The following is a 57671-nucleotide window of genomic DNA, read 5'->3' as shown; positions in this document are numbered from 1 at the left end:
GTCCGTGCGCGCCAGATCGTCGGAGAGCTTGTCGAGTGCGCCGCGGCACTCCTCCATCGTCGCCATCGTGACCGACGGTACCCCAGGGCTTCGCGGTAGCGTCTGGGCATGAGCGACTCCATGGCGGGACCGGCCGCCGGACCGGCCGAGCGCGAGCCCGGCACCGGGACCGGGACGGCCGGACCTCCCGCGGACGGCCCGGCCGCGCCCGGCCCCCTGGGCGTGGGCACCGTCCCGACCGGCGACGCCGAGGTGGACGGGCTGCTGGCCCGTCTCGCCGACGCCGACCACCTGCCGACGGACGGACATGTCGAGGTGTACGAGGATGTACACCGGGGGCTGCGGGACGCGCTGACCGCGCTCGACGCGCGTCCGGCGCCCCAGGGCCCGCAAGGGCCCCGGCCGCAGGGCCCCCGGTGACCTCTCTCGCGTACGACCACAGGAGCTGAACCGAACGTGGCAGGACTGGCACGCCGCCGTCTCGATGCCGAACTGGTACGCCGTAATCTCGCACGCTCGCGCGAGCACGCGAGCCAGCTCATCGCCGCGGGCCGGGTGACCGTCGGCGGTACCACCGCGACCAAGCCCGCCACCCAGGTCGAGACGAGCGCCGCCGTCGTCGTCACCGCCGACGACGGCGATCCCGACTACGTCTCGCGCGGCGGACACAAGCTCGCGGGCGCGCTGGCGGCCTTCACCCCGCTCGGCCTGGAGGTCCGCGGCCGGCGGGCGCTCGACGCGGGCGCCTCCACCGGCGGTTTCACGGATGTGCTGCTGCGGGCCGGCGTCGGCCATGTGGTCGCGGTGGACGTCGGTTACGGACAACTCGCCTGGTCGCTGCGGAGCGATGAACGCGTCACCGTCAAGGACCGTACGAACGTACGCGAGTTGACGCTCGACGCGATCGAAGGGATGCCTGTGGACCTGGTGGTCGGAGATCTGTCGTTCATTCCGCTCGGGCTGGTGCTGCCGGCGCTGGTGCGCTGCGCCGCACCCGGCGCCGACCTCGTACTGATGGTGAAACCGCAGTTCGAGGTGGGCAAGGAGCGGCTGGGCAGCGGAGGTGTCGTACGCAGTCCCGAGCTGCGCGCGGAGGCCGTACGGGCGGTGGCGCGGCGGGCCGGCGAACTCGGCCTCGGGGTACGGGGGGTCACCGCGAGTCCACTGCCCGGACCATCCGGGAATGTCGAGTATTTTCTGTGGCTCCACGCCGGAGCGCCCGAGCTGGACCCGGCGGACGTCGACCGTGCAGTGGCGGAGGGACCCCGTTGATCACGCAGCCCGCACAGCCCGCACAGCCCACGCAGCCCACGCAGCCCACGCAGCCCACGCAGCCCGTGCGGCCCACGGAGCTCACGCAGTCCGTGCGGCCCACGGAGCTCACGCAGTCCGTGCGGCCCATGGAGGCCACACCTCCCACCCTGATCACCGGGAGCACCCCGGTCACTCCGTCCCCTCGGCACACTCCCGCCACCGAGGCCGCCGTGACCGCCCCGGCGCCCGGGGCCGCGGGCACCCCGGGGCCGGCGAACGCCGACCGCACCGTGTTCCTGCTGGCCCACACCGGCAGGCCCGCGGCGATCCGCAGCGCCGAACTGGTCGTGGACGGACTGGTGCGCAACGGTCTGCGCGTACGGGTCCTGGCCACGGAGGCGAACGATCTGCCGCTGCCGCCCTCCGTCGAGACCGTCCCCGACGCCACCCCCGACGTACTCGACGGCTGCGAGCTGCTGATCGTGCTCGGCGGGGACGGGACACTGCTGCGCGGCGCCGCCTTCGCACGGGCCTCCGGTGTGCCCATGCTCGGGGTCAATCTGGGCAGGGTCGGCTTTCTCGCCGAGGCGGAACGGGACGATCTGGACAAGGTCGTCAACCGCGTGGTCACCCGTGCGTATGAGGTCGAGGAGCGGATGACGATCGATGTCGTCGTGCACAGCAACGGCGATGTCGTCCACAGGGACTGGGCGCTCAACGAGGCGGCCGTGCAGAAGGTCTCGCCCGAGCGGATGCTCGAAGTCGTCCTGGAGATCGACGGCCGGCCCGTCACCGCCTTCGGCTGCGACGGCATCATCTGCGCCACGCCCACCGGTTCGACCGCCTACGCCTTCTCGGCCGGCGGACCGGTCGTCTGGCCGGAGGTCGAGGCGCTGCTGATGGTGCCGATCAGCGCGCATGCCCTGTTCGCGAAGCCGCTGGTCACCTCGCCGACCACGGTGCTGGCGGTGGAGGTGCAGGCGCACACGCCCAACGGAGTCCTCTGGTGCGACGGGCGCAGAACCGTCGAGCTGCCCCAGGGAGCCCGGGTGGAGGTACGCCGCGGCGCCGTCCCCGTACGGCTGGCGCGGCTGCACCACGCGTCCTTCGCGGACCGTCTCGTGGCCAAGTTCGCGCTGCCGGTCTCCGGCTGGCGCGGGGCGCCCCACTGAGGGCGCGCGGCCCACGGCCGGGGGAACCGGGGGTGGGGTCCGTCGCACGGCGGCGCGGAGACCTCGTATGGTCATGACCGTGTTGGAGGAGATGCGGATACGGTCGCTCGGGGTCATCGACGACGCGGTCGTCGAGCTGTCGCCAGGCTTTACCGCGGTGACCGGTGAGACCGGCGCGGGCAAGACCATGGTCGTCACCAGTCTGGGGCTGCTGCTCGGCGGACGCGCGGATCCGGCGCTGGTACGGATCGGCGCCAAGTCGGCGGTCGTGGAGGGCAGGCTCACCATGGCCGCGGGTACGCCCGCGGCCGTACGGGCCGAGGAGGCCGGGGCGGAGCTGGACGACGGAACGCTGCTCGTCAGCAGAACCGTCTCGGCGGAGGGACGCTCACGAGCCCATCTGGGCGGGCGCTCCGTGCCCGTGGGCGTCCTGGCGGAACTGGCGGACGACCTGGTCGCGGTACACGGCCAGACCGACCAGCAGGGGCTGCTGCGGCCCGCGCGGCAGCGGCAGGCCCTCGACCGGTACGCGGGCGACGCGGTCGCCGCGCCCCACGCCGCCTACACGGCGGCCTACCGCAGGCTGCGGGCCGCCGCCACGGAGCTGGAGGAGCTGACCACCCGGGCCCGTGAGCGGGCGCAGGAGGCCGATCTGCTGCGTTTCGGGCTGAACGAGGTCGCGGCCGTGGAGCCGAGGGCGGGGGAGGACACCGAACTCGCCGCCGAGGCGGAACGGCTCGGCCACGCGGAGGCGCTCGCGTCCGCCGCGGCCGTGGCGCACGCGGCGCTCGCGGGCCATCCCGAGGACCCGGAGGGCGTCGACGCGACGACGCTCGTCGCGGGCGCGGGCCGGGCACTGGAGGCCGTACGGTCCCACGACCCGGCGCTCGCCGGGCTCGCCGAGCGGATGGGGGAGATCTCCATCCTGCTGGCGGACGTGGCGGGCGAGCTGGCCGGCTACGCGGACGATCTGGACGCCGACCCGCTGCGGCTGGCCGCGGTGGAGGAACGCCGGGCCGCGCTCACCGGGCTCACGCGCAAGTACGGCGAGGACATCGCCGCCGTGCTGGCCTGGGCCGAGGAGAGCGCCGCGCGGCTGACCGAGCTGGAGAGCGACGACGACCGGATCGCCGACCTGACGGCCGAGCGGGACGGCCTGCGCGACGAACTGTCCGCCCTGGCCCAGGCGCTGACCGACGCCCGTACGGAGGCCGCGGCGCGCTTCGCGGACGCCGTCACGGGCGAGCTGGCCTCGCTGGCCATGCCGCACGCGCGCGTCTCGTTCGACATCCGGCAGGCCGAGGCCGCCGACGAGATGTCCGGCATCGTGGTGGGGGGGCGTTCGGTGGCCTACGGCCCGCACGGGGCCGACGAGGTCGAACTGCTCCTCGCCCCCCACCCGGGCGCCCAGCCCCGGCCGATCGCCAAGGGCGCGTCCGGCGGTGAGCTGTCCCGGGTGATGCTCGCGGTGGAGGTGGTCTTCGCGGGGTCCGATCCCGTGCCGACGTATCTCTTCGACGAGGTGGACGCGGGCGTGGGCGGCAAGGCGGCGGTCGAGGTCGGCCGCCGGCTGGCGAAGCTCGCCAGGTCCGCGCAGGTGGTGGTGGTGACGCATCTCCCGCAGGTCGCGGCCTTCGCGGACCGCCAGCTCCTGGTCGAGAAGACGAACGACGGCTCGGTGACACGGTCCGGGGTGACGGTCCTGGAGGGCGAGGACCGGGTGCGGGAGCTGTCGCGGATGCTGGCGGGGCAGGAGGACTCGGAGACGGCGCGGGCGCACGCGGAAGAACTACTGGCAACGGCGGCCCGAACCATAACGCCTCCCGGCTAGGGGGCCGTGGGTTTCGGGTGCGTTGTGGCCGGGGCCGGTGGTGGTGTGCGGGTTGTGGCCGGGGGTCGTTCCGGGGGCATATCCGGGACGGCATGATGTACGGCGCCCTTGGCGGTGCGTGGGATACGGGCGTCCGGACGCCACACATCACGCTTTAGTGTCCCGGACACGCCCCCTGCACGCCCCCCTTCACCGCCCGCCACCGATCAGGCCCCCGGGGCACCCCGGCACCCGGAGTGCGGCGGGAGGGGGTCGGGGTCGTAGGAGGTGCGTGTTCGGACACTAAAGCGTGATGTGTGCCGCACACGGGCCCGCACCCGGCAACCGGCCCGCACGCGGCGTAAATCATGCCGTCCGGACATGTACCTCCGGAGGCCCCGGCACCCGGCACCACCCACAACCCGCATCCGAAAACCGGCCCCCGCCACCACGCACCCGAAACCACGGCCCCCGCCGGGAGGCGAAGGTCACTCGTGGGGGTGGTCCGCGTTCCCTCGTTGCGGGGCCGGACACAAGAACGACGTCCCCGCGGTGCCGGAACGTGCGTCCGGACTGGCATCCTTGGCCGCAGTCCCCGACGTCTAGCCAGGAGCCTTGACCACGTGACACAACTGCGTACGGTCCAGGTGCTGGGCGGTGGCAGTGCGGGCAGCAGCGCGCACGTTCGATCGTTGGCGGCGGGTCTCGTCGCCCGGGGCGTGCGCGTCACGGTGTGCGCGCCCGTGGACGTCGACCGTGTCTACGACTTCAGCGGGTCGGGGGCGCACCATGTGGCCGTCCCACGGCGCGGGGACCCCTCCTCCGTCGCGACCCTGCGCGCCGCGTGCGCCGGGGCGGACGTGGTGCACGCACACGGGGTGCACGCCGCCGTACGTGCCGCGATCGCGCTCGGCGGCCGGCGGATACCGCTCGTGGTCACCTGGCACACCCGGGGGCAGACCGACGGACCGCGGGGGCATCTTCTGCGGCTGCTGGAGCGAAGGGCCGTCAGGGCGGCGGCCGTTGTGCTCGGCACCTCGTCCGATCTGGTCGACCGGGCCCGCAGCAGAGGGGCGCGCGACGCCCGTCTCGCGCCGGTCGCGCTGCCCGCGTCCCGTCGGCCGGTCGGCGGGCCCGAGAGCAAGGCCCGCGCCGAACTCGGCGCGGTCGAGCGCCCGTTGCTGATGGCCGTGGGCAGCCTCAGACCGGACCAGGGGTACGACACGCTGCTGGACGCGGCCGGGATCTGGCGCGGCCTCGACCCGGCCCCGCTGCTGACCGTCGCGGGGGAGGGCCGGGAGCGGGGGCGGCTCCAGCGCCGTATCGACACCGAGGAACTGCCGGTGCGGCTGATCGGCCGCCGCGACGACATCGCCGAACTCCTCGCCGCCGCCGACATCGCCCTGCTGCCCAGCCGCTGGGAGGCCCGCTCGGTTCTCGCGCAGGAGGCGCTGCGGCTCGGGGTGCCGCTGGTCGCGACGGCGGTGGGCGGCGTTCCCGAGCTGGTGGGTGACGCGGCGGAGCTGGTGCCGTACGGGGACGTGACGGCGCTGTCGGACGCGGTGGTACGGCTCCTCGGTGACCCGGACCGCCGTCGGTGGCTCGCCGCGGCGGGCCGGATCCAGGCGGAGAGCTGGCCGACGGAGGACGAGACCATCGCCCAGGTGCTCTGCGTCTACGACGAACTGGCCTCGTCCCCGCGTCCCACGCGCTGAAGTTTCCCCCGGGCCGCGTCCGGCTATCCCGCGTGGCGTCTGGCCCTCAGTGCGAGGCTCAGTGCCAGGACCGTCTGCGGGTCGTCCAGGTCCGTGCCGAGCAGTTCCGCGATCCGGGCCAGCCGGTTGTACAGCGTCTGGCGGTTCAGATGCAGTTCTCGTGCCGTCTCCGCCTTGCGGCCCGCGTGGTCCAGATAGACCTCCAGGGTGGGCAGCAGCGCGGGCCGGGACGCGCGGTCGTGTGCGCGCAGGGGGCCGATCGCGCGGTCCACGAAGGCCGCCAGGTCCTGATGGTCCCGCAGCCGCCACAGCAGCAGATCGATGTCGAGTCGGCGCGCGTCGTACCAGGGCACCTCGGGCAGGCCCTGCGCCGCCGTCGCGGCCTCCGCCGCGTGCCGCAGTGCCGCGCCCGCCGTCGCCCAGCCGCCCGCGACCCCGACGACCACCACCGGAGGCCGCGCGCCCGCGCGTTCCAGACCGGCCCGCGCCACCCCCGTACGCAGCGCCGTCGCGACCCGGTCGGCCAGCGGCGCACGTTCCGACTCGGAGCGCAGCCCGAGCAGCAGCGGGACCCGGCCCTCCACGGGCCGTACGCCCAGCAGCACCGGAACGCCCACCGAGGACAGTTCCTCCAGCACCGCCCGCGCCAGCGGTGCCCAGGCGCCCGACGGCAGCGGTTCGGGGCCCAGTCGCATCACCACCGGCAGCAGCGGGCCCTCGCCCGGTCTGAAGCCCAGCACCCTGGCCTGCGCGGGCGCGTCCTCGGGGAGGATCCGGCCCTCGGCCAGATCGGTCAGGAAGTCACCGCGGCCACGCGCCGCCAGTTCCTCCTCCTGGCGCGCCTGCATCAGCACGACCGCCAGGATGCCCGCCGCGCGTTCGGCGGCCATGCGGTGCACCGGCAGCGGCGGGGCCGAGACGGCGGGCAGCACCAGCCGGGCCCGTACCGCGCCCGTGCCCCGGCCGGCGCCCGGTACATCCACCAGGACCGCCCCCGTCGGTGGTTCCGCGGCGTGCGACGGCCGCCGTCCGCGCAGCCCCTCCCAGATCTGCAACGGGTCGGCCGCCGCCGGGCCCGCGCCGGGGGCGGCCGCGTACAGCAGTCGCCCGTCCGCCGTCTCCAGGAAGACGGGGTTGCCCGCGAAGTCCGCGAGGATACGGAGCACCCGCGGCACCCCGCCCCCGTCCAGCAGCGCCTCCGTGCACCGCCGGTGGACCTCCTCGGCCCGCCGCAGCAGCGCGTAGTGGCCGTTGACGATCTCGGTGTGCACCTCTTCGGTCACCGCGACGAAGGGCACCTCGCGGTGGAGCTGTACGACCGGCAGCCCGGCCGCGCGCGCCGTCTCCACGAGGGTCGTCGGCAGCCGGTCGAAGCGCGGCCCCAGCTCCACCACCAGCGCCGCGATCCCGCGGTCGGCGAGTTCGCGTACGAAGGTCCGCTGCTCGGCGGGGCGGGTGCCCAGACCGAGGCCGGTGGTGAGCAGCAGCTCCCCGCCCTTGAGCAGCGAGGCGATGTTCGGGACCTCGCCCGCGTGCACCCAGCGCACCGTACGGTCCAGCCGGTCCGCGCAGGCCACGACCTCGGGGAGACCACCGCGCAGTCCCGGCAGTTCCAGCGCCCGCCGTACGGTGATTCCGCCCTGACTGTCCATGACGCCGGAGGCTACCCGCGGTCACGGCCGACGGGAAACGCGAGCGGCGGGGACCGGAGGCGGGAAGGCGAAGGGCCGGGGCGCGGGCGCGTACGCCCCCGTCCCGGCCCTGACCGCCGTCAGCCTCCGTACGCCCCCGAGGCCGTCAGCCGCAGCGCCGTGTCGATCAGCGGCACATGGCTGAACGCCTGGGGGAAGTTCCCGACCTGGCGCTGGAGCCGGGGGTCCCACTCCTCCGCCAGCAGCCCCAGATCGTTCCTGAGCGCCAGCAGCTTCTCGAAGAGCTTGCGCGCCTCGTCCACCCGGCCGATCATCGCGAGATCGTCGGCCAGCCAGAACGAGCAGGCCAGGAAGGCGCCTTCGTCGCCCGCCAGCCCGTCCACGCCCTCGTCCTCGCCGGAGGTCGGGTAGCGCAGGACGAACCCGTCCTCCGTGGACAGCTCGCGCTGGATCGCCTCGATCGTGCCGATCACGCGCTTGTCGTCCGGCGGCAGGAAGCCCATCTGCGGGATGAGCAGGAGCGACGCGTCGAGTTCCTTGGAGCCGTAGGACTGCGTGAAGGTGTTCCGCTCCTTGTCGTACCCCTTCTCGCAGACGTCGCGGTGGATGTCGTCCCGCATCTCGCGCCAGCGCTCCAGCGGCCCGTCCGCCTCGCCGGACTCGATCAGCTTGATCGTCCGGTCGACGGCGACCCAGGCCATCACCTTGGAGTGCACGAAGTGCCTGCGCGGACCGCGCACCTCCCAGATGCCCTCGTCCGGCTGGTCCCAGTGCTTCTCCAGATACCGGATCAGCTTGAGCTGGAGCACCGACGCGTAGTCGTTACGGGCCAGGCCCGTCATATGGGCGAGGTGCAGCGCCTCGGTGACCTCGCCGTACACATCGAGCTGGAGCTGGTGCGCGGCGCCGTTGCCCACCCGGACCGGTCCCGAGCGCTCATAGCCGGGCAGCCAGTCCAGCTCGGCCTCGCCCAGCTCCCGTTCGCCCGCGATCCCGTACATGATCTGGAGGTTCTCCGGGTCGCCGGCGACGGCGCGCAGCAGCCACTCGCGCCAGGCACGGGCCTCCTCGCGGTAGCCGGTGCGCAGCAGCGAGGAGAGGGTGATCGCGGCGTCGCGCAGCCAGGTGTAGCGGTAGTCCCAGTTCCGTACGCCGCCGATCTCCTCCGGCAGCGACGTCGTCGGGGCGGCCACGATCCCGCCGGTCGGCGCGTAGGTCAGGGCCTTGAGCGTGATCAGGGAACGGACCACCGCCTCGCGGTACGGGCCGTGGTACGTACAGTGCTCGACCCACTCGCGCCAGAAGTCGGACGTCGCCTCCAGCGACCCCTCGGGGTCGGGCAGCGCGGGCGGCTGCCGGTGCGAGGGCTGCCAGCTGATCGTGAAGGCGATCCGGTCGCCCGGCGCCACGGTGAAGTCGGAGTAGGTGGTGAGGTCCTTGCCGTAGGTCTCCGCCGTGGTGTCCAGCCAGACCGAGTCGGGTCCGGCGACGGCGACCGTGCGGTTGTCGACCTTGTGCACCCACGGCACCACGCGCCCGTAACTGAAGCGCATCCGCAGCGCGGAGCGCATGGGCACCCGGCCGCTGATGCCCTCCACGATCCGGATGACCTGCGGGGCACCGTCGCGTGGCGGCATGAAATCCGTCACGCGCACCGTGCCGCGCGGGGTGTCCCACTCGGACTCCAGGATCAGTGAGTCCCCGCGGTAGCGGCGCCTGGCCGCCCGCGGCGGCGCGGAGCCGGCGGGGTGTGCGGGGCCCAGCCGCCAGAAACCGTGCTCATCGGTGCCGAGCAGTGCCGCGAAAACGGCGTGCGAGTCGAAGCGGGGCAGGCACAGCCAGTCGACTGTGCCGTCCCGGCAGACCAGGGCGGCGGTCTGCATATCTCCGATGAGTGCGTAATCCTCGATGCGCCCGGCCACGTGCATCTCCAGTCGAACGGCCATGTCCGCCCCGCGGGGCGCGTACTTCGGTCAAGAGTCGTTGACGAGCTCATCTTCCGGGAAATCGGGCGGGGTGTGCCGATGCCGGCCGGACTCGGCAGCGAACGTCCGAGCAGGATACGACGCACCTGGGACTTCTGCGCCACGGTCCCGGCAACATCGGTCCGACGAACATCGTGGCCAAGGGTGACCCGGGGACAAAGAGTGACACGGGTGAAGGGATGGAGGCGCGTGGCCGGAACCGGCCTCGTCGCGTCGCTGATACCCTGGTAGCCCGTGGACCGGTGGACTCCCTGCGACGCACAAGGGGCCCCGAACCCGCAGCGACGGAAGTCCCTCCCCTCTTCGGCGGGGACACCGGTACGCACCTCAGACCGCGACCACGGGAGCCCCCTCTTGGCCATGCCGACCCGATCCTCGACTTCCTCGACGACCAAGCACATCTTCGTCACCGGGGGCGTCGCATCCTCCCTCGGCAAGGGCCTGACCGCCTCCAGTCTGGGTGCGCTGCTCAAGGCGCGCGGCCTGCGGGTCACCATGCAGAAGCTCGACCCGTATCTGAACGTCGACCCCGGCACGATGAACCCGTTCCAGCACGGTGAGGTGTTCGTCACCAACGACGGTGCCGAGACCGACCTGGACATCGGCCACTACGAGCGTTTCCTCGACGTGGACCTCGACGGCTCCGCCAATGTCACCACCGGCCAGGTCTACTCCCAGGTCATCGCCAAGGAGCGGCGCGGGGAGTACCTGGGCGACACGGTTCAGGTCATCCCGCACATCACCAACGAGATCAAGCACCGCATCCGGCGGATGGCGACCGACGAGGTCGACGTCGTGATCACCGAGGTCGGCGGCACGGTCGGCGACATCGAGTCGCTGCCGTTCCTGGAGACCGTCCGCCAGGTGCGCCACGAGGTCGGCCGCGACAACGTCTTCGTCGTCCATATCTCGCTCCTGCCGTACATCGGCCCCTCCGGGGAGCTGAAGACCAAGCCCACCCAGCACTCCGTGGCCGCCCTGCGCAACATCGGTATTCAGCCGGACGCGATCGTCCTCCGCGCCGACCGTGACGTGCCGCTGTCGATCAAGCGCAAGATCTCGCTGATGTGCGATGTCGACGAGGCGGCGGTGGTGGCCTGCGTGGACGCCAAGTCGATCTACGACATCCCCAAGGTGCTGCACACCGAGGGCCTGGACGCCTATGTCGTACGGAAACTGGATCTGCCGTTCCGCGATGTGGACTGGACGGTCTGGGACGATCTGCTGGACCGGGTCCACAACCCCGACCACGAGGTGACCGTCGCGCTGGTCGGCAAGTACATCGATCTGCCCGACGCGTATCTGTCGGTGACCGAGGCGCTGCGCGCGGGCGGGTTCGCCAACAAGGCGCGGGTCAAAGTGAAGTGGGTCACATCGGACGACTGCAAGACCCCGGCGGGCGCGGCACGGCAGCTCGGCGATGTCGACGGGATCCTGATCCCCGGCGGCTTCGGGGAGCGCGGGGTCACCGGCAAGGTCGGCGCGATCCAGTACGCGCGGGAGAACGGGGTCCCGCTGCTCGGGCTGTGTCTGGGGCTCCAGTGCATCGTCATCGAGGCAGCGCGCCATGTGGCCGGGATCCCGGACGCCAACTCCACGGAGTTCGACTCCGCCACCGCGCATCCGGTGATCTCCACGATGGAGGAGCAGCTCGCCTACGTCGAGGGCGCCGGTGATCTGGGCGGCACGATGCGCCTCGGCCTCTACCCGGCGAAGCTCGCCGAGGGGTCGATCGTGCGCGAGGTGTACGGGGACCAGCCGTATGTGGAGGAGCGCCACCGGCACCGCTACGAGGTCAACAACGCCTATCGCGCGGAGCTGGAGAAGAAGGCCGGTCTGGTCTTCTCGGGCACCTCGCCGGACAACAAGCTGGTCGAGTACGTCGAATACCCCCGCACCACGCACCCCTATCTGGTCGCCACCCAGGCACATCCGGAGCTGCGGTCCCGGCCGACCAGGCCGCACCCCCTCTTCGCCGGTCTGGTGAAGGCCGCGGTGGAGCGCCGCCGGGGCGGTCGGCCGGATTCGGCGGAGCGCGTGAGCGCCGAGGCGTAGGCGATACGGTGGGAGCCGGGGTCACGGGTCCTTTTCAGAATCCTTGCCCCGGTTTCCGCGTGTGCGCGCTGTGTGGGAGGACGCTTTCATGACCATCAAGGACGCCCCCGAGGAATGGCGGGTCACCGCCACCAGGACGCCCTTCCGCGGCAACAAGACCAGCGTCCGTACGGACGATGTGGTCATGCCCGACGGCACGGTCGTGTCACGCGACTACCAGGTCCACCCCGGCTCCGTGGCGATCCTCGCGGTGGACGACCAGGACCGGGTGGTGGTCCTGCGCCAGTACCGGCACCCCGTACGCCAGAAGCTGTGGGAGATCCCGGCCGGGCTGCTCGACGTCCCGGGGGAGAACCCGCTGCACGCGGCGCAGCGGGAGCTGTACGAGGAGGCCCATGTCAAGGCCGAGGACTGGCGGGTGCTGACGGACGTCTACACCACGCCGGGCGGCTGTGACGAGGCGGTACGGATCTTCCTCGCCCGCGATCTGGCGGAGGCGGAGGGGGAGCGCTTCGTGGTCTCCGACGAGGAGGCCGACATGGAGCTGGCACGGGTGCCGCTGAAGGAGCTGACCCGGGGCGTGCTCGCGGGGGAGCTGCACAACAACTGTCTGGCCGTGGGGGTGCTGGCGTTCGGCGCGGCCCTGGCGGGTGACGGCGTCGAGGCGCTGCGGCCCGCGGACGCTCCCTGGCCCGCCCGCCCGTTCGTATCCTGAGCCGGGGAGGCCCCTGCTCCTGAGCCAGGGATGCTCATGCTCCTGAGCCGGGGATGCTCCTGCGCGGACTCCCCTTCCCGGGGCTCCGTCCGCCGGTACCGTTGTTCCTTCCGCCGGTTGAGCGGTCGCTCGATCTGACGATACGACTGATCCGATCGGGGGATCGGTCGGCCGTGCTCCACCGGATCCGTCGCGGAGAGTGAACTACGCTCGCACCGCCCGTGCGGAGATCCGCCGGGCTCGGCTCGTGCGCAGGCGGACGGGAGCGTGGCCCGTGACGGATCAGGCGGTGGATGTGGGCGGCCCCGGCCGTACGGGTTCCACGGGGAAGAGCGGCGGCTCCACCGACGCCCCCGCGGGCGCCGCGGCGGTGAACGAGACCGATCGTCCGTCGGGCAAGCGCCGCGGCCGGTCCAGGACGGCCGTGGCGAAGGCCCCGAAGGGCGGCTCCAAGACGAAAGGCGCGGCCCGGGTGAAGCTCCCGGAGAGTCCCGAGGACGCGATCGGTGACACCCCCGCCGCCGTCACGGAGGGTGAGCCCCCGGCGGTCAAGCGGCGCCGCCTCCCCCTGCTGAGACGCCGTACCACCGCGGCCGCTGCCGTGTCCCCCTCCGGGAACGACGACGATGCCGCCGCCGTGAGCGATGCCGTCGCGAACGAGCCCGCCGTCAGCGAGCCCGCCATGAGTGAGCCCGCCGCCAACGAGCCTGCTCCGCGCGAGGCCGCCGTCCGTGAGCCCGCCGTCCGTGAGCCCGCCGCGCGTGCGGCGGCCGTGAGCGAGCGCGCCGTGGGCGGGAAGCCCGTGAGTGATCCCTCGGCCGCCCTGGACTCCGTGTCCGTCGCGACAGCCGCCGAGGAGACCGGCCTCCCGGCCGGACCGCCGGTACCGGCCGAAGCGGTCGGACCGTCCGTCCCGGCCGGGGCCGGGGTGTCCCGGACGGGCGCCGGATCCGGTACGGACCGGGCCGCCACCGAGCCCCCCGGTGCCCTCGCGGGAGCCACCGGAACGGAAGGCGCCGACGGGGCCGGAGAGGCCGGTGAGAGCGCGGAGGCCGAGGCGGCTGCCACCGGGCACGGGACCCGTGAGACCGTGATCACCCCGGGGAGCACGGCAGCCGTCGGCGGGTCCGCCTCGGGATCTACCGAGGCCGAGCTGGACGAGGACATGGCAGCGCTCTACGACGAGGTCGGGCCCGACGACGACGAGGAGGAGGCCCCTGTGGCGCGGGGCGTGACCCGCCCCGCCGGTGGTGGCCCCACCGGCCCCGGCGGCGGGCCGGGACGCGGCACCGCCGGACTCCACGGCATCGCCTCCCAGCCCTCGCCGGGCGCGGCGCGCGGCGGGGCGACCGCCCCGGCGTTCTTCGGCCGGCTGCGGGAACTGAAGGCCCTGCGCGGCGACATCGAGCGCGCCGGGCTCAACACCCTCTCCGGACGCAAGGAGCCGCGCGCCCGGGTGCTGCTGATCGCCGGGCGCCCCGGCTCCGGCCGTACCGCGCTCGCGGAGGAACTGGCCGGACAGCTCCGGGACGGCTACCCGGACGGGATCGTCAGGGTCCGGCTGACCGAGCCCGGGGGAGAGCCCGTCCCCACCGAGCGCGCGGCCCGTGCGATCCTCGGCGCGTTCGGGATCACCACCCCGCCCGGCGCCGGGGAGGACGAGCTGTCCGAGATGGTGCGGGAGGCGCTGGCCGTACGGCGGGTGCTGCTGTTCCTCGACGAGGCCGCCGACGCCGAGCAGGTCGACCCGCTCGTGCCCGACAACCCGGACTGCCTGGTCATCGCTGTCGCGCAGGGCCCGCTCACCGGGATCCCCGATGTCCGCCCGTGCACGCTCGGCGGGATGGACGCGAAGGCCGCCATCGAACTGCTCACGCGCTTCACCGGGGCGGTCCGGATCACCGTCGATCCACAGGCCGCCGAGTCCCTCGCCGAGGAGTGCGGCGGCCAGCCCGCCGCGCTCGTCCTGATCGGCGGCTGGCTCGCCGCCCGCCCCACCGCTTCCGTCGCCGACGCCACCAAGCGGCTGCGCGCCCTCCCGCACGACCCCGAGCGGCCGGTCGGCGACCGGCCGCTCGCCCGCGCCTTCCGGCTCGTGTACGAGACGCTGCCGCCGTCCGTCGCCCGGAGCCTGCGGCTGCTCTCACTCGCCCCGGCGGGGCTCGTGGACGCGCACACCGCGTCGGCGCTGGCCGGCTGCTCGGTGTCGGCCGCCAGGACCGCGCTGCGCGACTTCACGGCCCTGGGGCTGCTGCGCGGGCCCGTCGGCCCGGCGGCGGACGACCGGACCGGGGACGACGACCGGACCGGGGACGACCAGTATCTGGTGCCCGGCTGTCTGCTCCCGCTGCTGCGCGATCTGAGGGAGAAGCACGACCGCGAGGCCGAGGTGCAGCTCGCGCGGGCGCGGATGCTGGAGCGGACCGTACGGCTGCTCCAGTCCTGCCGGGCCATCACGGAGCCCGACGGCTCCCCGGCCCGTAAGCGGCTGGCCGGACTGCCCCGCTCGCTGCGCTACCCGAACACCGCCGCCGCGGCCGGGTGGCTGGACTCACGGGAGCCCGCCCTGCTGGCCTCCGCCCGGCTCGCGGTCGCCGACGGAGAGCTGGACACCCTGGCCCGCCGGCTGATCGCCGCGCTGGTCCGCGCGCTGGCCGCGCACCGCGGCACCGAGGCGGCGGCCCCCGAGCTGTACGGCCTCCATCAGCTCGTCCTCGACATCGCGGAGCGGCGCGAGCTGCACCGGGAGCAGGCCGCCGCGCTGCTGAACATCGGAGATCTGGACGCCCGGACGGGCCGCACCCAGGACGCGCTCGCCCGCTACCGGGCCGCGCTGGACGCCGGACGGGCCGCGAACGATCTCTACGCGACCGGCCGCGCGATGGAATCCGTAGGAGGCGCGTACCAGGACCTCCAGGACTGGCAGCGGGCCGCCGACTGGTACGGAAGGGCGCTCGCCCAGCGGCTCAGCCGGGGCGAGCGCGCCGACGAGGCGAGGCTGTACGGGCGGCTCGGCACCGTCCACACCTACGCGGGCCACTACGGGGAGGCGCTGCGGAGCTGGCGGGCCGCCGTGGCCGGCTACCGCCGGCTGCGCGATCTGCCGGGCCAGGCACGCGCGTTGAGCGAGGCGGCGCGGGTCCAGGAGTACGCGGGCCGGCCGCAGGAATCGCTGGAGACCTGTCAGGAGGCGGTGGAGTGGGCGCGGCTGGCCGGGGACGTACGGCTCCAGGCCGCGCTCCAGCTCCGGGTGGCGGACACGCTGGACCGGCTCGGCGACCCGACCGCGGCCAGGCTGCATCGCGCGACGGCCGATCGGCTTCTGGAAACGGAAGGAAACACCTACGAAATCCGCGGCACTTCGGCTGGCGAATAATGCTTTGCAAGGCTGGACAGCGGGAAATCCTTCATTAGACTGGCTCTGCCGCAACTGGACGCGGTGTGTCCCGGTGCGCTTCCCCGCGCCCCGGTCCCCCTGGCATTGCCCCCGCAATCCCCTGAGCCAAGGACCGTGATCTGCCGTGCTGGTCGGTATCCCCCGTGAGGTCAAGAACAACGAGTTCCGGGTGGCCATCACCCCCGCCGGTGTGCACGAGCTGGTGCGCCACGGCCATGAGGTCGTCATCGAGCGGAACGCCGGCGCCGGCTCCTCGATCACGGACGACGAGTTCGGCGCGGCGGGCGCGCGGATCCTGGCCACCGCGGACGAGGTCTGGGCCGCCGCCGATCTGCTGCTGAAGGTCAAGGAGCCGATCGCGGAGGAGTACCACCGGCTCCGCAAGGGCCAGACGCTCTTCACCTATCTCCATCTCGCGGCCTCCCGCGCCTGCACCGACGCCCTGCTGGACTCGGGCACCACGGCCATCGCGTACGAGACGGTCGAGACCGCCAACCGGGCGCTGCCGCTGCTCGCCCCGATGTCCGAGGTCGCCGGCCGGCTGGCCCCGCAGGTCGGCGCGTACCACCTGATGCGCTCGGCCGGCGGCCGCGGTGTCCTGCCGGGCGGTGTGCCGGGCACGGCGGCGGGCCGGGCCGTGGTCATCGGCGGCGGGGTCTCCGGCTGGAACGCCACCCAGATCGCCGTCGGCATGGGCTTCCACGTGACCCTGCTCGACCGTGACATCAACAAGCTGCGCGAGGCCGACCGGATCTTCGGCACCAGGGTGCAGACCATCGTCTCCAACGCCTTCGAACTGGAGCGTGCGGTCGTCGAGGCGGACCTCGTCATAGGGGCCGTGCTCATCCCCGGCGCGAAGGCGCCGAAGCTCGTCACGAACGGGCTTGTCGCCAAGATGAAGCCCGGAAGTGTACTTGTCGACATTGCGATTGATCAGGGCGGCTGCTTCGAGGATTCGCGCCCGACGACCCACGCCGAGCCGACCTTCCCCGTCCACGGCTCGGTCTTCTACTGCGTCGCCAATATGCCGGGCGCCGTACCGCACACCTCCACATACGCCCTGACCAACGCCACGCTGCCGTACATCGTGGAGCTGGCGGACCGCGGCTGGGCGGACGCGCTGCGCCGTGATCCCGCCCTCGCCAAGGGGCTCAACACCCATGAAGGCCAGGTGGTTTACCGCGAGGTGGCCGAGGCCCATGGACTGGATCACGCCGAATTGAGTGCGCTTCTGGGCTGATGCGTCAACGCGCGTCGTCAACATCACGCCAGCGGCCGGACCTTGATCGGCGGGGTCCGGCCGGACGTGTGCCCGAGGGGCTCCGAACTCCGGGTCAACTCGCCTCGAACGTAACCTTTTCACCGATTCGCCGAGCCGCGAAACGTGTGCGCCATGCCTTGATGAGAGGCTTGTGCGCCCTTGACAGAGGGATGTTCCGTTGCCGACACATCGGGCCGGGTCCGGCGGATTGTGTTGCTGCGGACCGGTGACACGCCATAGAGTCGCCAACCGTCGGCATGGTGCCACGCTGACCTATCGATAAGTTTCCTGGTCCCGTCCAAGGAGGTAAGACGACTTGTGAATGAGTCGACATTTACTCCCGGGGGTGGTCAACCAGGAATGCCGGTGAGGGGCCAGAGCCCGTCGTCCGGGTTCGAGGCTGTCGGCTCCGTAGCTGTCCGCACCTTCGCCACCCACCAGCACATGACGACAGCCCACCAGATGATGGACGGCCAACACGTGAACGCCATGGCCGGCAACGAGGGTGGCCGAGAGTCCACCCCATTCGCCGACTACGACGAGGTGCCCGAGGGGCACTTCTACGACCCCGACGCCGAGTACGAGCCGGATCCCGAGTACGCGGCCACCCTCGCCCCCGACGCCGCACGCCAGCGCCGTGAGCGGATCGGCCCGACCGGGCGTCCCCTGCCGTACTTCCCGATTCCGGGCCCGCTGACCGATCATGGCCCCGCGACGATCATCGCGATGTGCAACCAGAAGGGCGGCGTCGGCAAGACGACGTCGACCATCAACCTGGGCGCCGCGCTCGCGGAGTACGGCAGGCGTGTGCTGCTCGTCGACTTCGACCCGCAGGGAGCCCTCTCGGTCGGTCTCGGCGTGAATCCGATGGAGCTGGACCTCACCGTCTACAACCTGCTCATGGAGCGGGGCATGGCGGCCGACGAGGTCCTCCTGAAGACCGCCGTGCCCAACATGGACCTGCTGCCCAGCAATATCGACCTCTCGGCCGCCGAGGTGCAGCTCGTGAGCGAGGTCGCGCGCGAGTCCACGCTCCAGCGGGCGCTGAAGCCGCTGATGCAGGACTACGACTACATCGTGATCGACTGTCAGCCGTCGCTCGGTCTGCTGACCGTGAACGCGCTGACGGCCGCGCACAAGGTGATCGTGCCGCTGGAGTGCGAGTTCTTCGCGCTGCGCGGGGTGGCCCTGCTCACCGAGACGATCGAGAAGGTCCAGGAGCGGCTCAACCCGGAGCTGGAGCTGGACGGCATCCTCGCCACGATGTACGACTCCCGTACGGTGCACAGCCGGGAGGTCCTCGCGCGGGTCGTCGAGGCCTTCGACGATCACGTGTACCACACGGTGATCGGGCGGACCGTGCGCTTCCCGGAGACCACGGTCGCCGGTGAGCCCATCACCACGTACGCCTCGAACTCCGTCGGCGCCGCCGCGTACCGCCAGCTCGCCAGGGAGGTGCTCGCCCGGTGTCACGCCGAGTGAGTCTGCCCGGGGCCGACGAGCTGTTCCGTACGACCGGGGGGACGGCGCTCCAGTCCTCCTCGCCCGCGGACCGCCGCCGGAACGCCAACGGCGAGCCGCGGGTGCCCGCTCCGGCGGGGGAGAGCGACCCGGCGGGCGAGCCGGGGGCGCCGGGACAGACCGCGTCGGCTTCCGCCGCGCCCGCTCAGGCCCCGGCTCCCGCGGACGAGCACTCCGCCGCCGCCTCGGACACCGCGGAAGCGCCCCGGAGCCGTACGGCGGGCGCGGAGCAGGCCGCCAACGCCGTGAAGGGACGCCGGACCCAGGAGTCCGGTGTTCCGGGGCCCGCGCCGTCCGGCGGCCAGCAGCGCCGCCGGGGGCGGGGCGCCAACCGCCGCCCCAGCGGGCGCGAACGGCACGACGAGAAGATCACGGTCTATGTCTCGGCCGAGGAACTGATGGACCTGGAGCACGCACGGCTGGTACTGCGCGGCGAGCACGGCCTCGCCGTGGACCGCGGACGGATCGTCCGCGAGGCGGTCGCGGTGGTCCTCGCGGACCTCGAATCGCGCGGCGACGCGAGCATCCTCGTTCGGCGCCTGCGCGGGCGCTGAGGGTAGCCTGCGCGGGCAGTACCTCCGCTCCCCGCCCCCAGGACCCCGATGCCCCCGCCCTCTTCCTCCGCCCGCCGCCCCCTGGGGCGCGGCCCAGGCGTGCCGCCCCCCGCGCCGGCGGCCCCCGAGGAGAGCAACGGGCCCCCGGAGCCTCCGGAGCCCCCCAACTCCACAGCGCCCGCCCCCGAGGCCGCCGAGCCCGCCCCTGACGCGCCCGAGGCCGCCGGGCCCGAGGCCATCGAGCCTGCCCCTGAGGCCGCCGACGCCGACGCGCCGGGGAGCGTCGCCGAGCCCGAGCCCGAGCCCGCTGCCCCCGAGCCCGCTGCCGCCGGGCCCGAGACGGAGCGCGAGACCGCCGGGTCCGCGCCCCCCTTCGGGACCACCCCGCCCGCACCCAGGGCCGGCCCGTCGGGCCCCGTCGGGGCCGGTGCCGGCGAGACCGCCGGGACCGCCGCCGACGACGGGCGGTTCACCGTACGGCTGGCGAACTTCGAGGGCCCGTTCGACCTGCTGCTCCAGCTCATCTCGAAGCACAAGATGGATGTGACCGAGGTCGCGCTGTCCCGGGTGACCGACGAGTTCATGGCCCATATCCGGGCCATGGGCCCCGACTGGGACCTCGACCAGACCACCGAGTTCCTCGTGGTCGCCGCCACCCTGCTGGATCTGAAGGCCGCCCGGCTGCTGCCCGCCGCCGAGGTGGAGGACGAGGCCGATCTCGCACTGCTGGAGGCACGGGACCTGCTGTTCGCGCGGCTGCTCCAGTACCGCGCGTACAAGCAGGTCGCGGCGATCCTCGACGCCCGGCTGGTCGCCGAGGCGCGGCGCTACCCCCGTACCGTCGGACTGGAGCCCCACCACGCCGCCCTGCTCCCCGAGGTCGTGATCAGCGTCGGGCCCGAGGGGTTCGCCGCGCTCGCCGTGAAGGCGATGCAGCCGAAGCCCAGGCCCCAGGTGTACGTCGACCACATCCACGCGCCGCTCGTCTCCGTACGGGAGCAGGCGGGGATCGTCGTCGCACTGCTGCGGGAGCGCGGGGAGGCCAGCTTCCAGGCGCTCACCGCGGACGCCGCCGACACCCTCACCGTCGTGGCGCGCTTCCTGGCCCTGCTGGAGCTGTACCGGGAGCGGGCGGTCTCCCTGGGCCAGGAGGAGGCCCTCGGCCCGCTCATGGTCCGCTGGACGGGCGGGGACGGCGACGAGGTGCCGGCCGTGACCGACGAATTCGACCGTGCGGCCGGGGACGCCGAGGACGCAGGGGCCGCCGAGGACGCCGGGGAAGCTGAGGAGAAGGTGTGAGCGAGCAGCAGTCACGTACCGTCGCGGAACTCGATCTCAGGCCCGCCCTGGAGGCGGTCCTCATGGTCGTCGACGAGCCCGCCACCGAGGAGCATCTCGCCAAGGTCCTCGACCGTCCCCGGCGGGCCGTCGCCGACGCGCTGCGGGAACTGGCCGACGAGTACACCGTCCAGCGCCGGGGCTTCGAACTGCGGCTGGTCGCGGGCGGCTGGCGGTTCTACACCCGGCCCGAGTACGCGGAGGCCGTCGAGGGCTTCGTGCTCGACGGCCAGCAGGCCCGGCTCACCCAGGCCGCGCTGGAGACCCTCGCGGTCGTCGCGTACCGCCAGCCCGTGAGCCGCTCGCGGGTCTCCGCGGTACGGGGAGTGAACTGTGACGGGGTCATGCGCACCCTGCTCCAGCGCGGGCTGGTCGAGGAGGCGGGCACGGAACCCGAAACAGGTGCGATCCTGTACAGGACGACGAACTACTTTTTGGAGCGGATGGGCCTGCGGGGCCTGGACGAACTTCCGGAACTCGCGCCCTTCCTCCCCGAGGCGGACGCGATCGAGGCCGAGAGCCAGGAAGGTGTTCCGTCGTTCGATCCGGACGCACCGGACACCGACGCAGACGACAAGACGGAACTTTGATGCGAAGCAGTGGCAGGAACAGCGGAAGCGGCAACAGGAACGGTGGAGGCGGGAGCGGCGGCGGCAACCGGAACGGCCGGGACGACCGGAACGGCCGGGACGACCGGGGCGGCCGGGGCGCCGGCGGCGGCCACGGAACCGGCGGCGGTCGCGGCACCGGTGGCGCCCGTGGTACCGGTGGCGGCCGGAGCGCCGGCGGCTCCTGGAGTGCCGACGGTGGCCGGGCGGCCGATGGCGGCCGGGACGACCAGCAGAAGCGGCCGTCGCGCCCGCGTCCCGAGGAGCGCCGCTACGATGTCGGCCGCTCGGGCCCGACCGGCGGTTCCGGCGCGTCCGGCGCCCCCGGTGGCGCGCGCCGTTCCGGCCGCCCCGGTGAGACCGGCGGTTCCTCCGGCGGCGACTCCCGTCAGGGCGGAGCCCGGGGCGCGGCGGCCCGTGGCGGTGCCAAGGGCGGTCCCCGGTCCCCGCAGAGCGCCGGCGGCCGGGGCGGCCCGCGCCGCGGTGCCGCCTCCCGCCCGCGTGAGCTGGACGCCAAGATCGAGCAGCGCAACCGCGACCGGTACGCGGAGCGGCCCTCCGTCAAGACGCCGAGGACGAACCCCGGCGCCGAGCAGGAGGGCGAGCGGCTCCAGAAGGTCCTCGCCCGCGCCGGCATGGGTTCGCGCCGCGCCTGCGAGGAGCTGATCGAGCAGGCCCGCGTGGAGGTCAACGGCGAGATCGTGCTGGAACAGGGCATGCGGGTCGACCCGGAGAAGGACGAGATCAAGGTCGACGGGCTGACCGTGGCGACCCAGTCGTATCTCTTCTTCGCGCTGAACAAGCCGGCCGGCGTCGTCTCCACGATGGAGGACCCGGACGGCCGCCAGTCCCTCGGCGACTATGTGACCAACCGTGAGACCCGGCTCTTCCATGTCGGCCGGCTCGACACGGAGACCGAGGGCATCATCCTGCTCACCAACCACGGTGAGCTGGCGCACCGCCTCACGCACCCCAAGTACGGCGTCAAGAAGATCTATCTGGCCGCGATCCAGGGCCCGTTGCCCCGCGATCTGGGCAAGCGGCTCAAGGACGGCATCCAGTTGGAGGACGGCTACGCCAAGGCCGACCACTTCCGTGTCGTCGAGAACACCGGCAAGAACTACCTGGTGGAGGTCACCCTCCACGAGGGCCGCAAGCACATCGTCCGGCGGATGCTCGCCGAGGCGGGCTTCCCGGTCGACCGGCTCGTCCGGACGTCCTTCGGGCCGATCCCGCTGGGCGACCAGAAGTCCGGCTGGCTGCGCCGTCTCACCAACACCGAGGTCGGCATGCTGATGAAGGAAGTGGGGCTGTGACCCCGGGATGCGCGCCCGGACGGTGACCCGCCCCCGGGCGGTGCCTCGCCGGGCGGTGCGCCCCGAGCGGTGCGCTCCTGAGCGGTGCGCTCCTGAGTGGTGCGTGACGAGGAAAGAGCCCGTGGCCCCGGCCGCGGGCTCTTTCCTCTTGTCCGGGGCCTTCGCCGACCTTTATAGTCAGGATGACTCTTAAGGAGGCGGGCGTGAGCCTCGCGGACTTCCTCGATCCCTTGCAGCGTCCACTGCTGACTGTTCTGGACACCCCGGTGAGCTGGACCGAGGTGCTCGGGTTCGGCAGCGGCGCGCTCTGCGTATGGCTCGTGGCCCGCCAGCACCTGGCCAACTGGCCGATCGGCATCGCCAACAACCTCTTCTTCATCCTGCTGTTCGCCCAGGCGGGCCTGTACGCCGACGCGGGGCTACAGGTCGTCTTCATCACCCTCGCCGCGTACGGCTGGTGGACCTGGACCCACGGGGGTGGACCAGGCTCGTCCCTGCCGGTGCGGCGCACGACGCGCACCGAATGGAGCCGGCTCGTCGCGGCGGGGGTGGTGGGGACACTCGGGCTGACGCTGCTCCTCGACCGGGCCACCGATTCGACCGTGCCCTTCTGGGACGCCCTGACCACCGGGCTCTCCCTGATGGCGACCTACGGACAGTGCCGCAAGCGGCTGGAGTCGTGGTGGCTGTGGATCGCGGCGGACCTCGTCTACATCCCGCTCTACGCGCACAAGGACCTCTATCTGACCTCGCTGCTCTACATCGGCTTCCTGGCCCTGTGCGTGGCCGGGCTGCGCAACTGGTCCAGGGATCTCGCGCCGGCGCCGTCCCGGCCCGCCGGGGCGAACGCCGTATGAGCGCGGACGGGACGGGCACCCGGGGACCGAGCGGCTTCGGACACGGCCTGGTGCTCGGCAAGTTCTATCCGCCGCACGCGGGCCACCACCATCTCGTACGGACCGCGCGGGACCGCTGCGCCCGGCTGACCGTGCTGGTCTGCGCCTCCTCGGTGGAGTCGGTGCCGCTGGCCGACCGTGTCCGCTGGATGCGCGAGATCCATCCGGACGTACGGGTCGTGGGAGCCGTCGACGACATCCCCGTGGATCTGGCCGACCCCGCCGTCTGGGACGCGCACCTGGCCGTCTTCCGGGCGGCCGTGCCCGAGCGGGTGGACGCCGTCTTCACCTCGGAGCCGTACGGGGAGGAACTGGGGCGGCGGTTCGGTGCCGAGTCCGTCCTCGTCGACCAGGACCGTACGGCCTTCCCGGTCTCGGGAACGGCCGTACGCAAGGACCCCGTCGGCTGCTGGGACTTCCTCGCGGCGCCCGTACGCGCGGCGCTGACGCGCCGGGTCGTGGTGCTCGGCGCCGAGTCCACCGGCACCACCACGCTGGCGCTCGCGCTGGCCGGGCACTACCGGGGGCGCGGCGGAGTCTGGGCGCGGACCCGGTACGTACCGGAGTACGGACGGGAGTTCAGCGCGCGCAAGCTGGCCGCCCTGCGCGCCCGGAGGCCGGGGGCGCGGTGGGCGGATGTCACGTTCACGCCGGAGGAGTTCCCGCTGATCGCCGCGCGGCAGAACGCGCTGGAGGACGAGGCGGCGCGGGCGGGATCGCCCGTGCTCTTCTGCGACACGGACTCGTTCGCCACCACCGTCTGGCACGAACGGTATCTGGGCGGACGCGATCCGCGGACGGGTGAGAGCGGGGCGGTCGGGGAGGTCGGGGAGGTCAGGGCGGCCGAGGCCGTCGAGGCGATCGCGGAGCTGAACACCCATCACCTCTGGCTGCTCACCGACCACGAGGGGGTCGCCTTCGAGGACGACGGACTGCGGGACGGCGAGGAGCTGCGGCCCTGGATGACGGGCCGGTTCGCAGCGGAACTCGCCCGGACCGGACGCCGGTTCATCCGGGTGGGCGGCTCGCGCGAGGCGCGGCTGCGCACGGCGGTCGCCGCCGTCGACGCGCTGCTGGCCCGGGGCTGGGACTTCGCCCCGCCGCTTCCGGAGCGACGGTGAGCGCCCGGGGGGCCCGCGCCCCCGGCACCGGAGGGGCGAGCGCGTCCGGGACCGAAGCGGCGAGCGCGTCCGGCAGCGGACAGGCCGGCGCGGCCGGTGCGGCGCGGGCCGACGCGTTCGGTGCGGTGCGGTGCGGTGTGTCCGGTGCGCGGGCCGGTGTTCCCGAGGACTACGACCCGTCCGCCTTCGAGCCGTTCGCGGTCACCGTCGACCTCGCCGTCTTCACCGTCCGCGAGGGCCGGCTGCATGTCCTGCTGGTCGAACGGGGACAGGAGCCCTACCGGGGCGCCTGGGCGCTGCCGGGCGGCTTCGTCCTGCCGAGGGAGTCCGCCGGGCAGGCCGCCCGCCGTGAACTCGCCGAGGAGACCGGTCTGTCGGAACGGACCGCGGGCGCCCTCCATCTGGAACAGCTCAGGACGTACAGCGACCCGGACCGCGACCCCAGGATGCGGGTCGTCTCCGTCGCCTACGCGGCGCTCGTCCCCGATCTGCCGGAGCCGCACGGCGGCGGGGACGCCGCGCGTGCCCGGTGGGTGGAGTCCGGTGCCCACGGGCCGCTGGCCTTCGACCACGACCGCATCCTTGCCGACGCCTGCGAACGCGTCGGCGCCAAACTCGAATACACCTGTCTCGCCACGGCCTTCTGCCCGCCCGAGTTCACCCTCGGGGAGCTGCGGCAGGTGTACGAGACCGTCTGGGGCGTGGAGCTCGACCGTCCCAACTTCCGGCGCAAGGTGCTCACCACACCCGGGTTCGTCCGGGCGCTGGAGGGGCCGCCGCGCAGGACCGGCGGCCGGGGGAAACCGGCCGCGCTGTACCGCGCGGGCACCGCCACCACACTGCACCCCCCTCTGCTGCGACCGGACCGACCGGAAGGACGGACGACATGATCATGTCGAGGACCCATGTCAAGCAGGCCGCCACGGGCTCGCTGATCGGGCTCGCGCTCGGTGACGCCCTGGGCTTCCCGACCGAGTTCGACGATGTGCCGTCGATCCTCGCGAAATGCGGCCCCTGGCGGGAGATGGCCCTGCCGAGTCCCGCGATCGTCACGGACGACACCCAGATGACGCTCGCGTTCGCCCGGGGCATCCGGACCGCGATGGACGGGGGCGTGCTCGGTCCGGCCGGGCTGGAGCGGCCGGTGCGCGACGAGTTCGTCGCCTGGTACCACTCGCCGGACAACAACCGGGCCCCCGGCCGGACCTGTCTGACGGCGTGCGGACTCCTCGACGGCGACCGGCCCTGGCAGCACGCCAGCCAGATCGGCTCCAAGGGCTGCGGCGCCAATATGCGGGTCGCGCCGATCGGGCTCGTACCGGGGCTCAGCGACGAACAGCGGGCAGGCGCGGCACAGTTGCAGGCGGCGCTCACCCATGGCCATCCGACGGCGCTGGCCGCCTCGGACCTCACGGCGCGCGCGGTGCGTCTGCTGGCGCGGGGCGCCGAGCCGCTGGGACTGGTGGGCCAGTTGCGCTCGTACGCGTACGAGAACCGGGAGCGCTACCTCCACCGCTGGCTCGGCGACCTCTGGACGTTCGCGCACGACCCGGCGCCCGAGTCCTTCGTGGCGCGCGGCTGGGACGAGTGCCTGGAGGCCCTGGCGCGGGTCGAGGCCGCCCTGCGCACCCCCTCGCCGGAGACGGACCCGTGCCTTGCCACCGGGGACGGCTGGACCGCGGAGGAGGCCCTCGCCACCGGGCTGCTCTGCTTCCTGCTCTTCCCCGCCGATCCGCTCACGGCCCTGCGCCGGGCCGCCTGCACCCGGGGCGACTCGGACTCCATCGCCTGTCTGACGGGCGCGTTCGCCGGGGCCCACCTCGGCGCGGGCGCCTGGCCCCAGGAGTGGGCGGAGCGGATCGAGTACCGGAGCGATCTGATGTCCCTGGGAGCGCTCTGGGACTCCTGACTCCGTCCCGGTGAGCCCTCCGGGACTCCTGATTCCTCAGGCGCCGCCCGGCCGGAGCGCCGAGAAGGCGCGCGAGCCCCTCACGCACGCGAGCCCCTCACGCAGGAGTGGACGGTGTGGTCACGGACGAGGGCTTCGCGGGGCGTGCGCGAGAGCGTACGGGGGTGGCGGCGCGGGCCGGGCGTCCAGGGGCTGTCTACGCTGGGCGGAGCGGCCCGGGGACACCGCGGGCCCGGCACAGCGCGGCGCGGAACGCCAAGCGGAACACCAGGGAGATCGACGTGGCGGTACGAGCGGTCCGCGGGGCCGTCCAGTTGGAGCGGGACGAGTCCGGGCACATGGACGACCAGGTCAGGCTGCTGCTCACGGAGATACTCGAACGCAACGCGCTCACCCCGGACGATCTGATCAGTATCTGGTTCACGGCCACCCCCGATCTGCACAGCGACTTCCCGGCCGCCGCGGCCCGTGGACTCGGGATGGCCGAGGTGCCCCTCCTCTGTGCCCAGGAACCGGACATCGAGGGCGCGCTGCCCCGTGTCGTCCGTATCCTCGCCCATATCGAGTCCGACCTTCCCCGATCAGAGATCGCGCACGTCTACCTCGGCGCCGCGGCAGCCCTCCGCAAGGACATCGCCCAGTGAGAACCGCCGTCGTCATCGGAACCGGCCTGATCGGCACCTCGGCCGCGCTGGCCCTGGCGGGTCGGGGCGTCACCGTCCACCTCAGCGACCACGACCCGTCCCGGGCCCGTACCGCCGCCGCGCTCGGCGCGGGGACGGACGAGGCGCCCGAGGGCCGGGTCGACCTCGCGGTCATCGCCGTACCGCCCGCCCATGTCGCGGCCACCCTCGCGGCGGCCATGCGGGGCGGCGTGGCCCGCGGCTATCTGGACGTGGCGAGCGTCAAGGGCGGCCCCCGCCGTGAGCTGGAGGCGCTCGGGCTCGGTCTGGCCTCGTACATCGGTACGCACCCGATGGCCGGCAAGGAGCGCTCGGGCCCGCTGGCCGCGACCGCCGATCTCTTCGACGGACGCCCCTGGGTGCTGACCCCGGCCCCGGACACCGACACCGAGGTGCTCAATCTGGCCCTGGAGCTGGTCGCCCTCTGCCGTGCCGTGCCCGTGGTCATGGACGCCGACGCGCACGACCGGGCGGTCGCCCTGGTCTCGCACACCCCCCAGCTCGTCTCGTCCATGGTCGCCGCCCGGCTGGAGGAGGCCGACGAGACGGCCGTACGCCTCTGCGGCCAGGGCATCCGCGATGTCACCCGGATCGCGGCCTCCGACCCCGGGATGTGGGTCGAGATCCTCTCCGCGAACCCCGGTCCCGTCGCCGATGTGCTGGCGGGGGTCGCCGCGGACCTCGGGGAGACGGTCGAGGCGCTGCGCGCGCTCCAGTCCTCCGACGAGGAGAAGCGGCGCGGCGGCGCGGCCGGGATCGAGGACGTGCTGCGCCGCGGCAACGCGGGCCGGGTGCGGGTGCCGGGCAAGCACGGCGCGGCCCCGGCGGCCTACGAGGTCGTGGCGGTCCTGGTCGGCGACCGGCCGGGCGAGCTGGCCCGGATCTTCGCGGACGCCGGGCGCGCGGGCGTCAATGTCGAGGACGTCCGTATCGAACACGCGACCGGACAGCAGGCCGGTCTGGCCCAGCTCATGGTGGAACCGGCGGCGGCTCCGGTGCTCTCCGCGGCCCTGCGGGAACGCGGCTGGTCGATCCGGCAGTGATGCCCCGCGCTCCGGGGCGTCCCGCCGAACGGGTGCATGGGTGGTCCTGAGTACTCGGTAACCTTGTGCGGGGGCGTTGGTGCGTCCTCGCACATCCACCCCGTGAACCAGGAAGGTGTCCGCCCCCCGTGGAAATCGGATCAACCCCCGCCCGGACCGCCCCGGCCGCCGTGATCGTCGCCATCGACGGCCCCTCCGGCACGGGCAAGTCGAGCACCTCCAGAGCCGTGGCCGCCCGGCTCGGGCTGAGCTATCTGGACACCGGCGCCCAGTACCGCGCGATGACCTGGTGGATGATCAACAACGGGATCGAGGTCACGGACGCCGTCGCCGTCGCGACCGCCGCGGGCAAGCCCGTCCTGGTCTCCGGCACCGACCCGGCCGGTCCGACGATCACCGTGGACGGCGCGGACGCCTCGGCCCCGATCCGTACCCAGGAGGTCACCTCCAAGGTGAGCGCGGTCAGCGCCGTGCCGGAGGTACGGACCGTCGTCACCGAGTTGCAGCGGTCCATCGCCGCCGCCGCGGCGCACGGCATCGTGGTCGAGGGGCGTGACATCGGTACGACCGTCCTGCCGGACGCCGATGTCAAGATCTTCCTCACCGCGTCCCCGGAGGCGCGGGCCGCCCGCCGCAGCGGCGAGCTGACCGGCAAGGAGGCGACCGATGTCGCCGCCACCAAGGAAGCGCTGATCAAGCGGGACGCGGCCGACTCCAGCCGTAAGACCTCCCCGCTCGCCAGGGCCGACGACGCGATCGAGGTCGACACCACGGATCTCACGCTCCAGCAGGTCATCGATCGTGTCGTGAGCCTGGTCGAGGAGAAGCGGGCGGCCGGGTGAGCACGGTGTCCGCACAGGGCGCGGAGGTCGGCCGCCGGATCGGCGTCGGGCTGATGAACGGGCTCTGGAAGCCCCGGGTGCTGGGCGCCTGGCGGATCCCCGGCAGCGGCCCGGTGATACTCGCCGTCAACCACTCCCACAACATCGACGGCCCGATGGTGATCGGCCTCTCGCCCCGCCCGGTGCACTTCCTGGTCAAGAAGGAGGCGTTCGTCGGTCCGCTCGACCCGTTCCTGCGGGCGATCGGACAGGTGAAGGTGGACCGGTCCGTGGCCGACCGCGGCGCGATCGGCGACGCGCTCGGGGTGCTCCGGGCCGGCGGGGTGCTGGGGATCTTCCCCGAGGGCACCCGTGGGGAAGGGGACTTCGCCTCGCTGCGCGCCGGGCTCGCCTATTTCGCCGTACGGTCGGGAGCGCCGGTCGTGCCGGTCGCGGTCCTGGGCAGTACGGACGGCCGGAGCCGGCTGATACCGGCGCTGCCCCCGCTGCGCGGCCGGGTGGACGTCGTCTTCGGCGACGCCTTCGAGGCGGGCGACGGCGACGGGCGGCGCACCCGCAGGGCGCTGGACGAGGCCACGGTACGGATCCAGAAGCGGCTGACCGCCCATCTGGAGCACGCCAGGCGTCTCACCGGGCGGTAGCACGCGGCGGACGCGCCCCCGGGTGTGCGCGAGACTTGGCTTTTGAGTAGTGCACCGCGTCGAGCGGTGCACCGATCACGATGAACGAGGTACGGACTTCATGAACGACCAGATCGACTCCGGCGACGAGCACGGAGGGCTTGGCGATGCCGAGTACGCGAACTTCATGGAGCTGGCCGCGCTGGAGGGCTTCGAAGCCGAGGAGGTGGAGGGGGCGATCGACGAGGCCGGCCACGGCCCGCTGCCCGTCCTCGCCGTCGTCGGCCGCCCGAATGTCGGCAAGTCGACACTCGTGAACCGGATCATCGGCCGCCGGGAGGCGGTCGTGGAGGACAAGCCGGGCGTCACCCGTGACCGGGTCACCTACGAGGCCGAGTGGGCGGGCCGCCGTTTCAAGGTCGTCGACACCGGCGGCTGGGAGCAGGACGTCCTGGGTATCGACGCCTCCGTCGCCGCCCAGGCCGAGTACGCGATCGAGGCCGCCGACGCGGTGGTCTTCGTGGTGGACTCCACGGTCGGCGCGACCGACACCGACGAGGCCGTCGTCAGACTGCTGCGCAAGGCGGGCAAGCCCGTGGTGCTCTGCGCCAACAAGGTCGACGGACCGAGCGGGGAGCCGGACGCCACGGCGCTCTGGTCGCTCGGCCTCGGCGAGCCCCATCCGGTCTCCTCGCTGCACGGCCGTGGCACCGGCGACATGCTCGACGCGGTCCTCGAAGCCCTGCCCGAGGCCCCGGCGCAGACCTTCGGCACGGCCGTCGGCGGCCCCCGCCGTATCGCCCTCATCGGCCGGCCCAATGTCGGCAAGTCGTCCCTGCTCAACAAGGTCGCGGGCGAGGAGCGCGTGGTCGTCAACGAGATCGCGGGCACCACCCGGGACCCGGTGGACGAGCTGATCGAGCTGGGCGGCACGGTCTGGAAGTTCGTCGACACGGCGGGTATCCGCCGCAGGGTCCACCTCCAGGAGGGCGCGGACTACTACGCGTCGCTGCGTACCGCCGCCGCGCTGGAGAAGGCCGAGGTCGCCGTCGTACTGATCGACACCAGCGAGTCGATCAGCGTCCAGGACCAGCGGATCATCACGATGGCCGTCGACGCGGGCCGCGCCCTGGTCGTCGCGTACAACAAGTGGGACACCCTCGACGAGGAGCGCCGCTACTACCTGGAGCGGGAGATCGAGACGGAGCTGGCGCAGATCTCCTGGGCGCCCCGGGTGAATGTCTCGGCGCGCACCGGCCGTCATATGGAGAAGCTGGTCCCGGCGATCGAGACGGCCCTCGCGGGCTGGGAGACCCGGGTGCCGACCGGACGGCTCAACGCGTTCCTCGGTGAGCTGGTCGCCGCGCATCCGCATCCGATCCGCGGCGGCAAGCAGCCGCGCATCCTGTTCGGTACGCAGGCGGGCACCAGGCCGCCGCGGTTCGTGCTCTTCGCCTCGGGCTTCATCGAGCACGGCTACCGGCGGTTCGTGGAGCGCCGGCTCCGTGAGGAGTTCGGCTTCGAGGGCACCCCGATCCATATCTCCGTACGGGTGCGCGAGAAGCGCGGCCGCAAGAAGTAGACCGCGGAAAGCGGTGGGGCCCGGCGCGGGATCGTCCGCGCCGGGCCCCACCGCTTCCGGCGGTCAGACGCCCCGGCGGGGCCCCGGGGGGAGGGCCGCCGGTGTGTGGCGTCCGGTGGGCTGCCGGGGGTCGCGCTGCCATGAGCCCGGGTAGGGCGGGTGACCGTATCCCCCGTGAGCGGCGTGCAGCCCGGTACCGAAGGCCGTGAACCCGAGATTCTCCTCGTTGCTCCGGTCGCCGGGCAGCGCCCGGAAGGACCGGCGGAACTCCGAGTACAGCGCGTCGTAGATCGGCGTCATGGGGAACCCGTCCGCTCCGTCCTGCGCGGGGCGCATGGAAGGGATCTGGCTCTGGTACTGCTGACGCGAGGGGTCGTATGAGTGCACATAGGTGCCAACGACCCTTTCGTCCGTCGGATGCGGGCTGTCCTGGGAATTCGGGCCCGGCTGCCGGAGCAGCAGCCGGAGGGTGGCGCCCGTGGCGTCGTTCACGTGCCGGCCAGGGGCATCGCCGCGGCGACGAGCTGTCCGTTGGCCGCGGCCTTCTCCAGGGCGTCGCGCAGCAGATCCTCGCGGGGCTGCTGGCCGATGGAGCCGACCGGCGCGGCGAAGACCAGTACGGTGTGCGACTTGTTGGCCGCCGCGCGCCAGCCGTCGGTGACCTGGAGCGGCTGGTGGGCCTGCCACCAGGCGACCGGGCTGCCGCCGCCGGTGCCCGGCTGGAGCACGGCGTGGAGCTGGCCCATGGCGAGCAGCACCGACCAGCCGGGGAGGGCGGCGGGCACGGTGTTCAGATCGGGGACGGGCCGGAAGCCCTGCTCGACCAGGAGCGTGAGGAACTCGTCGGTGGTGCCGCGCGAGCCGGGGCGGGCGATCGGCGCGGTGGGCTCCACGACCAGCGCGGGGTGCAGATCGCCCTCGATCAGCACCAGACCGCTGGTGACACCGAGGACGGCCTGCCCGGAACCGGCGGCGGGGTCCGGCTCCGGCCGCGGCTCGCTCCCGGTGATGGACCGGACCGCGCCCTGGAGCTGCTCCTCGGCGACCTGGACGACCTGGGAGGGGATGCAGGTGGCGTGGGCGAAGGCGAGCACGGCGGTCTCCTCGCCGACGAACAGTACGGTGCTGGTCCGCTCCTGCTCGGAGTCGCCGGGGGTCCGGCAGGAGGTGCAGTCGTAGCTTCCCGGGGAGTTCTCGCCGGTGAGCAGCCGGTCGGCTTCTTCGTCGCCGATCTCGGCGCGTACGTCCTCGCTGACGTCGAGCATGCGCGGCACGGGTGGCTCCTCGAACTCGGTGCGTGGGGCCGGGCTGTTCCCGGCTCGTAAAGAAGACAACGTGCGAGCCGTGGCCCGGGTCACGCGCGGACACGCACGGAATCGAACCAACCGGCGGACCGGGCCGACCGCCGTTCTGAACGAGTCATGCCGAGTCAACGCCCGCCGGACGGAGGGAAGTTGGTCCTTCCGGTGGATCCGCAGGTCAGTACGGCCACAGATCGACAAATCGTGAAATCAGTGAATCAATGGGGTGGCCGAAAATCGTTGCTGCTTCCGGGGGCCCGCCCGTCCGGACGCGGCGCTCGTGCCGCGCCCGCGCTCCGGCCGGGACACCGGCACCGGGACCGCCGCCGTCGCCGCCCCACCGCCTCGCCGCCCCACCGCCGGTGCCCCCACCGCCGTCGCCGCCGCCGTCCGGCCGGGCGGTCGAGGTGCGGTTGCCCCTGACCGGGCCGACGGCCGGCCGGGCGCCCCCTGCTGCACCGAGGGCAACGACCTCCGCGTACGGCTGGACCCCGCCCCCGTGGCCGCCACCGCCCGCTGAGTCCCGTCCTCCGCCCCGCTCGCGGACGGTTCCTGTCCACGGCATGTGGCCGGTCGGTGGATTGTGCGGGGAAATCGTGAATTCTCCACACCCCGTCAATTGCCGCCGGGGGCTCGTACGCCCTCCGGTGGCTGAAATTCAGAAGGGCGCAATTCATGCGATCTTCGGGCTCATGGAATTACTTCCTGGCGGACCGCGAACTGCCCATAAGAGTGAAGTTGTTCGCGTTCGGCCGATCGCGTGATCCTGTGACACAAGTGTGACCGCCGAGAGACGGGAAGCGCCTGTGCCGGTATCCGCCCGGCTTCCTTCACCGCCCGGGGACGCCTACCGTGAGTGTTATGGCACCGATACCGACTCAGCACCGACAGCCCGACGACGCCCCCGAGTCCTATGTCGGACTCGACGCCGAGAGCGCCGAGCGGCGCGCCCGCGGGCGCGGCTGGACGACGGTCAGAAGCCTGCCGCCGGGGTCGATCATCACCATGGAGTTCGTGGTGGGCCGTCTCAACTTCGAGGTCGAGGACGGCCGGGTCATCCGCTGCTGGCTCGGCTGAGCCGCCCGGCCCCCGCCCGTACTCCGGCCCGTACCCCTGTACGGGCCGGATACGGGCCCGCGGAGCGACGAAGGCCCCCGGCGGCGGCGCCGGGGGCCTTCGTGCGTGTACGGGACGCCTGGAGGGCGGGGGAGGGGCGGGTGCGTACCGTCGTCCCGTCCCCGGCCCGCTCAGCCGCCTGTCACCGGCCGTGAGTTCGGCGGGCGGCGGCTGCCCGCCGGCGCCGTCGGTGTCCGTTCCGAGCGCACCGCGTGCGGCCGGGACTGGATGAGCTGCGAACTGCTGCGCGGGCCGGCCGCACGGCTGCTGTGGCCTGCTCCGACGGACTCGCGCGGGGGCTCGTCCCCCTGGGCGGAGGCGCCCTGCGGGACCGCGGCCGGACGCGGCCCCCCGGCGGCGACCGGGGTGGAGGGGACCCGCCGGCGGTCGGCCGGCCACCGCTCACGCACCCGGTCGCGCACGGACAGGATCGCGGGCTCCGCGCGGCCGATCAGCGGCTCGAACCAGGGCAGCCCCAGCAGGATCAGCAGACCGGCGGCCCAGCCGAGCAGCACATCGCTCAGCCAGTGCGTACCGAGATAGACGGTGGTCGCGCCGACGCCCAGCGCCACCACCGCGGACAGGACCGACAGATAGCGTCTGGCCCGGGGCGTGGTGGCCAGATAGGCCAGGATTCCCCAGGTCACGACGGCGTTGGCGGTGTGGCCCGAAGGAAATATATCGCCGCCCGCGAACAGCTCGGCCGAGCCGATCCGCGTCGCGTAGTGGGGGCCGAGCCGGCCGAGCCCGAGCTTGACGGCGCCGACCGTCACATTGAGCAGCAGCAGGGCGGTGCCGAGCGCCAGCAGCGGGCGCAGGGTGTGCTGGCGCCAGGAGCGCCAGCCCAGCCAGGCCGCGATCATCACGGCGGTGGGGCCGCGCTGGCCGAGCACCACGAAGTAGTCGAGGAAGGCGTGCAGATCCGGCCATTGCTGATAGGGCCGGAACAGCATGACTTTCCAGTCGAGGGTCACCAGCGAGGAGGTGACGAGCACGGCGACGACGATGGCGAGATAGAACGCCAATGTCCCGCCGAAGAGAGCCGTGCGGGTGCGGCTCATCCGCGGGATCTCTATCTTCGGCGGCTCCGGCTCCCGGTCCAGGCGGGCAAAGATGTCGGTACGCACACAAAGGACGTTACAGCGAGTGAGTGAGTGAACCGGTCCATCGCGTCCCTTCGTGATGACGATGTGATGTGGAGTAGCCGCCGGAGGACCGTTTATCCGGAGGGCTCCGAAAAATCCAAGTGACCTTCGGCCCTATTCACCGGCACATCCTTCGGGGAACTGTCTTTGTGCGGCACAGAATTCGTTCACCGTGGCGTCGCGTGGAATTTCCCTCCTGCTCGCGCACGCCCGGGGCCCCGGCGCCGGCCGGGGTGGAGTGGCGCACGCCACACCGCCCCGCCGGGACGGAGAGAGATCCACCACGCGCCACACGCGTTCACTCGCGTACGCTGTCGGCTCACTCGCCCGTCGATGCCGGGCCGCCCCGTGGGACCCGGGTCCCCGTCGGCCCGCCGAGCGCGAGGGACGCATTGGGAGGTACTCAGATGTCCGGGACCACCACGGCCGGATCACGGCTGCGCGGGGCCGCCGGTGCCAATCGCTGGGTCGTTCTGTTCGTCCTCTGTGTCAGCCTGCTGCTGGTGGCGCTCGACGCGACCGTCCTGCATGTCGCGGTGCCCGCCGTCACCGGGGACCTCAGGCCCAGCGGGGTCGAACTGCTCTGGATCGTGGACGCGTATCCGCTGGTCTGCGCCTCGCTGCTGATCCTTTTCGGCACGCTCGGCGACCGCATCGGGCGCAGACGGGTGCTGCTGATCGGCTACGGACTCTTCGGGGCCGCCTCGGCGGTCGCGGCGTTCGCCGACTCGCCCACGGTGCTGATCGGGGCGCGCGCCCTGCTCGGTGTGGGCGGCGCGATGATCATGCCCGCGACCCTCTCCATCCTGCGCGCGGTCTTCCCCGACCGGCGCGAACGGGCCCTCGCCATCGGTGTCTGGACCGCCGTCGCGGCGGTGGGCGCCGCCGTCGGGCCGGTCCTCGGCGGGTTTCTCGTCGAGCACTTCTGGTGGGGCTCGGTCTTCCTGGTCAACCTCCCGCTGCTGGCGGTCCTGCTGCCGCTCGGCCGTGTGGTGCTGCCCGAGTCGAAGGGCTGCGGCGACGGTCCCTGGGACGTGCTCGGCGCGCTGATGGCCGCGGCCGGGGTGCTCGGGGTCGTGTTCGGGGTGAAGCGTCTGGGGGCCGGGGAGGGGCCGCTGAGCCTCGCGACGCTCGGTCCGCTCTGTGCGGGCGCGGCCCTGCTGATCCTCTTCGTGCGCAGACAGCGCCGCCGTGAGCATCCGCTGATCGACATGCGGATGTTCGCCAGGCCCACCTTCTCCACCTCCGTCGGCTGCATCGTCCTCGCCATGCTGGCCCTGGTCGGCCTGGAGCTGATCGCCGTCCAGTACCTCCAGCTCGTGCTGGGGCTCAGCCCGCTGGAGACCGGGCTGCGGCTGCTGCCGCTCACCTTCGCCGCCATGGCCGCCGGCATCACCGGCTCGGCCACCCTGCGCAGGATCGGCCCGCGCCGGATGGTGTCCTGGGGTTTCGTCCTCACCGCCGCGGCCGTGCTGCTGCTGGTGCTGATGGGCCAGCACGACCGCCCGGGTCTGCTGACCGCGGGCTTCGTGCTGCTCGGCTTCGGGCTCCAGACCACGCTCTTCGGCGCGTACGAGTCGATGCTCAGCGAGGCCCCCGCCGATCAGGCGGGCGGGGCGGCGGCCATCGGCGAGACCTCGTACCAGCTCGGCGCGGGCCTGGGCATCGCGCTGCTCGGCAGTGTGATGAACGCGGCGTACGCGCCCGCGGTGTCGTCGGCGAAGGGCGTCCCGGCCGCCGCGGGCTCGGCCGCGGCCGACTCGCTCGGTGAGGCCTACGAGGTGGCGGCCCGGCTCGGGGGGCCCGCCGGCGACGCCCTGCGGACCGCCGCACGCCATTCGTTCGTGCACGGGCTGCACATCACGCTGCTGGTCAGCGCGGGACTGCTGCTGCTCGGCGCGCTGGCGGCGCTGCGGCTGCCCAAGGTCATGGAGTGCCCGGAGCCCGGTACCGGGCTGCCGGGCGGGACACCGCCCGAGCCCCGGCGGCGGCAGCCGCCGGCCCCGGCCCCGCCGGCGCCCCAGCTCCGCAAACCGCCGGAGCAGCGCCGGCCCCGCCCCCACGGCACACCGGGACCCCACGCCTCCCCGGACACCCGCGCCGCCACGGAGGAGCCCCTCCCGGCGGGCCGCGGCCGGGGCTGACAGCCCTGACGCCGCCCGCCCCGTCCGCCGGATCTCCGCCCGGCCTCCGCCCGGACCGGGCGGGCGGCCCGGATCCGGCGCGGGAGCCGGGCACCGGGCCCCGTCCCGCCGCTGTTAGTTTGTGGCGGTCCGAGTCCCGCGAGCCGCCGGAGGTCCTTCCATGTCCGCACCGTCCGCCGCGAAGCTCCCGGCCTTCGACCCCGGGGATCCGCTCGGTCTCGACGATCTGCTCGACCCGGAGGACCTGGCGATCCGGGACACCGTGCGCGCCTGGGCGGCGGACCGGGTGCTGCCCCATGTCGCCGAGTGGTACGAACGCGGCGAGGTGCCCGGCATCCGGGAGCTGGCCCGGGAACTGGGCACGCTCGGCGCCCTCGGGATGTCCCTGACGGGCTACGGCTGCGCGGGCGCCACCGCCGTCCAGTACGGGCTCGCCTGTCTGGAGCTGGAGGCCGCCGACTCCGGTATCCGCTCGCTCGTCTCCGTGCAGGGCTCGCTCGCCATGTACGCGATCCACCGCTACGGCTCCGAGGAGCAGAAGCGGCGCTGGCTGCCCGCGATGGCGGCCGGCGAGATCATCGGCTGCTTCGGACTCACCGAGCCCGACCACGGCTCCGACCCCGCCGGGATGCGGACGTACGCCAGGCGCGACGGCGGCGACTGGGTGCTCGGCGGACGCAAGATGTGGATCACCAACGGCTCGGTCGCGGGCGTCGCCGTCGTGTGGGCGCGTACGGACGAGGGCCCCGCGAACGGTGAGCGCGGGGGCTCCGGGGGCGGCGACATCAGGGGATTCCTCGTCCCGGCGGACACCCCGGGCTTCTCGGCCCCCGAGATCAGGCACAAATGGTCGCTGCGCGCCTCGGTCACCAGCGAACTGGTCCTCGACGACGTACGGCTCCCCGCCGACGCCGTACTCCCCGGGGTCACCGGACTGCGCGGACCGCTGAGCTGTCTCGGCCACGCCCGCTACGGCATCGTCTGGGGTTCCATGGGCGCCGCGCGCGCCAGCTTCGAGTCGGCGCTCCGGTACGCCGTGTCACGCGAGCAGTTCGGACGGCCGATCGGCGGCTTCCAGCTCACCCAGGCCAAACTGGCCGACATGGCCCTCGAACTGCACAAGGGAATCCTGCTCGCCCACCATCTCGGGCGGCGGATGGACGCGGGCCGCCTCCGCGCCGAGCAGGTCAGCTTCGGCAAGCTCAACAATGTGCGGGAGGCGATCGAGATCTGCCGGACCGCGCGGACGATCCTGGGCGCCAACGGGATCTCGCTGGAGTATCCCGTGATGCGCCATGCGACGAATCTCGAATCGGTGCTGACCTACGAGGGCACCGTCGAGATGCATCAGCTCGTCCTGGGCAAGGCGCTCACCGGTCTTGACGCCTTCCGGTGAGGCAGCGCGCGCCGTCCGGTGAGGCCCGCGCCCCGGTGAACCGATGAGCGCCCTGCTCAGCTCTGGTTGAAGAAGCCGTCCTGCGGCCGGCCCGCCGAGTCGCCGGTGACGATCTCGGTGTCGGCGGGGCTCAGCAGGAAGACCCGGGTGGCGACCCGGTCGATGGAGCCGCGCAGTCCGAAGATCAGCCCGGCGGCGAAGTCCACCACGCGCTTGGCGTCGGCGGACTCCATGGCGGTGAGGTTCATGATGACCGGGACGCCGGCCCGGAACAGCTCGCCGATGGCGCGGGCGTCCCGGAAGCTGTCCGGCGAGACGGTGGCGATTCTGCGGTCACGTTCATGGGCGGACTCGGAGGCGACCCGCACCCGCGGATCGGTCTTCCAGGTGTCGCCGTTCTCCGCACCCTCGGCGTACTCGTCGTCGTAGTAACGCTCGTCGTTGTCCTCAACGAGGCCCAGCCAGGCACTCGCCTTGCGCACCGATCCCATGGACGCCTCCTTTCACCGCGGTCACATGTCGTTCCCTGCCCCTATGGTCGTCCATGATGCGGATTGAGCGCCAAGGGGATAGTCGGCGCGCAGGCGATTCGTGACGGTACTGGTGCAGAAGTTGTGGCGGTTCGTCAAGGTTCTTCCAGCGTAGGGCCCCTGACGGGGTGCAAAATATGAACTTCCGGCCAGATGGGTGATGCTGGGGACGTACGGGTGAACGGCGTGCTCGGTACGATGCCTCGCGCACCATCGGGTGACTTTTCGGGGGGCTCGTCATGTTCGGAATCGTCAGACCGTGCGCTCACCGTCTCACCGACGGTCTCAGAACCGAGTGGATGGCCCATCTCTGCGGGCTCTGCCTGGCACTTCGCTCGGACCACGGCCAGTTCTCCCGGATCGTCACCAACTACGACGGGCTGATCGTCTCGGTTCTGACGGAGGCTCAGCTCGAAGGCGGCGAGACACGGCGCCGTACGGCGGGGCCGTGCCCGCTGCGCGGGATGCGGACCGCGCCCGTCGCCCGGGGCGAGGGCGCGCGCCTCGCCGCCGCCGTGTCCCTGGTGCTGGCCTCGGCGAAGGTGCGTGACCACGTGGCCGACCGGGACGGGCTGTTGAAGCGCAGACCGCTGGCGGTCGCCGCGCGCCGGGTCGCCACCGGCTGGGACCGGGCGGGCGCGCGGACCGGCGCGGAGCTGGGATTCGACACGGCGGTGCTGGTCGACGCGGTCGACCGGCAGCCCGGGATCGAGGCGCTGGCCGGCCCCGGCACCCCGCTGCTCACCGTCACCGAGCCGACCGAGACCGCCACCGCCGCGGCCTTCGCGCACACCGCCGTACTGGCCGGACGGCCCGGGAACGGCGCGCCCCTCGCCGAGGCCGGCCGGCTCTTCGGGCGGCTCGCGCATCTCCTGGACGCCGTGGAGGACCAGGTTTCTGACGAGGCGTCGGGTGCCTGGAACCCGCTCACCGCGACCGGCACCTCGCGGGCGGAGGCCAGACGCCTCGCCGATGACGCGGTGCGCGGCATCAGGCTCGCGCTGCGGGACGCGGAGTTCACCGACGGCCGGCTGGCCCATGTGCTGCTCGCGCACGAACTGCGCATATCCGTCGACCGGGCCTTCGGTACGACGGCCTGCGCCCATGAGATCCGGGCCGGCCAGGGCGGTCCGGGCGGGGCGCCCCCGCAGGGCGGTCCCTACGGCAACCCGTACGGCAATCCCTACGGGGGCCAGGGCGGGGGCCAGGGCGCCGGGGCGCACGGACCGTACGGCTCGAACAATCCCTACGGCGGCGGACAGCCGGGCATGCCGGGCGGGCCCGGTGGTCCCGGCGGGCCGCCGCCGGGCGCACGGCAGGAGCCGCCGAGGCCGGGCAGACGCGGCTTCTGGGCCGGCTGCGCGGTCTTCGTCGGACTGTGCTGCACCTGCAAGCTGTGCTGTGCGAAGGAGTACGAGGGTCCGTGGTCGCGCAAGAGGCGGGAGGGCTGCTGCCGTGACTGCGACTGCGATTGCGGCAACTGCGACTGCTGCGGCTGTGACTGCTGAGCACGGTGGTGACGGGAACGCGGTGTGAGGGGGGTCGAGCGTGACGCTCTGCGTGTGAAGGCACGCGGGAACGGCGTCTGGGGCGCCGGGACTGCGGGGCCGTGCAGGGTGTCAGCTCAACAGGACGAGGACCACACTCGACCGAAGTCGATGTGGGAGCGCGTGACCAGCCACTGCTGCCGATTCATGGGCCAAGTGGAACAGGCATCCGTTTCCACGTCAACCGAGCGAGATCACCTGCTCACAGTCCGGACAAGCTTGACAACGGGCCGTACACACCGCTTAGCCTCGGAGGAGCGAGGGACCGTGCTGAGGGGCTCGGTCCGTACGCCCTGTCTGTGAAGGCACATCCCGTGTTCGATCGCTGTATCCACGGAGCCTTCGCATGCCTGTGTCCCCTGTGTCCTCCGCGTCGTCGGGTACGGTCCGTACTCCGGCCGTGACCCCCTCCCTGGTGGTGATCGGGGCAGGGCCGCGCGGCACGGGCTTTCTGGAGCGGCTCGTCGCCAACGCGCCGTCCCTGTACGACGGTCTGCCGCTGGACATCCACCTCGTGGACCCGTACCCGCCGGGCGGCGGGCGGATCTGGCGCCGTGATCAGTCGCCGCTGCTGTGGATGAACTCCATGGCCGAGGACGTCACGATGTACACCGATGACACGGTCGCCCTGGACGGGCCCGTACGGCAGGGGCCCGCGCTGCACGAGTGGGCCCGGGACGTCAGGGAGGGAAGGATCCGCCTGCCCGCCGGGGCCGAGCGCGACGAGCCGGGACTCCACGCCGCGATCACCGCGCTGACCGGCCAGACCTTTCCCAGCCGGCAGGTGCAGAGCGCCTATCTGAGCTGGGTGTACGAACAGACCGTGGCCGCCCTCCCGCCCGGGGTCACCCTCCACCCGCACCGCACCCACGCGCTGCGGGTCAGCGGGCCGCGCGGCGGACGCCAGCGCGTCTGGCTGGAGGACCGCACCGAGCCGCTGCTCGCCGATCTCGTCGTGCTGACCCTCGGCCATCTCGACGGCGAACCCGACGCGCGGCAGCGGGAGTTGCGGGAGTTCGCGCGGCGCCACCAACTGATCCATCTGCCGCCCGACTTCACCGCCGACAGCGATCTCTCCGCCCTGCCCGCCGGTGAACCCGTCCTCGTCCGGGGCTTCGGACTCGCCTTCGTCGATCTGATGGTGCTCCTCACCGAGGGACGCGGCGGCCGGTACTCGCGAAGCACCGCCGCCGCCGCCGCCGACGACGACGGTGAGGAGAAGGGAGGCGGCGGAGACGGGGGCGGGGGCGGAGACGGGGGCGAGCTGGTGTACCACCCCTCGGGCCGGGAGCCCGTCCTGTACGTCGGATCGCGGCGCGGTGTCCCGTACCACTCCAAGATCGGTTACGGTCTGGACGGCGAACGGCCCCCGCTGCCCCGCTTCCTGGGGCCCGCGGAGATCGACGAGCTGCTGGCGAGACCGGGCCCGCGGGACTTCGAACGCGATGTCCTGCCGCTGGTGTACAAGGAACTCGGCTTCGCCCACTACCACCGGCTCTTCACCGCCCACCCCGAGCGCACCCGGGTCGGCTGGACCGACTTCGAGGAGAAGTACGCGGCGGCCGACCCCGGCAGCCCGGAGCTGGACGCCCTGATCACCAGCGCCGTACCCGACCCCGCCGACCGGCTCGATCTGGACGCGCTCGACCGGCCGCTCCAGGGCGCGCGCTTCCCCTCGTACGACGCCCTCCAGGACACGCTGCGCGCGTACATAGACGCCGACCTCGTCCGCCGCCACGACCCCGCCCACAGCGCCGACCTGGCCGTCTTCCACGCCCTGCTCTCGGTCTACGGACAGCTCATCCGGCTCGGCGACCTCGGCGACGCGGACGACCGGTGGCACGGCTTCTTCAGCTATCTCGCCTCCGGCCCGCCGGGCCCCCGGCTGCGCCAGTTGCTCGCGCTCTCCCGGGCCGGTGTGGTCCGCTTCGTCGGGGCCGGCATGACGGTCGGGACCGACGAACAGCGGGGCGTCTTCCGGGCCGGGAGCCCCGGTGTGCCCGGGGAGTACATCGAGGCCCGCGCCCTGGTCGAGGCCCGGCTCCCCGATCCCTCGCCCGAGCGCACCCGAAGCCCGCTGCTGCGCGCGCTGTACGAGGAGGGGGCCGCCACCACCGCGGGGGCCGGGCTGGTCAGGGTCGATCCCGACGACGGACGGCTCGTGGAGCGCGATGGCCGTCCGCACCCCCGGCGCTTCGCGCTCGGCCCGTACACCACCGCCCGGTCCAGCGGCGCGTTCACCCGCCCCCGCACCGGGGGCCAGGCGTTCCGGCAGAACGACGCGGCCGCGCGGGCCGCGCTCACCCTCCTCGGCGAACTGCGCCTCCCCGCCGGGCCCGCGCCCGCGGCCGGCCGGCCGGACCCCGCCCCGGCGGACGACGGTTCGCGCGCTGTGCCCCCCACCGCCGGACCGGCTGGGAGCGGCCCGTCCGAAGCCGAAAGGTAAGGCCCGTCATGCCCGCCATACGACCCCTGCATCTCGCCGCCGAGATCGGCGGTCCGCCGCGTTACGACGCCGGGTGGTACGTCGAACTCGCCCGGCTCGCCGAGGACGGCGCCCTCGACTTCGTGACCCTCCAGGACTCCTTCGACCGCCCCGGTCCCGACGCGCTCGCCGTGCTCTCCCGGGTCGCCCCCACCACCGAGCGCATCGGTCTGGTGCCGGTCGTCACCACCACCCACACCGAGCCGTTCCATGTCTCCACGTCCCTCGCGACCCTGGACTGGGTGAGCGGGGGACGGGCCGGCTGGTTCGTCGGGGTGTCGGACACCCCGGCGCAGGCCCGGCTCTTCGGACGACGCCGGGCCGCCCCGGCCGCCGCCCTGTGGCGCGAGGCGGGGGAGGTGGCCGAGGTGAGCGCCCGGCTCTGGGACAGCTGGGAGGACGGCGCCGAGATCCGCGACAGACCGACAGGGCGCTTCATCGACCGCGACAAGCTGCACCATGTCGACTTCGAGGGCACCGGATTCTCCGTCCGCGGCCCGTCCACCGTGCCGAGGCCGCCCCAGGGCCGTCCCGTCACCGTGATCGACGGGACCGCGGGCCCCGCCGCGGAGACCGCGGCGCGCCACGCCGATGTCGTCCTGGTGCGGGCGGGGCGCCCCGAGGAGGCGGCCGTGCTCCGCGAACGGCTCAGGGCCCGCGCCGCCGACCACGGCCGTGACCCGGACACCCTGCGGGTCCTCGCGGCGCTCACCGTCCATCTCGGCGACGGCGAACGCCCGCTGGACCCGGGCCTGGAGAGCGCCCCGCGCACCACGGCCGGTGCCGGCGGACCGCGCTACCGGGGCGGCCCGGCGGGCCTCGCGCAGCTCATCACCGGCTGGCACGGCGCCGGCGCGGTGGACGGTTTCCATCTCACCCCCGCCGAGCCCCGCCGGGATCTCGAACGGCTGGTCAACGGCACCGTGGCACTGCTCCAGCACCGCAGCCTCTTCCGCACCTTCCACCCGGGCGGCACCCTCCGCGAACATCTCGGCCTCGCCCGCCCGGCCAACCGCTACACGTCCGCCCGGGGAGTGGTCCGATGACCACCGACCCGACCGGTACCGCTCGTACCGGCGACGCCCGGGCCACCCAGGGCCGTGCCACCGACGTCCGGACCGGCGCCGACCGCAAGCGGATCCATCTCGCCGCGCACTTCCCGGGGGTCAACAGCACCACCGTCCGGTCCGATCCGCGCTCCGGGTCCCCGATCGGCTTCTCCTCGTTCGCGAAGCTCGCCCGTACCGCCGAGCGCGGCAAGTTCGACTTCTTCCTCCTCGCCGAGGGGCCCCGGCTGCGCGAACACCGCGGCCTGATCGACGAGCTGGACGTGGTGGGCCGTCCCGAGCCGCTCACCGTGCTGAACGCGCTGGCCGCCGTCACCGACCGGATCGGTCTGGCCGCCACCGTCAGCGCCACCTTCAACGAGCCGTACGAACTGGCCCGCAGGCTCGCCTCCCTCGACCATCTCAGCGCGGGACGGGCCGCCTGGAACGTGGTGACCTCGTCCGACGCCTTCACCGGGGAGAACTTCCGGCGCGGCGGCTATCTCGACCGGGCCGACCGCTACACCAGGGCCGCCGAGTTCGTCGCGACCGCCCGTGAGCTGTGGGACTCCTGGACACCGGCCGGGCCCGGCGCCCCGTACGGCACGCCCCGCCCCTTCGCCCACTCGGGACCGCAGTTCGAGATCGAGGGGGAGTTCACCGTCCCGCGCTCCCCGCAGGGCCATCCCGTGGTGATCCAGGCGGGCGACTCGGACGAGGGCCGGGAGTTCGCCGCGTCCGCCGCCGACGTGGTGTTCAGCCGCCACGGCACACCGGAGGAGGGCCGCGCCTTCTACGCCGACGTCAAGGGCAGGCTGGCGGCGTACGGCAGGGAGCCGGACGATCTCACGATCATGCCCGGGGTCACCTTCGTCCTCGGCGACAGCGACGCGGAGGCGCAGGAGCGGGCGGCCGAGATCCGCAGACAGCAGGTCTCGCCGCGGCACGCGATCCTCGCGCTGGAGCGGGTCTGGGGGCGGGATCTGTCGGCGTACGACCCGGACGGGCCGCTGCCCGAGATCGATCCCGACCCGGATCCGGACCCGGACCCGGGGCCGGCCCAGGGCCGGGTCCGGGTGGCCGATCCGCTCGCCGTCGCGGCCGGCTGGCGCGCGCTGTCGGAGGCCAAGGGCCTGTCCATCCGGCAGACCGTCATCGAGACCACCGCGCGGCAGTCCTTCATCGGGACCCCCGCGACCGTCGCCGCGGCGCTCGACAGCTTCGTCCAGACGGACGCGGCGGACGGATTCGTCCTCATCCCGCATCTCACCCCGGGCGGGCTGGACGACTTCGTGGAACGGGTCGTACCGCTCCTCCAGGAGCGCGGGGTCTTCCGCGAGGAGTACGAGAGCGGCACTCTGCGGTCGCATCTGGGTCTTCCCGATCCGGTACGGAAAGGCTGATCGGCATGACAACGGAATCACTGGCGGACACGGGAACGGGAGTGGGAGCGGACATGGGTACGAGAGCGGGCACGGACACGCGTGTGGACGGGGGCAACGGCACGGGCGCCGGCACGGACGGAGGCACGGGCGCCGGCGCGGACGGGGGCACGGACGGGGGCGCGGACACCGCCGCCCAGGAGTGGCGGAGCTGGCACGAGGGGCGTGTCGCCACGGTCACGGCGCCTTACGGGCCGCTCTCGCTCACCGGCACCCACTGGCTCGCCGACCATCCCGGTGGCCGGCTGCCCGGACTCCCCGGGCACTGGCGCGAGGACGGCGACCAGGTGGTGCTGACCGCCGTGGACGGGGACGGGCTGACCGCCGACGGCCGGCCGCTCACCGGGGAACTCCGGCTGGCCGCCGACAGCGGTCCGTTCGAGGCGTCCCGGATCGCGGCCGGCGGACGCAGGCTGGTCGTGCTGCGCCGCGAAGGGCTCTGGGCCGTGCGCGACGTCGATCCGGACTCCGCCGCGCGGGCCGCGTTCCAGGGGATCGTGGCCACCGCGTACGACAGGGAATGGGAGCTGGCGGGCCGTTTCCGTCCGTACGACGAGAGCCGTACGGTGCTGGTCGAGAACGCGGACGGACGCGAGCGGGGCCTCGGCCTCGGCGGTGAGATCGCCTTCACCGTCGGCGGTACGGAACACACCCTCCAGGTCGCGGTGGAGGGGGACGGCACGCTCTGGGCGGTCTTCGCCGACACCACCAGCGGACAGGACAGCTTCCGCTTCCGCTTCCGCTTTCTGCGCCCGGCGGCCCCGGCCGCGGACGGGACGGTGACCGTCGACTTCAACCGCGCCCTGCTGCCGCCGTGCGCCTTCGCCGACCACTTCATCTGCCCGTTCCCGCCGCCCGGCAACACCCTCCCGATCGCGGTCCCGGCGGGCGAGCGGACCGTGGCCGGCTGACGCGCCGCCCCGCCCGCTCCCGGGGGGCGGGGGACGGACGGGGCGGGCGGGGCGGACGGGGGCGGGTCGGACCGGTGGGAGCGGACCGGGCCGGTGGGGCGGGCGGGGGCCACGGCCAAAAGCCGCCCTTGCGCGGCGAGTTGGGGCATCCAATACTCCCGAGCAGCGCCGACGGGGGGCGCGCGGTCCGGTGTCCGCAGGGACGGCCGCCCCCGGCCGCGCCTCACGGGCCCGCACCTCCACGGAGGGCCCTCGATTCCCCTCGGGAGGAACGCCAAGTGAGGATCAAGCGCACCATCCGCCGCGCCGGGACCACCGGACGTACCCGTCTGCTCGCCGTCGCCACGGGACTTGCCGCCGCCGTGGCACTCGCGGTCCCCGCCGCCAACGCCGGTACGGCCGCCACGGCGGGGACCGCGAGTGCCACGGGCGCGTCCGCCGCGAGCGCGCTCACCGCCGTCGGCGACGCGGTCCTGGACGCCGGGGTACCGGGCACCGCCTGGTACGCCGATCCCGCCGCCGGCACCGTCGTCGTCGCCGTGGACAGCACCGTCTCCACGGCGGAGATCGCCGCGATCGAGCGGGCCGCGGGTCCCCACGCAGGGGCGCTGCGCTTCGAGCGCACGGCCGGCCGGCTCTCCACCCAGCTCTCCGGCGGCGACGCCATCTACTCCGGAGCCGGGCGCTGTTCGGTCGGTTTCAATGTCGTCAGCGGCGGCACGTACTCCTTCCTGACGGCGGGACACTGCACCAGCGGTGTCTCGACCTGGTACGCGAACCCCTCGGGAACCACCCCCGTCGGGGTCACGACGGCGACCAGCTTCCCCAGCCGTGACTACGGGCTCGTGCGGTACACCAACCCCTCGGTGCCCGTGCCCGGGACCGTCGGCACCGCCGACATCACCGGTGCGGCCAACGCCACCGTCGGGATGGCCGTCACCTTCCGGGGCGCCGTCTCCGGTGTCCGCTCCGGCGTGGTGATCAGCCTCAACAACACCGTCAACTACGGCAACGGCCAGGTCGTCAACGGGCTGATCCGCACCAATATCTGCACCCAGCCCGGTGACAGCGGCGGAGCGCTCTACTCGGGCACCCTCGCCATCGGGATTCTCTCGGGCGGCAGCGGCTGCTCCGGCGGGGTCGGTACCTCGTACTTCCAGCCGGTCATCCCGGCCCTGGCGGCGTACGGCGTCAGCGTCTTCTGAGCGTCCGCCGGCCGGTCCGGTCCACCGGATCCGGCCGGCCCGGACCCCGGTTCCGGCGGCACGGCCGAGTCCCCGTCCGGCCGCCGGACGGGGACCGTATGACGCACGCTCGCGCCGAGTCGCCGTGGACTTCCTCCGCGGAGAGCGACGTGCGCGATGCCGTGCCGCCGAGGAGCCCGGACGTGTTCCGCCCCGTGCCCACCGACGCCACCGCGCGCGTCCTCAAGCGTCAACTCCGCCCTCTAGACTGGCCCGATGACAGGACCCCTGGTCCCCGTCCGCGCGATCGTGTCGCGGGTCCACAGCGGTTGTGATCTGGTGTGTGACCACCGCGGGGACGCGCCCCACACCGGGCCCGGCGACGACGGGGCGGCCGACCGGGATGACCGGCCCGCGGTGGCCCGGCGGCTGCCCGGGGAGCGGGCGCCGGACCGGACCGCCGAGGCCGGGACCCAGGCCCGCGGCGTGCTGGGCGTCCCCGTACAGGGCGTTCCCGTACGGGGCGGCGCCGTACGGGGCGGCGCCGGGGAACCGGCGCCCGTGCCGCCGCGCGTACGGCGCGCGGCCGGGCCGTGGGCGCCGACCGAGGGCATCACCGTCGGCGGGAAGAGCCCGCTGGCCGTACTCAGGGAAGAGGCCGACCGTGGCTGAGACGATATCGACCGAAGCGCTGGCCGGGGAGCTGGCGGCGCTGGGCGTCACCGACGGCGGGACCCTCCTCGTCCACGCGTCCCTGCACGGCACCGGACTGGACGCCGACACCCTCCGTACGGCCCTGCTGACGGCGCTGGGAGCCGACGGCACCCTGGTCGTCCCGGCCTTCACCGAGGAGAACTCCGACACCTCCTCGGCCCACTTCGCCCAGATCCAGGGACTGACCCGCAGACAGGCCGCGGCCTTCCGGGCGCGGATGCCCGCCTTCGACCCGCTGACCACCCCCTCCACGGGGATGGGCCGGCTGGCCGAGTCCGTCCGTACCGCTCCCGGGGCCGTCAGGAGCACCCATCCGCAGACCTCCTTCGCCGCGATCGGCGGACGGGCGGCGGAACTGCTGGCCGCGCATCCGCTCGACAGCCATCTCGGGGAGGACTCACCGCTCGGCGCCCTGGTCGCGGCGGACGCACGGGTCCTGATGGTGAATGTGGGCTTCGCCGCCTGCACGGCATTCCATCTCGCCGAATACCGCGTCGGCTCTCCCGTGCGCTCCTACCACTGTGTGGTGAAGGGGCCGGACGACAGCCCGCGGTGGGTGGAATTCGAGGACGTCAGCCTCGACGACAGTGACTTCGAGGCGATCGGGGCGTCCTTCCCCTGGGATCTGGAACGGAAGGGACCACTCGGCGGCACGACCGCGAGGTCGTTCTCGATCAAGGACGCCGTCGACCACGCGGAGTCGTGGATGACCGAGAAGCGGCGCTGAGCGGCCGGACCGCGGGGCTCTCGGCGCGGCGGGACATGCCTCCGCGGACTCCGCGGAGGAGTCCCGTTCCTGTCACCCGCCCGGGGACCGAGCCGATCGCATCCGGCCGGTCCCCGCTTCTGTGGGGGGCGAATTCAGGACAGGACTAGTCCTCACCGCTGATGACACGGTGGTCGCACCGAGTGTTCGCAAACGGAACGGACGCGGTCTGACCTCGGCCACGGGACCGGCCCGGCGAACGGGCCACCGTCGTGCGCCCGTCCTGAAGTCGGCCTTGTGTGCGGCCGCCCGGTCTCGGAATAGTGGGCGGCTCATCCTCCGTGTCAGGTCACCCCACATGCCCCGGCACGGTTCCCCCCACAGGAGGTCGACGTTGAACCATCGGCGCATATCCAGGAAGCGGGCGACGACGGCGGGCGGTGCCGTCATCGCCCTGGCCATCGCGGGAATCACCTTCCAGACTGCGAACGCCAGTGAGGAAACACCCCAGTTCACGGTCAAGACACTGACGGCCGCGGCGGCCGGAAATCTCGCCTCGGTCCTCGGTGAGGACCTGGGCGGCGCCGCCGCCGGTTCGTACTACGACGCCGGGTCCAAGGCCCTGGTGGTGAATGTCGTCGACGAGCGGGCGGCCGAGACCGTACGCCAGGCGGGCGGCAGGGCCAGACTGGTTCAGAACTCCCTGGCCGAACTGAAGAGCGCCCGCCAGACCCTCACGGACCGTGCGGCCGTCCCCGGCACGTCGTGGGCGGTCGACCCGGTCACTAACAAGGTGATCGTCACGGCCGACCGTACGGTCGAGGGCGCGGCGTGGGACAAGCTCAGCGGAGTCGTGGAAGGGCTCGGCGACAAGGCCGAACTGAAGAGGACGGCGGGGGAGTTCACCCCCTTCGTGGCCGGCGGTGACGCCATCACGGGCGGCGGCGGTCGCTGCTCGCTCGGCTTCAACGTGGTCAAGGACGGCGCGCCGTACTTCCTGACCGCGGGGCACTGCACCGAGTCCATCCAGACCTGGTCCGACCCGGCGGGCACTGTGATCGGGACGAACGAGGGCTCCAGCTTCCCGGACAACGACTACGGCCTGGTCAAGTACACCGCCGAGGTCGCGCACCCGAGCGAGGTCAATCTCTACGACGGCAGCAGCCAGCCGATCAGCCAGGCCGGTGACGCGACGGTCGGGCAGCAGGTGACCCGCAGCGGTTCCACCACCCAGGTGCACGACGGACAGGTCACCGGGCTCGACGCCACCGTGAACTACGGCGGCGGCGACATCGTCAACGGTCTGATCCAGACCTCGGTCTGCGCGGAGCCGGGCGACAGCGGCGGCTCGCTCTTCGCGGGCGACACCGCGCTCGGGCTGACCTCGGGCGGCAGCGGCAACTGCTCCTCGGGCGGTGTGACGTTCTTCCAGCCGGTGACGGAGGCGCTCGCCGTGTTCGGCGCGCAGATCGGCTGACGGACGGCCCGCTTCGGCAGGCGGAGCGCGCGGGCACCCGCCCGCGCGCTCCGGTGTGTGCACGTTCCGCCGCCCGCGGGGGCGGCCCCTCGGTCCCGGAGCGGGCTCAGACCGCCCCCGGCCCCGGTCTGGTTCCTATGACCACGGTGGCGTACAGCTCATCGGAGCGTGCCACGCGCGGGACCAGCCCGCCGGCCGTGAAGGCCTCCACCGCCAGGGGCGCCTGGCGCTCACTCGTCTCGACCAGCAGCGAGCCGCCCGGTGCCAGCCAGTCGGGCGCCTCCGTCGTCACCCGCCGCAGGACGTCGAGCCCGTCCGCGCCCCCGTCGAGGGCGACCCGCGCCTCGTGGATACGGGCCTCCTGGGGCAGCAGCCCGACCTCCTCGGTCGGTACGTACGGCACATTGGCGAGCAGGACATCCACCCGTCCCCGCAGCGCGCGGGGCAGCGGGCCGTAGAGATCGCCCTCGTACACCCGGCCGCCGGCCTCGGCGACATTGCGCCGGGCACACCCCACCGCGGCGGGGTCGATGTCGGTGGCGTACAGCTCGGCCCCGTCCAGGGCCCTGACCAGCGCCGCGCCCAGCGCGCCGGAGCCGCAGCACAGATCGACCACGACGGCGCGCGGCCGGGCGAGGGCGGCGGCCTCACGGACAAGGAACTCGGTACGGCGGCGGGGCACGAAGACCCCCGGGTCCACGGCGATCCGCAGACCGCAGAACTCCGCCCAGCCGAGGACATGTTCAAGGGGCAGACCGGCGACCCGCCGGTCCACCATCGCGGTGAGTTCGGCCGCCGTCCCCGCGGCGGAGACGAGCAGTCGCGCCTCGTCCTCGGCGAAGACACAGCCCGCGGCGCGGAGTCTGGCAACCACATCGGACGGAACGCCGACGGACGGAGCGGGGGATGACGCGGAAGCTGACATGGGGAGCCTTTCGGAATGCCGATGGGCACTCCCGGCGGTCACCTATGTCCGACGGCCCGCACAACCGCGGGAGGGGAGTACCCGACCTGGTACAGCGGTGATGGGTCTCGCCTCCTTCGGTGGGTCCGGTCGCTGCTGGAGAGGGCCACACTACCCGAGTCGGGCCGGGCGACCGCCCGCGCGGCCCGCCGGTCCGGCGCCGGGCGGGCCTCGCGGCGGCTTCCTGAGCCCACTCTTAGTCTCACCTTAACGGCGCCATAAGGATCGCCCCCACCCCCTCCGAGCAGCCGATTCCGGGGTGTTCAGGGGCTAGCTTGCTGAGCGCCGGGGCGGCGTTCGACGGGGAGGTCGTCTGCCGCTCCGGCTCGTTCCACCAGCGCCGTTCCGAAGGAGAACCTCTACATGACCGCTCGCCCCACGGCCGCCGGGATCGTCGTCCTCGGTCTTGTCCCGCTCGCGCTGGCCGGGCTCGCCGCCGCTCCGGCCGTGGCGCACGGGTCGCTGACCGACCCGGTCAGCCGGGTCGCCGCGTGCTACGCCGAGGGGCCGGAGAGCCCGCGCTCCGCCGCGTGCCGGGCGGCGGTCGCGGCCAGTGGCACCCAGGCGTTCTACGACTGGAACGAGGTCAACATCGCCGACGCCGCCGGGAACCACCAGCGGCTGATCCCGGACGGAAAGCTGTGCAGCGCGGGCCGGGACAAGTACAAGGGGCTCGATCTGGCGCGCGGCGACTGGCCGTCGTCCGCGATGACGGCGGGCAACAGGACCTTCCGCTACAAGGCCACCGCGCCGCACAAGGGCTCCTTCGAGCTCTATCTCACCAAGGACGGCTACGACCCGGGCAAGCCGCTGAAGTGGTCGGATCTGGAGGCGAAGCCCTTCCTCAAGGTGACCGACCCCAAGCTGGAGAACGGCGAGTACGTCTTCAACGGGATCGTTCCTGACAAGTCGGGGCGCCATCTCATCTACTCCATCTGGCAGCGTTCGGACAGCCCCGAGGCCTTCTACACCTGCTCCGACGTGGTCTTCGGCAAGGACAACGGCGCCGCGGGCGGCGGCGCTCCGGCGGCGCCCGCGCCGACGGCCTCCGCGCCCACCGACGAGGAGATCGCGGAGGGCGCGGACAAGTCCACCGTCGAACACAACGGACACGGTGACACCGGCACACACACCGACACCGCCGACACCGCCTACGGCGACACCGACAGCAGCACCGACACCGACACCGCCACCGCCACCGAAACCACCGACGACGCCACGTCCGGTGCCGGTACGGCCGACGACGGTGGCACCGGTGGCACCGGTGGCACCGAGGGCTCCGGCGACGCCAACTCCCCCGGGACGAAGGCCGTCGGCGCCTCCGCCGAACTGCCCGCCGACGGGCAGAACCTCGCCGAGACCGGCGGCTCCGGCGTCACCCCGTATCTGGCGATCGGTGGCACGGCGGTCCTCGCCATCGGTGCCGCCCTGCTGTTCGGTACGGCCAGGCGCAGGGCCGTACCGTCCGCGCGGCACGGCCGCTGACCTCTCACGGCACGGACGCTGACCCCCACGGGTGCGAGCCGCCGTCCGCTCCCGGGAGCGGACGGCGGCTCCTGCGTCAGCCGATCACCGAGGCGCAGGTGGTCGGTGTCGCGCGGGCCGGGTCGAGCGCGTTGGTCACCTCGTGGAAGGCGATCCTGTCGATCGTCCCGATCGCCACATGCTCGGAGAGATCCACCGGGCACAGGTCCTGGAGCAGCACATTGCGTACCTCGGGACCGCTCAGGAACTGTGACCGGTACGGGGTGACCACCTCGTCGTACCGGGTGGCGATCACGGTGTAGCGCACCCCGGGAACGGTGTCCCCGCCCTCGTTGAGCTTGGTGAGGAAGGCGGATCCGGCCACCTGGTCGGCGAGCGCGGGGGTCTTCTCGTTCAGCAGGTGCCCCACTCCGGGGAAGTACGGGAGCAGCCGGGTCAGCCCGAGCAGGGTGGTGCCGTGGTTGTCGGGGGCGATACCGATCAGGGCGTTCACCTTCGCCGCCCCGCCGAGGAACTTCAGATAGTGGCGCGGCATCATGCCGCCCTGGGAGTGGCCGACGATATCGACCTCCGTGGCGCCGGTGGCCGCGAGCACCCGGTCGACATGGGAGGCGAGCTGTCCGGCCGAGGCGTCGATGGGGCCCAGACCGTAGAACAGCGGTACGCCGGGGAGTTGCCCGTAGTCGAGGGAGAAGACGCAGTAGCCCCGGTTCACCAGATACGGGGCGAGGCCGAGCCAGTTGTCGATGGAGTTCGCGAAGGTGCCGTGGACGAGGACGACCGGGCGGGGATGGGCCGTGGAGGGTTTACAGGAGTAGTCGTTCCATCCGCTGCTCGACGCGGACGCGGACGCGGTGGTGGTGGCGGCGGTGGTGGTGGCGGTCGAGGCGGTCGCGGCGGTGGGGGGCGCGGCGACAGCGGGGGTGGCCAGGGACATGGCGGCCAGCAACAGCGCGGTCAGGGGTCCGAGCGCGCGTTTCCAGGGCAGCATCGTGCGATCTCCTTGCGGCTCAAGGGAAATGGCGATGTCTGTCAGCCCTGTGGCCCGGACCACAAAGAGGGGGTGCTCAGCTAAAGTTACGCACGGGTAAGGTGGCGAAGGGAAGTTACGCGTCGGTAAAAACTCCCGGCCGTCGCCACCAGGGGTGTTGTGTCACACGGGCAGAGGATTCCGCCGACACACGGACACACACACGATCACGCGGCCAGCGACCCCGGCACGATCGCCCCGGGTCCGAACTTCGCGCGGGCCAGGTCCGCCACCGCCTCGATCCGCCGGGCCCGGTCGTCCACCGGGTCGAACATGAGCTGACGGCTGGCCCGTTCGGCCGGGATCAGCCCCTCCGCCCGTACGGAGAGAACCCGTACCCGCGCCCGTTGCAGTCCGAGCGACTCATGGATCCGGTACACCGCTCCGGCCAGCGCCGCCGAGTGCGCGGTCGGCTCGCGCAGCGCCCGGGTCCGGGTGGTCGTGGACCGGTCCGCGTACCGCACGGTGAGCGTCAGGGAGCGGCACACCTGGTCCGTTCCCCGCAGCCGGCCTCCCAGTTCCTCGGTGATCGAGAGCAGGGCGCGCCGGTGCCGCTCCTGGTCCAGTTCGTCGCGGGAGAAGGACCGTTCGGCGGCGAGCGAGCGCGCGGCGGCGTTCGGGACGACCCGTGTACGGTCGATTCCGCGCGCCTTCTCGTACAGTTCACGCCCCACGCGCACCCCGGCGATCCGCTGGAGTGTCGACAGCGGTACGGCGGCGGCCCCGCCGACGGTGCCGATTCCGTACGAGCGGAGCACCCGGGCCGTCGCGGTGCCGATCCCGGGCAGATCGGTGACCGGCCTGGGGCCCAGGAACGCTTCCACCGCGCGCTTGTCGTCCGCCACCACCAGCGTCGTCCCCGGCTCGGCGTGCCGCGCGGCCATCCCGGCCAGCATCGGGGTGGCGGCCACCCCGATCGTGCAGCCGGTCCCGAGATGGGCGAGCGTCCGGACCCGCAGCACGGAGGCGATCCCGGCGGCGTCCTGTCCGAAGTACCGTTCCGCGCCGCGCACATCGACGAGCGCGGCGTCCGGCGGCAGCGCCTGGACGACCGGGCTGATGTCCTCGACCAGTCCGAGCAGACCCGGCAGCGCCGGTCCGGCCGGGTCCCCGGGCACACCCCCGGCCGCGTCCTCGTGCCGCAGCCGTATACAGAGGATCATCCCGCGCTCCCCGGGCTGGAATGCCACAACTTCCGTCCGGTGGGCAGCCCTTCACCGGGCGGCTGGAGATCGGCCCAGGGATTCATCGCATAGCCCGTGGGCAGATGGATGCGCCGGCCGCGGCCGGTCCCTGAGGTGTCCCGGTCCGGTTCCGGTGTGTCCAGCGCGGCGGCGACCGCCTCCAGACCGCCTTCCTTCCGCAGCTCCACCAGTTCCGCCAGATTCCAGGCAGCGGCGCCCACCACGCTCAGACTGCGCGGACCGCGCCGCTGCACCACTCCGCGTACCAGCAGCAGCCAGGAGTGGAAGACGGTGTGCGCGCAGGCCTCGTGGCTGTCGTCGAAGAAGGCGAGGTCGACCAGGCCCGTACCGTCGTCCAGCGTGGTGAAGATGACCCGCCTGCCCGAACGGACCGGCGGGGTCTGGGTGGCGGCCTTGGCGCCCGCCACCAGGACGGTCCTGCCGTGCGGCACGTCCCGCAGCCGCTTGGCCGACATCACTCCCAGCTCCTTCAGGAACGCGTAGTGGTCCTCCATGAGATGGCGGGAGGCGTCCATGCCGAGGACGCCCAGCTCGGCGCTGAGGCGTTCCGCGTCGCCCAGATCGGGCAGTCCCGCGGGGGCGGTCCGCCGTCCTCCGCCGAGCGGGAGCTGATCGCCGTGGGCACCGGTCCTCCGCTGTGCTCCGTGCAGTTCGGAGAGATGGAGCAGCAGATCGCGCCGGTTGGCGCCGAACCGGTCCAGCGCGCCCACCTGCGCCAGCCGTTCGGCGACCGGCCGCCCCGGTCTGGCCCGCTGCCAGAAGTCGAGCAGGGAGGAGTAGGGCCGGCCCGCCTCGATCCGTGCCGTCTCCGCCTCGCTGATGCCATGGACGTCGGAGAGTGCCAGCCGCAGCCCCCACACCTTTCCGCCCCGGCCCGCCCCGTCGCCCTGCCTTGTCCCGTCGCCCTGCCTCGTCCCGTCACCCTGCCCAGCACCGTCGCCCTGCCTCGTCCCGTCGTTCTGCTCCGCTCCACGATCAGACACCAGTTCGATCCGATGGGCGGCCGAGGACAGGTTCACATCCAGCGGCAGCACCGGCACCCCGCGCCGCCGCGCGTCCGCGAGCAGCAGCCGTTTGGGATACATCCCCGGGTCATGTGTGAGCAGCCCGGCGTAGAAGGCGGCCGGATGGTGCGCCTTGAGCCAGGCCGACTGATAGGTCGGTACGGCGAAGGCGACGGCGTGCGCCTTGCAGAAGCCGTACGAGCCGAAGGCCTCGATGATCTCCCAGGTGCGCGCGACGACCTCGGGCGCGTACCCCTTCCGCCGGGTCGCCCGCTCGAACCAGGCACGGATCCCGGCCCCCGACCCGGGGTCGGAGAGCCCGCGCCGCACCTTGTCCGCCTCCTCCCGGCCGCAGCCGGTCATGATGTCCACCATCCGGATGATCTGTTCATGGAAGACCACCACCCCGTAGGTCTCGCGCAGCGGTTCCTCCAGATCCGGGTGGGGATGGCGGATCGGCGCCCGGCCGTGTCTGGCCTCGATGAACGGCCGCACCATGTCGGCCGCCACCGGGCCCGGCCGGAAGAGCGAGATGTCGACCACCAGATCGTGGAAGGTGGCGGGCTGGAGCCTGCCGACCAGATCGCGCTGGCCCGGCGACTCGATCTGGAAGCAGCCCAGGGTCTCGGCGGAGCGGATGAGCCGGTAGGTCTCCGGATCGCCCTCGGGCACCTGCCGGGGATCGTCGATGTCCACCCGCTCCCCGGTGGCCCGTTCGATCTCCGCTACGGCGTGCGCCATCGCCGACTGCATCCGTACACCCAGCACATCGAGCTTGAGCAGCCCCAGCTTCTCGACGTCCTCCTTGTCGAACTGGGACATGGGGAAGTTCTCGCCGCTGGTCGGCACCACCGGGGTGCGGCGCAGCAGCGAGGCGTCCGAGAGCAGCACCCCGCACGGGTGCATGGCGATCCCGCGCGGCAGCGCGTCCAGCGCCTCCACCAGCTCCCAGAGCCGGCCGTGCTTCCCCCCGTGCCGCCACTCCCGCGCCACCTCCCGCAGTTCGGGCAGCTCCTCCATCGCGGCGCGGGCGTCGCGGGCACGGATGTGCGGGAAGGACTTGGCGATCCGGTCGATCTCGGCCGGGTCCATGGAGAGGGCGGCGCCCACGTCCCGTACGGCGTGGCGCACCCGGTAGGTCTCGGGCATGGCGACGGCGGCGACCCGCTCGGGGCCGAAGCGGCCGAGGATCCCCCGGTAGACCTCCAGCCTCCGCGCGGACTCCACGTCGATGTCGATATCGGGCAGTCCGGACGGGCGCCGGGTGGAGAGGAAACGTTCCATCAGCAGTCCGTGCGCGACCGGGTCGGCGTGTGCGATCCCCAGCAGATGGTTGACCAGGGAGCCGGCGCCCGAGCCGCGCGCGGCGACCCGGATCCCCATGCCGCGTACATCGTCGACGACCTGCGCCACGGTGAGGAAGTACGAGGCGAAACCCAGCTCCTCGATCGTGCGCAGCTCCGCGTCCAGTCTGGCCCAGTAGGTCCGGTGGCCGGGGCGCCGGTCGTAGCCGCGCAGCACCATTCCGGCGGCGCAGCGCGAGCGCAGGACCCGCCCCGCGGTACGGCGGTCGGCGCCGACCAGCCGCGGCTCGGGGAAGTGGACGGTGCCGAGGCCCAGATCGTCCTCGGGGTCGACCAGACAGCCGGCGGCGGTCTCCTCGGTCAGGGCCAGCAGCCGGTGCGCGGTGTCCCGCCCGAAGCCGGCGGCCTCGGCGACCAGCTCCGCGGTACGGGCCATCCCGGCCGGATCCTTGAGCCAGCGCTCCCCGCTGTCCAGGCCCCGGCGCG

General features: G+C 72.9%; 47 protein-coding genes (2 of these 47 only partly in view). 36 read left to right on the top strand and 11 right to left on the bottom strand.

What is annotated here, in order from left to right; genetic code table 11:
• Positions 1-66, bottom strand: the 5' end (the start) of a protein-coding gene (locus ACFYYH_RS20655) for an SCP2 sterol-binding domain-containing protein (protein ID WP_388552821.1). It extends 282 nt beyond the left edge of the window; only the first 66 of its 348 coding nucleotides appear in the window; the start codon lies at positions 64-66; its stop codon lies off the left edge, out of view.
• A 42-nt stretch (positions 67-108) separates the two neighbouring features.
• Between ACFYYH_RS20655 and ACFYYH_RS20650 the strand changes: the two genes are divergently transcribed.
• The 5 genes from ACFYYH_RS20650 (at position 109) to ACFYYH_RS20630 (ending at position 5951) form a co-directional block, all read left to right on the top strand.
• On the top strand, positions 109-420 hold the full coding sequence (locus ACFYYH_RS20650; protein WP_388552818.1) for a hypothetical protein: 312 nt from the start codon (positions 109-111) through the stop codon (positions 418-420).
• A gap of 36 nt (positions 421-456) precedes the next feature.
• A complete protein-coding gene (locus ACFYYH_RS20645) occupies positions 457-1272 on the top strand; it encodes a TlyA family RNA methyltransferase (protein ID WP_388552815.1) in 816 nt (271 codons plus the stop codon).
• A 128-nt stretch (positions 1273-1400) separates the two neighbouring features.
• Entirely contained in the window at positions 1401-2426 is a 1026-nt protein-coding gene (locus ACFYYH_RS20640) for an NAD kinase (protein WP_388552812.1), read from the top strand.
• 73 nt (positions 2427-2499) lie between these two features.
• Positions 2500-4257, top strand: coding sequence for a DNA repair protein RecN (gene recN, locus ACFYYH_RS20635; protein ID WP_388552809.1), 1758 nt, complete (start codon positions 2500-2502; stop codon positions 4255-4257).
• Between the two features lie 602 nt (positions 4258-4859).
• Entirely contained in the window at positions 4860-5951 is a 1092-nt protein-coding gene (locus tag ACFYYH_RS20630) for a glycosyltransferase family 4 protein (RefSeq protein WP_388552806.1), read from the top strand.
• Between the two features lie 23 nt (positions 5952-5974).
• Here ACFYYH_RS20630 and ACFYYH_RS20625 read toward each other — a convergent pair whose 3' ends face one another.
• Positions 5975-7603 carry a PucR family transcriptional regulator gene (locus tag ACFYYH_RS20625; RefSeq protein ID WP_388552803.1) on the bottom strand — a complete coding sequence of 543 codons (1629 nt, stop codon included), beginning with the start codon at positions 7601-7603 and terminating at the stop codon, positions 5975-5977.
• Between the two features lie 119 nt (positions 7604-7722).
• Positions 7723-9549, bottom strand: a complete 1827-nt coding sequence (locus ACFYYH_RS20620) for a glycoside hydrolase family 15 protein (protein WP_388552801.1) — start codon at positions 9547-9549, stop codon at positions 7723-7725.
• A gap of 399 nt (positions 9550-9948) precedes the next feature.
• Here ACFYYH_RS20620 and ACFYYH_RS20615 point away from each other — a divergent pair, with 399 nt between their 5' ends.
• From ACFYYH_RS20615 to der, 18 genes are all read left to right on the top strand, one after another.
• Positions 9949-11643: a CTP synthase gene (locus ACFYYH_RS20615; RefSeq protein ID WP_388552798.1), complete on the top strand. Its 1695-nt coding sequence runs from the start codon at positions 9949-9951 to the stop codon at positions 11641-11643.
• Between the two features lie 88 nt (positions 11644-11731).
• Entirely contained in the window at positions 11732-12358 is a 627-nt protein-coding gene (locus ACFYYH_RS20610; protein WP_388552795.1) for an NUDIX domain-containing protein, read from the top strand.
• Positions 12359-13523: 1165 nt separating this feature from the next.
• On the top strand, positions 13524-15734 hold the full coding sequence (locus tag ACFYYH_RS20605) for an AAA family ATPase (RefSeq protein ID WP_388552887.1): 2211 nt from the start codon (positions 13524-13526) through the stop codon (positions 15732-15734).
• A 145-nt stretch (positions 15735-15879) separates the two neighbouring features.
• The gene (gene ald, locus ACFYYH_RS20600) at positions 15880-16995 is read left to right on the top strand and encodes an alanine dehydrogenase (RefSeq protein WP_388552792.1); all 1116 of its coding nucleotides are present in this window, start codon (positions 15880-15882) and stop codon (positions 16993-16995) included.
• 381 nt (positions 16996-17376) lie between these two features.
• Positions 17377-18498 (top strand): ParA family protein, encoded by a 1122-nt coding sequence (locus ACFYYH_RS20595; protein WP_388552789.1) that lies wholly within the window; start codon positions 17377-17379, stop codon positions 18496-18498.
• Positions 18495-19091, top strand: a complete 597-nt coding sequence (locus tag ACFYYH_RS20590; RefSeq protein WP_388552884.1) for a hypothetical protein — start codon at positions 18495-18497, stop codon at positions 19089-19091. Before ACFYYH_RS20595 ends, ACFYYH_RS20590 begins: the two co-directional genes overlap by 4 nt.
• A gap of 48 nt (positions 19092-19139) precedes the next feature.
• The gene (locus ACFYYH_RS20585) at positions 19140-20390 is read left to right on the top strand and encodes a segregation and condensation protein A (protein ID WP_388552786.1); all 1251 of its coding nucleotides are present in this window, start codon (positions 19140-19142) and stop codon (positions 20388-20390) included.
• Complete coding sequence (gene scpB, locus ACFYYH_RS20580) at positions 20387-21019, top strand: SMC-Scp complex subunit ScpB (protein WP_388552783.1); 633 nt, start codon at positions 20387-20389, stop codon at positions 21017-21019. Before ACFYYH_RS20585 ends, scpB begins: the two co-directional genes overlap by 4 nt.
• Positions 21019-22353, top strand: a complete 1335-nt coding sequence (locus ACFYYH_RS20575; protein ID WP_388552780.1) for a pseudouridine synthase — start codon at positions 21019-21021, stop codon at positions 22351-22353. Before scpB ends, ACFYYH_RS20575 begins: the two co-directional genes overlap by 1 nt.
• Positions 22354-22556: 203 nt before the next feature.
• Positions 22557-23210: a nicotinamide riboside transporter PnuC gene (gene pnuC, locus ACFYYH_RS20570; protein WP_388552777.1), complete on the top strand. Its 654-nt coding sequence runs from the start codon at positions 22557-22559 to the stop codon at positions 23208-23210.
• On the top strand, positions 23207-24370 hold the full coding sequence (locus tag ACFYYH_RS20565) for an AAA family ATPase (protein WP_388552774.1): 1164 nt from the start codon (positions 23207-23209) through the stop codon (positions 24368-24370). The genes pnuC and ACFYYH_RS20565 overlap by 4 nt, the downstream gene beginning before the upstream one ends.
• 137 nt (positions 24371-24507) lie before the next feature.
• Positions 24508-25260 carry an NUDIX domain-containing protein gene (locus tag ACFYYH_RS20560; RefSeq protein WP_388552881.1) on the top strand — a complete coding sequence of 251 codons (753 nt, stop codon included), beginning with the start codon at positions 24508-24510 and terminating at the stop codon, positions 25258-25260.
• A complete protein-coding gene (locus ACFYYH_RS20555; RefSeq protein ID WP_388552771.1) occupies positions 25257-26279 on the top strand; it encodes an ADP-ribosylglycohydrolase family protein in 1023 nt (340 codons plus the stop codon). The genes ACFYYH_RS20560 and ACFYYH_RS20555 overlap by 4 nt, the downstream gene beginning before the upstream one ends.
• Before the next feature lie 281 nt (positions 26280-26560).
• Positions 26561-26923 (top strand): chorismate mutase, encoded by a 363-nt coding sequence (gene aroH / locus ACFYYH_RS20550; RefSeq protein WP_388552768.1) that lies wholly within the window; start codon positions 26561-26563, stop codon positions 26921-26923.
• Positions 26920-28005 carry a prephenate dehydrogenase gene (locus tag ACFYYH_RS20545; RefSeq protein ID WP_388552765.1) on the top strand — a complete coding sequence of 362 codons (1086 nt, stop codon included), beginning with the start codon at positions 26920-26922 and terminating at the stop codon, positions 28003-28005. The genes aroH and ACFYYH_RS20545 overlap by 4 nt, the downstream gene beginning before the upstream one ends.
• Before the next feature lie 128 nt (positions 28006-28133).
• A complete protein-coding gene (gene cmk / locus ACFYYH_RS20540; RefSeq protein WP_388552762.1) occupies positions 28134-28847 on the top strand; it encodes a (d)CMP kinase in 714 nt (237 codons plus the stop codon).
• Positions 28848-28900: 53 nt separating this feature from the next.
• Complete coding sequence (locus ACFYYH_RS20535) at positions 28901-29488, top strand: lysophospholipid acyltransferase family protein (RefSeq protein ID WP_388552878.1); 588 nt, start codon at positions 28901-28903, stop codon at positions 29486-29488.
• A gap of 100 nt (positions 29489-29588) precedes the next feature.
• The gene (der, locus tag ACFYYH_RS20530; protein ID WP_388552759.1) at positions 29589-31049 is read left to right on the top strand and encodes a ribosome biogenesis GTPase Der; all 1461 of its coding nucleotides are present in this window, start codon (positions 29589-29591) and stop codon (positions 31047-31049) included.
• A 63-nt stretch (positions 31050-31112) separates the two neighbouring features.
• Here der and ACFYYH_RS20525 read toward each other — a convergent pair whose 3' ends face one another.
• A complete protein-coding gene (locus ACFYYH_RS20525; protein ID WP_388552756.1) occupies positions 31113-31541 on the bottom strand; it encodes a hypothetical protein in 429 nt (142 codons plus the stop codon).
• Positions 31538-32323 carry a hypothetical protein gene (locus ACFYYH_RS20520; RefSeq protein WP_388552753.1) on the bottom strand — a complete coding sequence of 262 codons (786 nt, stop codon included), beginning with the start codon at positions 32321-32323 and terminating at the stop codon, positions 31538-31540. The genes ACFYYH_RS20525 and ACFYYH_RS20520 overlap by 4 nt, the downstream gene beginning before the upstream one ends.
• An 888-nt stretch (positions 32324-33211) precedes the next feature.
• On the opposite strand from ACFYYH_RS20520, the gene ACFYYH_RS20515 reads away from it, so the two are divergent.
• Complete coding sequence (locus ACFYYH_RS20515; protein WP_388552750.1) at positions 33212-33427, top strand: I78 family peptidase inhibitor; 216 nt, start codon at positions 33212-33214, stop codon at positions 33425-33427.
• 170 nt (positions 33428-33597) lie between these two features.
• Here the strand turns inward: ACFYYH_RS20515 and ACFYYH_RS20510 are convergent, their stop codons facing one another.
• Positions 33598-34593: a phosphatase PAP2 family protein gene (locus ACFYYH_RS20510; protein WP_388552747.1), complete on the bottom strand. Its 996-nt coding sequence runs from the start codon at positions 34591-34593 to the stop codon at positions 33598-33600.
• Positions 34594-35018: 425 nt separating this feature from the next.
• Between ACFYYH_RS20510 and ACFYYH_RS20505 the strand changes: the two genes are divergently transcribed.
• Together ACFYYH_RS20505 and ACFYYH_RS20500 are read left to right on the top strand one after the other, a co-directional pair.
• Positions 35019-36755 (top strand): MFS transporter, encoded by a 1737-nt coding sequence (locus tag ACFYYH_RS20505; RefSeq protein WP_388552744.1) that lies wholly within the window; start codon positions 35019-35021, stop codon positions 36753-36755.
• A 160-nt stretch (positions 36756-36915) separates the two neighbouring features.
• Positions 36916-38151: an acyl-CoA dehydrogenase family protein gene (locus ACFYYH_RS20500; protein ID WP_388552741.1), complete on the top strand. Its 1236-nt coding sequence runs from the start codon at positions 36916-36918 to the stop codon at positions 38149-38151.
• A 56-nt stretch (positions 38152-38207) separates the two neighbouring features.
• On the opposite strand, the gene ACFYYH_RS20495 is transcribed toward ACFYYH_RS20500, so the two are convergent.
• Entirely contained in the window at positions 38208-38642 is a 435-nt protein-coding gene (locus tag ACFYYH_RS20495) for a cell division protein SepF (RefSeq protein WP_388552739.1), read from the bottom strand.
• A 278-nt stretch (positions 38643-38920) separates the two neighbouring features.
• Between ACFYYH_RS20495 and ACFYYH_RS20490 the strand changes: the two genes are divergently transcribed.
• The 9 genes from ACFYYH_RS20490 (at position 38921) to ACFYYH_RS20450 (ending at position 50193) form a co-directional block, all read left to right on the top strand.
• Positions 38921-40189: a DUF5685 family protein gene (locus ACFYYH_RS20490; RefSeq protein WP_388552736.1), complete on the top strand. Its 1269-nt coding sequence runs from the start codon at positions 38921-38923 to the stop codon at positions 40187-40189.
• 385 nt (positions 40190-40574) lie between these two features.
• Positions 40575-42674 carry an FAD/NAD(P)-binding protein gene (locus ACFYYH_RS20485; protein ID WP_388552733.1) on the top strand — a complete coding sequence of 700 codons (2100 nt, stop codon included), beginning with the start codon at positions 40575-40577 and terminating at the stop codon, positions 42672-42674.
• An 8-nt stretch (positions 42675-42682) separates the two neighbouring features.
• Positions 42683-43759 carry an LLM class flavin-dependent oxidoreductase gene (locus ACFYYH_RS20480; RefSeq protein ID WP_388552729.1) on the top strand — a complete coding sequence of 359 codons (1077 nt, stop codon included), beginning with the start codon at positions 42683-42685 and terminating at the stop codon, positions 43757-43759.
• Between the two features lie 92 nt (positions 43760-43851).
• Entirely contained in the window at positions 43852-45162 is a 1311-nt protein-coding gene (locus tag ACFYYH_RS20475) for an NtaA/DmoA family FMN-dependent monooxygenase (protein WP_388552875.1), read from the top strand.
• A 5-nt stretch (positions 45163-45167) separates the two neighbouring features.
• Positions 45168-46112 (top strand): DUF1684 domain-containing protein, encoded by a 945-nt coding sequence (locus ACFYYH_RS20470; protein ID WP_388552726.1) that lies wholly within the window; start codon positions 45168-45170, stop codon positions 46110-46112.
• A gap of 278 nt (positions 46113-46390) precedes the next feature.
• Positions 46391-47317, top strand: coding sequence for a S1 family peptidase (locus tag ACFYYH_RS20465; RefSeq protein ID WP_388552723.1), 927 nt, complete (start codon positions 46391-46393; stop codon positions 47315-47317).
• 255 nt (positions 47318-47572) lie between these two features.
• A complete protein-coding gene (locus ACFYYH_RS20460; protein WP_388552721.1) occupies positions 47573-47968 on the top strand; it encodes a hypothetical protein in 396 nt (131 codons plus the stop codon).
• Positions 47961-48737 (top strand): aminoglycoside N(3)-acetyltransferase, encoded by a 777-nt coding sequence (locus ACFYYH_RS20455; protein ID WP_388552718.1) that lies wholly within the window; start codon positions 47961-47963, stop codon positions 48735-48737. The genes ACFYYH_RS20460 and ACFYYH_RS20455 overlap by 8 nt, the downstream gene beginning before the upstream one ends.
• Positions 48738-49110: 373 nt before the next feature.
• Complete coding sequence (locus tag ACFYYH_RS20450; protein ID WP_388552715.1) at positions 49111-50193, top strand: S1 family peptidase; 1083 nt, start codon at positions 49111-49113, stop codon at positions 50191-50193.
• A 106-nt stretch (positions 50194-50299) separates the two neighbouring features.
• On the opposite strand, the gene ACFYYH_RS20445 is transcribed toward ACFYYH_RS20450, so the two are convergent.
• Positions 50300-51118, bottom strand: a complete 819-nt coding sequence (locus ACFYYH_RS20445) for a putative protein N(5)-glutamine methyltransferase (RefSeq protein ID WP_388552712.1) — start codon at positions 51116-51118, stop codon at positions 50300-50302.
• 402 nt (positions 51119-51520) lie between these two features.
• Here ACFYYH_RS20445 and ACFYYH_RS20440 point away from each other — a divergent pair, with 402 nt between their 5' ends.
• Complete coding sequence (locus ACFYYH_RS20440) at positions 51521-52642, top strand: lytic polysaccharide monooxygenase (RefSeq protein WP_388552709.1); 1122 nt, start codon at positions 51521-51523, stop codon at positions 52640-52642.
• Positions 52643-52718: 76 nt separating this feature from the next.
• Here ACFYYH_RS20440 and ACFYYH_RS20435 read toward each other — a convergent pair whose 3' ends face one another.
• From ACFYYH_RS20435 to ACFYYH_RS20425, 3 genes are all read right to left on the bottom strand, one after another.
• Entirely contained in the window at positions 52719-53633 is a 915-nt protein-coding gene (locus tag ACFYYH_RS20435; RefSeq protein ID WP_388552706.1) for an esterase/lipase family protein, read from the bottom strand.
• Positions 53634-53839: 206 nt separating this feature from the next.
• Positions 53840-54835, bottom strand: a complete 996-nt coding sequence (locus ACFYYH_RS20430; RefSeq protein WP_388552704.1) for a hypothetical protein — start codon at positions 54833-54835, stop codon at positions 53840-53842.
• On the bottom strand, positions 54832-57671 hold the 3' portion of the coding sequence (locus ACFYYH_RS20425) for a DNA polymerase III subunit alpha (RefSeq protein ID WP_388552701.1). It continues 727 nt past the right edge of the window; 2840 of the gene's 3567 nt are visible here — the last part of the coding sequence; its start codon lies off the right edge, out of view — the gene reads right to left on this strand; it ends in the stop codon at positions 54832-54834. Before ACFYYH_RS20425 ends, ACFYYH_RS20430 begins: the two co-directional genes overlap by 4 nt.

Origin of the sequence: Streptomyces sp. NPDC002018, assembly GCF_042890865.1 — a bacterium.
Taxonomy (GTDB): domain Bacteria; phylum Actinomycetota; class Actinomycetes; order Streptomycetales; family Streptomycetaceae; genus Streptomyces.
This window is presented reverse-complemented; position numbering and strand designations above follow the sequence as displayed.

Bases quoted from the DNA above. Each gene is read 5' to 3' on its own strand.
- ACFYYH_RS20430 (WP_388552704.1), bottom strand. From the start codon at position 54,835: ATGATCCTCTGTATACGGCTGCGGCACGAGGACGCGGCCGGGGGTGTG.
- ACFYYH_RS20565 (WP_388552774.1), top strand. From the start codon at position 23,207: ATGAGCGCGGACGGGACGGGCACCCGGGGACCGAGCGGCTTCGGACAC.
- ACFYYH_RS20610 (WP_388552795.1), top strand. From the start codon at position 11,732: ATGACCATCAAGGACGCCCCCGAGGAATGGCGGGTCACCGCCACCAGG.
- ACFYYH_RS20445 (WP_388552712.1), bottom strand. From the start codon at position 51,118: ATGTCAGCTTCCGCGTCATCCCCCGCTCCGTCCGTCGGCGTTCCGTCC.
- ACFYYH_RS20595 (WP_388552789.1), top strand. From the start codon at position 17,377: ATGCCGGTGAGGGGCCAGAGCCCGTCGTCCGGGTTCGAGGCTGTCGGC.
- der (WP_388552759.1), top strand. From the start codon at position 29,589: ATGAACGACCAGATCGACTCCGGCGACGAGCACGGAGGGCTTGGCGAT.
- ACFYYH_RS20535 (WP_388552878.1), top strand. From the start codon at position 28,901: ATGAACGGGCTCTGGAAGCCCCGGGTGCTGGGCGCCTGGCGGATCCCC.
- ACFYYH_RS20495 (WP_388552739.1), bottom strand. From the start codon at position 38,642: ATGGGATCGGTGCGCAAGGCGAGTGCCTGGCTGGGCCTCGTTGAGGAC.
- ACFYYH_RS20480 (WP_388552729.1), top strand. From the start codon at position 42,683: ATGCCCGCCATACGACCCCTGCATCTCGCCGCCGAGATCGGCGGTCCG.
- ACFYYH_RS20555 (WP_388552771.1), top strand. From the start codon at position 25,257: ATGATCATGTCGAGGACCCATGTCAAGCAGGCCGCCACGGGCTCGCTG.
- ACFYYH_RS20435 (WP_388552706.1), bottom strand. From the start codon at position 53,633: ATGCTGCCCTGGAAACGCGCGCTCGGACCCCTGACCGCGCTGTTGCTG.
- ACFYYH_RS20615 (WP_388552798.1), top strand. From the start codon at position 9,949: ATGCCGACCCGATCCTCGACTTCCTCGACGACCAAGCACATCTTCGTC.
- ACFYYH_RS20500 (WP_388552741.1), top strand. From the start codon at position 36,916: ATGTCCGCACCGTCCGCCGCGAAGCTCCCGGCCTTCGACCCCGGGGAT.
- ACFYYH_RS20490 (WP_388552736.1), top strand. From the start codon at position 38,921: ATGTTCGGAATCGTCAGACCGTGCGCTCACCGTCTCACCGACGGTCTC.
- ACFYYH_RS20605 (WP_388552887.1), top strand. From the start codon at position 13,524: ATGGCAGCGCTCTACGACGAGGTCGGGCCCGACGACGACGAGGAGGAG.
- ACFYYH_RS20515 (WP_388552750.1), top strand. From the start codon at position 33,212: ATGGCACCGATACCGACTCAGCACCGACAGCCCGACGACGCCCCCGAG.
- ACFYYH_RS20470 (WP_388552726.1), top strand. From the start codon at position 45,168: ATGACAACGGAATCACTGGCGGACACGGGAACGGGAGTGGGAGCGGAC.
- ACFYYH_RS20625 (WP_388552803.1), bottom strand. From the start codon at position 7,603: ATGGACAGTCAGGGCGGAATCACCGTACGGCGGGCGCTGGAACTGCCG.
- ACFYYH_RS20620 (WP_388552801.1), bottom strand. From the start codon at position 9,549: ATGGCCGTTCGACTGGAGATGCACGTGGCCGGGCGCATCGAGGATTAC.
- ACFYYH_RS20485 (WP_388552733.1), top strand. From the start codon at position 40,575: ATGCCTGTGTCCCCTGTGTCCTCCGCGTCGTCGGGTACGGTCCGTACT.
- ACFYYH_RS20640 (WP_388552812.1), top strand. From the start codon at position 1,401: ATGGAGGCCACACCTCCCACCCTGATCACCGGGAGCACCCCGGTCACT.
- recN (WP_388552809.1), top strand. From the start codon at position 2,500: ATGACCGTGTTGGAGGAGATGCGGATACGGTCGCTCGGGGTCATCGAC.
- ACFYYH_RS20440 (WP_388552709.1), top strand. From the start codon at position 51,521: ATGACCGCTCGCCCCACGGCCGCCGGGATCGTCGTCCTCGGTCTTGTC.
- ACFYYH_RS20575 (WP_388552780.1), top strand. From the start codon at position 21,019: ATGCGAAGCAGTGGCAGGAACAGCGGAAGCGGCAACAGGAACGGTGGA.
- ACFYYH_RS20505 (WP_388552744.1), top strand. From the start codon at position 35,019: ATGTCCGGGACCACCACGGCCGGATCACGGCTGCGCGGGGCCGCCGGT.
- ACFYYH_RS20650 (WP_388552818.1), top strand. From the start codon at position 109: ATGAGCGACTCCATGGCGGGACCGGCCGCCGGACCGGCCGAGCGCGAG.
- ACFYYH_RS20585 (WP_388552786.1), top strand. From the start codon at position 19,140: ATGCCCCCGCCCTCTTCCTCCGCCCGCCGCCCCCTGGGGCGCGGCCCA.
- ACFYYH_RS20460 (WP_388552721.1), top strand. From the start codon at position 47,573: ATGACAGGACCCCTGGTCCCCGTCCGCGCGATCGTGTCGCGGGTCCAC.